The organism is Halomonas sp. NPDC076908, from assembly GCF_050269715.1.
Lineage (GTDB): Bacteria > Pseudomonadota > Gammaproteobacteria > Pseudomonadales > Halomonadaceae > Vreelandella.
In genome coordinates this window covers 1-57,671 of record NZ_JBNNIW010000008.1, presented here as the reverse complement: position 1 = coordinate 57,671, position 57,671 = coordinate 1, and the positions used below count along the sequence as shown (strand labels likewise).

At 53.3% G+C, this 57,671-nt stretch carries 51 protein-coding genes (1 of these 51 running past the window's edge); 12 read left to right on the top strand and 39 right to left on the bottom strand.

What is annotated here, in order from left to right:
* On the bottom strand, nt 1–585 hold the 5' portion of the coding sequence (locus ACQKE4_RS06555) for a GNAT family N-acetyltransferase (RefSeq protein ID WP_427387460.1). It extends 345 nt beyond the left edge of the window; the window shows 585 of its 930 coding nt (coding positions 1–585); it begins with the start codon at nt 583–585; the stop codon falls past the left edge of the window.
* Nucleotides 586–796: 211 nt separating this feature from the next.
* On the opposite strand from ACQKE4_RS06555, the gene ACQKE4_RS06550 reads away from it, so the two are divergent.
* The 3 genes from ACQKE4_RS06550 (at nt 797) to ACQKE4_RS06540 (ending at nt 3,599) form a co-directional block, all read left to right on the top strand.
* Complete coding sequence (locus ACQKE4_RS06550) at nt 797–1,477, top strand: response regulator transcription factor (RefSeq protein ID WP_427387459.1); 681 nt, start codon at nt 797–799, stop codon at nt 1,475–1,477.
* Nucleotides 1,474–2,874 (top strand): ATP-binding protein, encoded by a 1,401-nt coding sequence (locus ACQKE4_RS06545; protein WP_427387458.1) that lies wholly within the window; start codon nt 1,474–1,476, stop codon nt 2,872–2,874. The genes ACQKE4_RS06550 and ACQKE4_RS06545 overlap by 4 nt, the downstream gene beginning before the upstream one ends.
* A 125-nt stretch (nt 2,875–2,999) precedes the next feature.
* On the top strand, nt 3,000–3,599 hold the full coding sequence (locus ACQKE4_RS06540; protein ID WP_427387457.1) for a CBS domain-containing protein: 600 nt from the start codon (nt 3,000–3,002) through the stop codon (nt 3,597–3,599).
* A gap of 88 nt (nt 3,600–3,687) precedes the next feature.
* On the opposite strand, the gene nhaD is transcribed toward ACQKE4_RS06540, so the two are convergent.
* From nhaD to ACQKE4_RS06470, 14 genes are all read right to left on the bottom strand, one after another.
* Entirely contained in the window at nt 3,688–5,154 is a 1,467-nt protein-coding gene (gene nhaD, locus ACQKE4_RS06535) for a sodium:proton antiporter NhaD (protein ID WP_427387456.1), read from the bottom strand.
* A gap of 144 nt (nt 5,155–5,298) precedes the next feature.
* Entirely contained in the window at nt 5,299–6,183 is an 885-nt protein-coding gene (locus tag ACQKE4_RS06530; RefSeq protein WP_427387455.1) for an SMP-30/gluconolactonase/LRE family protein, read from the bottom strand.
* A 209-nt stretch (nt 6,184–6,392) separates the two neighbouring features.
* Nucleotides 6,393–8,192 carry an IlvD/Edd family dehydratase gene (locus ACQKE4_RS06525; protein ID WP_427387454.1) on the bottom strand — a complete coding sequence of 600 codons (1,800 nt, stop codon included), beginning with the start codon at nt 8,190–8,192 and terminating at the stop codon, nt 6,393–6,395.
* 98 nt (nt 8,193–8,290) lie between these two features.
* Nucleotides 8,291–10,708, bottom strand: coding sequence for a glycoside hydrolase family 3 N-terminal domain-containing protein (locus ACQKE4_RS06520; RefSeq protein ID WP_427387453.1), 2,418 nt, complete (start codon nt 10,706–10,708; stop codon nt 8,291–8,293).
* Between the two features lie 71 nt (nt 10,709–10,779).
* Nucleotides 10,780–11,916 carry an endo-1,4-beta-xylanase gene (locus ACQKE4_RS06515; protein ID WP_427387452.1) on the bottom strand — a complete coding sequence of 379 codons (1,137 nt, stop codon included), beginning with the start codon at nt 11,914–11,916 and terminating at the stop codon, nt 10,780–10,782.
* Nucleotides 11,917–12,051: 135 nt separating this feature from the next.
* Nucleotides 12,052–13,458, bottom strand: coding sequence for a sugar porter family MFS transporter (locus ACQKE4_RS06510; RefSeq protein ID WP_096922538.1), 1,407 nt, complete (start codon nt 13,456–13,458; stop codon nt 12,052–12,054).
* An 81-nt stretch (nt 13,459–13,539) separates the two neighbouring features.
* Nucleotides 13,540–14,847: a maltoporin gene (locus ACQKE4_RS06505; RefSeq protein WP_205738317.1), complete on the bottom strand. Its 1,308-nt coding sequence runs from the start codon at nt 14,845–14,847 to the stop codon at nt 13,540–13,542.
* 205 nt (nt 14,848–15,052) lie between these two features.
* Complete coding sequence (locus ACQKE4_RS06500; RefSeq protein ID WP_427387451.1) at nt 15,053–15,955, bottom strand: aldose 1-epimerase; 903 nt, start codon at nt 15,953–15,955, stop codon at nt 15,053–15,055.
* Between the two features lie 26 nt (nt 15,956–15,981).
* Nucleotides 15,982–17,001 carry an ABC transporter ATP-binding protein gene (locus tag ACQKE4_RS06495; protein WP_427387450.1) on the bottom strand — a complete coding sequence of 340 codons (1,020 nt, stop codon included), beginning with the start codon at nt 16,999–17,001 and terminating at the stop codon, nt 15,982–15,984.
* A gap of 51 nt (nt 17,002–17,052) precedes the next feature.
* Nucleotides 17,053–18,681 carry a glycoside hydrolase family 43 protein gene (locus ACQKE4_RS06490; RefSeq protein WP_427387449.1) on the bottom strand — a complete coding sequence of 543 codons (1,629 nt, stop codon included), beginning with the start codon at nt 18,679–18,681 and terminating at the stop codon, nt 17,053–17,055.
* A gap of 6 nt (nt 18,682–18,687) precedes the next feature.
* Nucleotides 18,688–19,512, bottom strand: a complete 825-nt coding sequence (locus ACQKE4_RS06485; protein ID WP_427387448.1) for a carbohydrate ABC transporter permease — start codon at nt 19,510–19,512, stop codon at nt 18,688–18,690.
* Nucleotides 19,509–20,441: a carbohydrate ABC transporter permease gene (locus tag ACQKE4_RS06480; RefSeq protein WP_427387447.1), complete on the bottom strand. Its 933-nt coding sequence runs from the start codon at nt 20,439–20,441 to the stop codon at nt 19,509–19,511. The genes ACQKE4_RS06485 and ACQKE4_RS06480 overlap by 4 nt, the downstream gene beginning before the upstream one ends.
* A 79-nt stretch (nt 20,442–20,520) precedes the next feature.
* Nucleotides 20,521–21,816 (bottom strand): ABC transporter substrate-binding protein, encoded by a 1,296-nt coding sequence (locus ACQKE4_RS06475; protein WP_427387446.1) that lies wholly within the window; start codon nt 21,814–21,816, stop codon nt 20,521–20,523.
* Nucleotides 21,817–21,884: 68 nt separating this feature from the next.
* Nucleotides 21,885–22,655, bottom strand: coding sequence for an SDR family NAD(P)-dependent oxidoreductase (locus tag ACQKE4_RS06470; protein WP_427387445.1), 771 nt, complete (start codon nt 22,653–22,655; stop codon nt 21,885–21,887).
* Between the two features lie 238 nt (nt 22,656–22,893).
* Between ACQKE4_RS06470 and ACQKE4_RS06465 the strand changes: the two genes are divergently transcribed.
* From ACQKE4_RS06465 to ACQKE4_RS06455, 3 genes are all read left to right on the top strand, one after another.
* Nucleotides 22,894–24,096 carry an ROK family protein gene (locus tag ACQKE4_RS06465; RefSeq protein ID WP_427387444.1) on the top strand — a complete coding sequence of 401 codons (1,203 nt, stop codon included), beginning with the start codon at nt 22,894–22,896 and terminating at the stop codon, nt 24,094–24,096.
* 146 nt (nt 24,097–24,242) lie between these two features.
* Nucleotides 24,243–25,820: an aldehyde dehydrogenase (NADP(+)) gene (locus ACQKE4_RS06460; protein WP_427387443.1), complete on the top strand. Its 1,578-nt coding sequence runs from the start codon at nt 24,243–24,245 to the stop codon at nt 25,818–25,820.
* A gap of 3 nt (nt 25,821–25,823) precedes the next feature.
* Nucleotides 25,824–26,999 (top strand): fumarylacetoacetate hydrolase family protein, encoded by a 1,176-nt coding sequence (locus ACQKE4_RS06455; protein WP_172420502.1) that lies wholly within the window; start codon nt 25,824–25,826, stop codon nt 26,997–26,999.
* 95 nt (nt 27,000–27,094) lie between these two features.
* On the opposite strand, the gene glmS is transcribed toward ACQKE4_RS06455, so the two are convergent.
* The 4 genes from glmS to ACQKE4_RS06435 form a co-directional block, all read right to left on the bottom strand.
* A complete protein-coding gene (gene glmS, locus ACQKE4_RS06450; protein WP_427387442.1) occupies nt 27,095–28,921 on the bottom strand; it encodes a glutamine--fructose-6-phosphate transaminase (isomerizing) in 1,827 nt (608 codons plus the stop codon).
* 217 nt (nt 28,922–29,138) lie between these two features.
* Nucleotides 29,139–30,509 carry a bifunctional UDP-N-acetylglucosamine diphosphorylase/glucosamine-1-phosphate N-acetyltransferase GlmU gene (glmU, locus tag ACQKE4_RS06445; RefSeq protein ID WP_427387441.1) on the bottom strand — a complete coding sequence of 457 codons (1,371 nt, stop codon included), beginning with the start codon at nt 30,507–30,509 and terminating at the stop codon, nt 29,139–29,141.
* A 1-nt stretch (nt 30,510) separates the two neighbouring features.
* Nucleotides 30,511–31,602 (bottom strand): FAD:protein FMN transferase, encoded by a 1,092-nt coding sequence (locus ACQKE4_RS06440; protein WP_427387531.1) that lies wholly within the window; start codon nt 31,600–31,602, stop codon nt 30,511–30,513.
* 120 nt (nt 31,603–31,722) lie between these two features.
* Entirely contained in the window at nt 31,723–32,523 is an 801-nt protein-coding gene (locus ACQKE4_RS06435) for an undecaprenyl-diphosphate phosphatase (protein WP_427387440.1), read from the bottom strand.
* Between the two features lie 210 nt (nt 32,524–32,733).
* Between ACQKE4_RS06435 and ACQKE4_RS06430 the strand changes: the two genes are divergently transcribed.
* Nucleotides 32,734–33,927, top strand: coding sequence for a cation diffusion facilitator family transporter (locus ACQKE4_RS06430; protein ID WP_427387439.1), 1,194 nt, complete (start codon nt 32,734–32,736; stop codon nt 33,925–33,927).
* Between the two features lie 20 nt (nt 33,928–33,947).
* On the opposite strand, the gene mgtE is transcribed toward ACQKE4_RS06430, so the two are convergent.
* The 19 genes from mgtE to argC all read right to left on the bottom strand — a co-directional run bounded on the left by mgtE (nt 33,948) and on the right by argC (nt 51,962).
* Complete coding sequence (gene mgtE, locus ACQKE4_RS06425; protein WP_427387438.1) at nt 33,948–35,330, bottom strand: magnesium transporter; 1,383 nt, start codon at nt 35,328–35,330, stop codon at nt 33,948–33,950.
* A gap of 211 nt (nt 35,331–35,541) precedes the next feature.
* Nucleotides 35,542–35,970: a F0F1 ATP synthase subunit epsilon gene (locus ACQKE4_RS06420; RefSeq protein WP_427387437.1), complete on the bottom strand. Its 429-nt coding sequence runs from the start codon at nt 35,968–35,970 to the stop codon at nt 35,542–35,544.
* Nucleotides 35,971–35,994: 24 nt separating this feature from the next.
* Nucleotides 35,995–37,374: a F0F1 ATP synthase subunit beta gene (atpD, locus tag ACQKE4_RS06415; RefSeq protein ID WP_427387436.1), complete on the bottom strand. Its 1,380-nt coding sequence runs from the start codon at nt 37,372–37,374 to the stop codon at nt 35,995–35,997.
* Nucleotides 37,375–37,452: 78 nt separating this feature from the next.
* Nucleotides 37,453–38,340, bottom strand: coding sequence for a F0F1 ATP synthase subunit gamma (gene atpG / locus ACQKE4_RS06410; protein ID WP_427387435.1), 888 nt, complete (start codon nt 38,338–38,340; stop codon nt 37,453–37,455).
* A 68-nt stretch (nt 38,341–38,408) separates the two neighbouring features.
* Nucleotides 38,409–39,953, bottom strand: coding sequence for a F0F1 ATP synthase subunit alpha (gene atpA, locus ACQKE4_RS06405; protein WP_427387434.1), 1,545 nt, complete (start codon nt 39,951–39,953; stop codon nt 38,409–38,411).
* Between the two features lie 16 nt (nt 39,954–39,969).
* Complete coding sequence (locus ACQKE4_RS06400; RefSeq protein WP_427387433.1) at nt 39,970–40,506, bottom strand: F0F1 ATP synthase subunit delta; 537 nt, start codon at nt 40,504–40,506, stop codon at nt 39,970–39,972.
* Nucleotides 40,507–40,517: 11 nt separating this feature from the next.
* Nucleotides 40,518–40,988: a F0F1 ATP synthase subunit B gene (locus ACQKE4_RS06395; RefSeq protein WP_427387432.1), complete on the bottom strand. Its 471-nt coding sequence runs from the start codon at nt 40,986–40,988 to the stop codon at nt 40,518–40,520.
* 76 nt (nt 40,989–41,064) lie between these two features.
* Nucleotides 41,065–41,292: a F0F1 ATP synthase subunit C gene (gene atpE / locus ACQKE4_RS06390; RefSeq protein WP_427387431.1), complete on the bottom strand. Its 228-nt coding sequence runs from the start codon at nt 41,290–41,292 to the stop codon at nt 41,065–41,067.
* 71 nt (nt 41,293–41,363) lie between these two features.
* Complete coding sequence (atpB, locus tag ACQKE4_RS06385; RefSeq protein ID WP_427387430.1) at nt 41,364–42,191, bottom strand: F0F1 ATP synthase subunit A; 828 nt, start codon at nt 42,189–42,191, stop codon at nt 41,364–41,366.
* A gap of 15 nt (nt 42,192–42,206) precedes the next feature.
* Nucleotides 42,207–42,605, bottom strand: coding sequence for an ATP synthase subunit I (locus tag ACQKE4_RS06380; protein ID WP_427387429.1), 399 nt, complete (start codon nt 42,603–42,605; stop codon nt 42,207–42,209).
* A 243-nt stretch (nt 42,606–42,848) separates the two neighbouring features.
* Complete coding sequence (locus ACQKE4_RS06375) at nt 42,849–43,778, bottom strand: ParB/RepB/Spo0J family partition protein (RefSeq protein ID WP_427387428.1); 930 nt, start codon at nt 43,776–43,778, stop codon at nt 42,849–42,851.
* 61 nt (nt 43,779–43,839) lie between these two features.
* A complete protein-coding gene (locus ACQKE4_RS06370) occupies nt 43,840–44,607 on the bottom strand; it encodes a ParA family protein (protein ID WP_427387427.1) in 768 nt (255 codons plus the stop codon).
* Nucleotides 44,608–45,273, bottom strand: a complete 666-nt coding sequence (rsmG, locus tag ACQKE4_RS06365; RefSeq protein WP_427387426.1) for a 16S rRNA (guanine(527)-N(7))-methyltransferase RsmG — start codon at nt 45,271–45,273, stop codon at nt 44,608–44,610.
* Nucleotides 45,270–47,174: a tRNA uridine-5-carboxymethylaminomethyl(34) synthesis enzyme MnmG gene (mnmG, locus tag ACQKE4_RS06360; protein ID WP_427387425.1), complete on the bottom strand. Its 1,905-nt coding sequence runs from the start codon at nt 47,172–47,174 to the stop codon at nt 45,270–45,272. The genes rsmG and mnmG overlap by 4 nt, the downstream gene beginning before the upstream one ends.
* Before the next feature lie 595 nt (nt 47,175–47,769).
* Nucleotides 47,770–48,528, bottom strand: coding sequence for an amino acid ABC transporter ATP-binding protein (locus tag ACQKE4_RS06355; protein WP_427387530.1), 759 nt, complete (start codon nt 48,526–48,528; stop codon nt 47,770–47,772).
* A gap of 35 nt (nt 48,529–48,563) precedes the next feature.
* Nucleotides 48,564–49,235, bottom strand: a complete 672-nt coding sequence (locus tag ACQKE4_RS06350; protein WP_290833758.1) for an amino acid ABC transporter permease — start codon at nt 49,233–49,235, stop codon at nt 48,564–48,566.
* Nucleotides 49,236–49,350: 115 nt separating this feature from the next.
* Entirely contained in the window at nt 49,351–50,127 is a 777-nt protein-coding gene (locus ACQKE4_RS06345; RefSeq protein WP_427387424.1) for a transporter substrate-binding domain-containing protein, read from the bottom strand.
* Nucleotides 50,128–50,275: 148 nt separating this feature from the next.
* Nucleotides 50,276–50,629: an iron-sulfur cluster insertion protein ErpA gene (gene erpA, locus ACQKE4_RS06340; RefSeq protein WP_427387423.1), complete on the bottom strand. Its 354-nt coding sequence runs from the start codon at nt 50,627–50,629 to the stop codon at nt 50,276–50,278.
* 298 nt (nt 50,630–50,927) lie between these two features.
* Nucleotides 50,928–51,962, bottom strand: a complete 1,035-nt coding sequence (gene argC, locus ACQKE4_RS06335; protein ID WP_427387422.1) for an N-acetyl-gamma-glutamyl-phosphate reductase — start codon at nt 51,960–51,962, stop codon at nt 50,928–50,930.
* A 192-nt stretch (nt 51,963–52,154) separates the two neighbouring features.
* Between argC and ACQKE4_RS06330 the strand changes: the two genes are divergently transcribed.
* The 5 genes from ACQKE4_RS06330 (at nt 52,155) to ACQKE4_RS06310 (ending at nt 56,969) form a co-directional block, all read left to right on the top strand.
* Nucleotides 52,155–53,960 carry a chloride channel protein gene (locus ACQKE4_RS06330; RefSeq protein ID WP_427387421.1) on the top strand — a complete coding sequence of 602 codons (1,806 nt, stop codon included), beginning with the start codon at nt 52,155–52,157 and terminating at the stop codon, nt 53,958–53,960.
* A 9-nt stretch (nt 53,961–53,969) separates the two neighbouring features.
* On the top strand, nt 53,970–54,401 hold the full coding sequence (hemJ, locus tag ACQKE4_RS06325; protein WP_427387420.1) for a protoporphyrinogen oxidase HemJ: 432 nt from the start codon (nt 53,970–53,972) through the stop codon (nt 54,399–54,401).
* A complete protein-coding gene (gene thiD, locus ACQKE4_RS06320) occupies nt 54,401–55,210 on the top strand; it encodes a bifunctional hydroxymethylpyrimidine kinase/phosphomethylpyrimidine kinase (RefSeq protein WP_427387419.1) in 810 nt (269 codons plus the stop codon). Before hemJ ends, thiD begins: the two co-directional genes overlap by 1 nt.
* A 36-nt stretch (nt 55,211–55,246) precedes the next feature.
* Complete coding sequence (hemL, locus tag ACQKE4_RS06315) at nt 55,247–56,527, top strand: glutamate-1-semialdehyde 2,1-aminomutase (protein ID WP_427387418.1); 1,281 nt, start codon at nt 55,247–55,249, stop codon at nt 56,525–56,527.
* A gap of 172 nt (nt 56,528–56,699) precedes the next feature.
* Nucleotides 56,700–56,969: a hypothetical protein gene (locus tag ACQKE4_RS06310; RefSeq protein ID WP_427387417.1), complete on the top strand. Its 270-nt coding sequence runs from the start codon at nt 56,700–56,702 to the stop codon at nt 56,967–56,969.
* Nucleotides 56,970–57,057: 88 nt separating this feature from the next.
* Here the strand turns inward: ACQKE4_RS06310 and ACQKE4_RS06305 are convergent, their stop codons facing one another.
* Entirely contained in the window at nt 57,058–57,435 is a 378-nt protein-coding gene (locus ACQKE4_RS06305) for a hypothetical protein (protein WP_427387416.1), read from the bottom strand.
* Nucleotides 57,436–57,671: the final 236 nt, after the last annotated feature.

Sequence of the window (57,671 nt, the reverse complement as noted above, 5' to 3'; positions counted from 1 at the left end):
TTCAACCGAGAGTAGGTCGCGTAGCGTGCTGCTATCCAGCGAATCCTGCCCCACCGCAGCCAACAAGGCGAGCTGCTCAACGTTGGAAAGCAGACTAAACGGCTGTAACGATAAGGGAGTACTTCCATTTAGCGCTAAACGCAGGTCGCAGCGACCCGTTAAATACTCTAAATGGGCTAACGGTTGCATGCCGTGTGCAAGCAAAAGCGCTTCTGTTTGGTGCGACTGAGGGGAAACTTCCACGTGGCATAAGCGGATATTATGCGTTGTTACCCATTGGTAGGCCGCGCGCAAAAGCGCGTCAACATGCTCTGCTTCCACGCTAGGTAACGGCAACCATAGCTGCGCCATGTTCATAGGCAGGCGCTGCACCCAGACTGCGCCCGTAATCTGCCCTGCCTTGTAGCTTACCCAGAGTCCATCCCAGTCGGCTTCAGGTGCATTCAACATCGTCTTCAAGGCGGTGCTGAGCGCTGCTTGACACTCGGGGTCATGGGCAGCAGAAAGCTGTACCAGTGCTTCGCGCCGTTGGGCTGGCGGGCAGGGAGCAGCGAATAGAGATGTAGAGTGGTGCTGGTGCGTCATAGGTACTGGAGTGTCATAGGTACTGGAGTGTCATAGGTACTGGAGTGTCATAGTTAACCGAATACAGAGCTGCCGAAGCAGTGACAAAGCGTGCTACGTTATTAATATACAGCGTATAAGCCTATCCTGACTGGCTAAACCTACTAACGCCACCCTTAACGTGCCCTAAAGGTTTAAGCGGCGATTGACCTAAAGGAGTGATTACCCTGCCATGCGCATATTGTTAGTAGAGGATGATCCCAGCTTGGCTTCCGGTATCCGCTTGGCATTAAAGCCCGAGCACTTCACGGTGGATCACCTTAGCGATGGTGTTAGTGCCGTAGCCGCGCTTAAAGAAGGTGAACCCTTTGATGCGGTGATTCTTGATCTGGGTTTGCCACGCTTAGATGGCATGCAGGTATTAGAAGCCGTTCGCCGTCAGGGCAGTCGCGTACCTATTTTAGTGCTGACCGCACGGGACGCCGTGGATGACCGTATCGCCGGATTGGATGCGGGTGCCGACGACTATCTCACCAAGCCATTTGAAGTCGCTGAATTAAAGGCACGCCTGCGGGCACTGCTGCGCCGGAGCAATGGTCAGGTGAATAGCGCGCTTGAGTGTCGCGGTATTCATCTTGACCCATTAACCATGCGGGTCAGTTACCAAGGCCAACCCGTCGTACTATCGCGCCGCGAATTGACCCTGCTGCAAGAGTTTATGAGCCACCCTGGGCGAGTATTTACCCGCGACACCTTAACCCGCTTGGTTTACGGCTGGGAGGAAGACGTAGAGAGCAATGCCATTGAGGTTCATGTGCATCATCTGCGCCGTAAATTTTTTCCAACGCTTATTCGCACCTTGCGCGGCATTGGCTATGTCATGGATAAAGCGGAACAGGATGAGCACGCATGACCTCTATCCGCCGACGCACGCTGGGCCTGGCGCTACTGGTATTTGGCCTCAGCATGCTGGTGATTGGGTTTATCAGCTATCGCTATGCCGCCCATGAAATCGAAGAGCTTCATGATGCCAGCCTGACGCAGAACGCGCGTTTACTAGAAGGTTTATTGCAAGCGTCGTTGCCCGACGAGTATCACGGTGTGTTGCTGGAAAGCCTGGAAATTGCGCTTGAGCGGGCCGAACAAACCAACACTCGCTTTGCAGGGCCCCCCTATGAAAGCAGGTTGGCTTTTCAGCTATGGGAAGATGACCGCCTGATTCTACGTTCTGCCAGTGCCCCCGAGTCTTCCTTGGCGGATCATCCGCCTGGATTCACAAGCCAGCATGTCGACGGATACGATTGGCGCATTTATGTATTGGAAGTGGCTAACGCCAATCAGCGGATTGTGGTCAGCGAACGTGAAGACGTGCGCGGAGAAATTATTCGAGCGGTTGCCCTGCGCACGCTGATGCCTGACTTGATTGGCCTGCCACTTCTCACCGCCCTATTGTGGTGGTCTATCGGCTGGGGGTTAGCACCGTTGTCGCGGATGGCTGAGCAGATTCGCAGTCGCGATCCACAAAACTTACAGCCCCTAACGCTCACCCCTCTTCCTCAAGAGCTAAGCACTATCGCAGGAGCCCTTAACCGATTATTAGAACGACTTAAGCAGATGCGGATACGCGAAAAACGCTTTATCGCCGATGCCACCCATGAGCTGCGCACGCCCTTAGCGGTGCTTGATTTGCACGCCCAAAATGCACTCACTACTGACAATGTGGAAGATAGACAAGAGGCACTCAGCCATCTGCGCAGTGGCGTTGCACGTTCGACCCGCTTAGTTACCCAATTATTGACGCTCGCACGCTTGGAACCTGAGGAAGAATCCCAGCCCGATTACCGCCACTCCCACCTGCTGCGTGAAGTGCGCGAAACTCTGGCCAAGCTTTCACCATTAGCCGCTGAGCGTGGCCAACAACTGTTATTAAATGCCGATGAGCGATCAGACTGGTTAATTTTGGAGGAGCCAGGCGCGATCGAAACAGTGATACAGAATTTAGTGGGCAATGCGATTCAACACTCGCCTCACCGCAGTAACATCAGCATCACACTCGCGACAACGCCGCAGGGCTTTCTACTCATGGTAGATGACCAAGGTCCTGGCATACCTGTCAATGAACGCACAAAAGCGCTGGAACGCTTTCAACGTGCAGGCCCCAGCGCTGGCTCAGGGTTAGGGCTTTCTATTGTTGAGCGGCTGGTGACACGCCATAGAGGCGCAATGCAGTTAGAAGATGCCCCCAATGGAGGATTACGCGTGCGCGTTAGCCTACCCTTCCCATCCAACGCTGATCGGCTGAGCGTTTAATGCCATTATTAAAGTTAGGACTCACTTAACTCTCTTAAGGTTGTGGTAAGAATTAAGTGCAACTGTGGTGTCACACGGCGAGCCAGATACGCACGGTTCGCCTTTTGCCACATGGAGGTCTCCTGATGAACCAAGTAACATTTTCGCCTAAACCATTAATCCAATTAGGCACTACACCTGTGTTAGCCATGCCAACGCCAAAGCGGCTATTACCCACTAGCCCCGCGATGGCTGTGCTTACCGATTTTTCTCAAGTGGTACCTCAATCAATCGACGCCAATACACCCATCGATGAGGCTCACCTGAAGATGCGCCACGGAGGCGTACGTCTGCTATTCGTCATGGATAGCCACGCGCACTGCATCGGCGTTATCACCTCTAAAGAAGTGATTGGTACCCGGCGCATCAACTTAGCCATGCAGCAGCGTAGTCTCACTCGCGCAGAAGTCACCGCAGAAATGATTATGACCCCATGGCATAAGCTCAGCGCCATGCCTATGTCACAACTAGGCTCATTAACGATTGAAGACCTAGTGATATCGATGGAAACGTTTACCGACCAACACTTATTAATCACCGAGCAAAACGATCAGCACGAACTTAGAATTCGCGGCATTATTTCAGCAAGCGATATTCAAAGTGCGGTAGGTAAAGAGATCAACCCTGTGCCTAGGGCAAAGAGCTTTGCCGACATCTGCCATGTGATCACCGGCCACGATCTATAGCCGTTAACCTCTGTATTGTTACACGCCCTATAGAAACGCCCCTCATTGATGATGCAATGAGGGGCGTTTTCAATTTGCTATACAACGCTTAAAACATCCCGGCGTTAATCCATAGATGCGCCGCGATGCTGGCGACATAACCCAATAAAATTGCTGGCACCCACCGTAGGTGTACAGCAAAGGTATAGATACCGCGAGCCTGACCCATTAGCGCAACCCCTGCTGCTGACCCCATCGAGAGCAGACTGCCCCCTACACCAGCGGTTAACGTGATGAGTAGCCAGTTACCCTCAGACATATCCGGTGCCATGGAGAGCACCGCAAACATCACCGGTATGTTGTCCACCACCGCCGAGATAAGCCCCAGCACCACGTTAGCCCATATAGGATTCCAATTGCCGTAGAGCGTTTCAGAAAGCAGGCTGAGATAACCCATAAAGCCAAGCCCCCCCACACACATCACGACCCCGTAGAAGAACAGCAGCGTATCCCATTCTGAGCGCGCAATACGGCTGAAAATATCAAACGGTACCACGCTGCCGAGTTGTTCCAGCTTCTTCCAATCACCCCGGCGAGAGTAGCGCTCACGCTTACGCTCTAATGAACGCGGCAAGCTACGACGCAGGTAATAACCAAAGAACTGCAGCAGGCCTAAACCAAACATCATGCCCATGGCGGGCGGCAAGTAGAGAATGGAGTGACACAGCACTGAAATCGCCACGGTAAGCAAAAACAGTAAGATAATTCGCCGCGCACCACGCTTAAGCCAGACATTCTCTTGTAACGCTGCAGGCTGGCGATTAACCAGAAAGAAATTCATGATCAGTGCCGGCACCATAAAATTCACCAGAGCAGGCACCAACAGCGCAAAGAAGCCACCGAAAGGCACTTGGCCTGCTTGCCAAACCATCAGCGTGGTGATGTCGCCAAATGGGCTAAAGGCGCCGCCAGCGTTGGAGGCCACTACTACGTTGACACAGCATAGGCCGATAAACTTATTATCGCCCTCGGCCACTTTAAGCACTACTGCGCACATCAGCATGGCGGTGGTCATATTGTTAGCAATTGATGAAATGCCAAATGCCATCACCCCAGTAATCCAGAACAGGCTGCGATAACTGAAGCCTTTGCGCACTAACCACGAACGCAGCGCATCAAACACGCGCCGCTCTTCCATGGCATTGATATAAGTCATCGCAACTAGCAGGAACAGCAGCAGTTCGGCGTACTCAAGCAGCGTTTCCCGGAAAGCGATTTCTGCTTCCTCAGGCATACCCGCCTGCACGTAAACCCAGGCAACTATTGCCCAAATAAGCCCCGCTGCGACCAGCACGGGCTTAGACTTACGCATATGCAGTAACTCTTCACTCATCACCAACGCATAGGCGAGCACGAAGATCACGACAGAAGAGATACCGGCTAGCGAAACAGTAAGATCAAGGGGCCCGGCGGCGGCATAAGAAAAGGTAGGAAATACCAAAAGACAGCAGACGAGCAACAACCAAGCGACTCGGCTTACATAATGCCGAGTTGCGAGGACGTTAGGTGGTTTCATGGCAGTATGATCCTGGCAGGGTGAGCGTCGCGTGAGAAAGAAGGAGTATCACCACGATGATAAGCAGGCTAAGTAGCTGCTGCAAGCTATCTCGTACACGCCGTGCGCTACAACGTAGCAACACTCCTGTTAGTAACGTTAAACTTAGCGCTGTGCGCTTGGCTCCACCAACCCTGGTGTTGCAACGCGCATGGTGAACAGGCTGCCCGCATCCGGGTAAGCCTGCTTTTCCTCGGCGGTGTGTAGATGCTGGGTGGCGGTGGTGATGTAGAGGCTACGCAGGTCGTCTCCGCCAAACGCTACCATGGTAGGGTGCGGGCAAGGTACGGCGTACTCTTCCACTAAGTCACCACTAGGCGAGAAGCGCACAATGCGGCCACCGCCATACAGCGCGCTCCAGTAGTAACCTTCGGCATCGACAGCGGCACCATCCGGTACACCGGGTAGGCCGAGCTGTTCCAGATCGACAAATACCTCACTTTGGCCTAGCTCTCCGGTTGCCACATCGAACGGATAGCGCAAAATACAGCGGGTGAGTGAGTCGGTGTGGTAAAGCCAGCGTTGGTCGGGGCTAAACGCCAGGCCATTGGAAATGCCCATGGCGGATAGGCGTTTTTCCAGCTTGCCATCTTCCAGGCAATACAGCGCCGCGGTGGGGCTGGCTTCATCACCGGCAATGGTGCCGACCCATAGCCGCCCGGCGGCATCGCAGCGGCCATCGTTGAAGCGGTTGCCTTGGGCGGCCCATTCGGCGTTGTCTGCCAGATGTTGCGTTTGCCCTTGTGGCGGCAGGTATTTCACGCCCGATGCGGCTGCCACGAGTAAGCCGGTTTCTGCCAGCGCGACACAGCCGACCTTCTCCCCCAGTGCGACGACGCTAGGCGCGTCACTCTGCTGGGTGCTCCAGCTATAGATGTTACCGTTGTTAATATCCACCCAGTGCAGCATTTGGTGCTTTGCCGACCACACCGGGCTTTCACCGAGGCTCATCTCCAGCTTAACGGCCACCTCAATTTTACCGTGTTGCATACTCTTTCCTTCTGACCGATAGACAGCGATTGATCCGAACAACCCTTGGCGGGGGCGCTGTGAACCCATCCTTGGGCGCTACTTTCGCCATCTGACCGCCATGGATGGCGGGAATGCCGGAATTGTTGGAAATATTTTCCGGCCATGGCGAAAGACCCCCACTACGGGTTGATTCGGATCATGCCATCACGTTTGAAACCGTTGATAACTTAATGGTTATCCCGCGGCGGGCTTACCCGCGCCACATCACGGTACTTGGAGGCGGGCTCCAATGTCATGCCGCGATCCAGCGGTTCCACCATGCTGCGCTGGATCTCTTGCCACGGCGTTTGGTGGCCGGGGTAGCGGTAGCCGCCCTGCTCTTCCAAACGCGCACGGCGGGCTGCCAGCTCGTCGGCGTCGGTCAGCAGTTGCACTTCGCAACGCTTAAGGTCTACCCGCAGCCGGTCACCCGTTTCCAGCAGCGCCAAGCCGCCGCCGGTTGCCGCTTCCGGTGAGGCATTCAGAATCGAAGGCGAACCCGAAGTGCCCGATTGACGGCCATCCCCCAAACACGGCAGCGATTCAATGCCTTGCTTAATCAACGCTTCCGGCGGCTGCATGTTGACGACTTCCGCGCCGCCCGGGTGGCCGACCGGCCCCGCGCCACGCATCACCAGAATGGTGCGCGCGTCGATATTCAGCGATGGGTCGTCAATGCGGGCGTGGTAATCTTCCGAGCCATCAAACACCACTACCTTGCCTTCAAAGGCTTCGGGGTCGTTGGGGTCATTCAGGAAGCGCTCGCGGAAATCGCTGGAGATCACGCTGGTTTTCATCAGCGCGGAATCAAACAGGTTGCCTTTCAGGTTAAGGAAGCCTGCATGGTCCACCAGCGGCTCGCTGTAGCGGCAAATCACGTTGGTATCCAGCGTTTCACGGCCTTGCAGGTTCTCGCCCATGGTTTGGCCATTCACCGTGAGTACATCGCCATGCAGCTTGCCAGCCTGTTGCAGCTCATGCATCACCGCAGGCACGCCACCGGCACGGTAGAACTCTTCACACAGGAAGGCACCCGCTGGCATCACATTCGCCAACAACGGGATTTCATGGCCGAATTGCTGCCAATCGTCGTTGGTTAGCTCAACTCCGGCATGGCGGGCAATCGCGTTAATGTGTACCGGCGCGTTGGAAGAGCCGCCCAGTGCCGAGCAGGTCACAATGGCGTTTTCAAACGCTTCGCGGGTCAGTACATCCAGCGGGCGCAGGTCTTCCCATACCATATCGACAATCCGCGTGCCGGTGTCGTAGGCCACCATGGCGCGCTCCTTGTAGGGCGCGGGAATTACGGCGGAACCGGGCAAACTCATGCCCAGCGCTTCGGCCATGGAGTTCATGGTGGAAGCGGTGCCCATGGTGTTGCAGTGCCCAACCGAGGGGGCGGAATCACTGGCGCGGGAGAGGAACTCGGCGTAGTCGATGTCGCCAGCGGCAAGGCGCTTGCGCAATTCCCAAATAATGGTGCCGGAACCCACGCGCTCGGCACCGCGCCAGCCGTTCAGCATCGGCCCGCCGGAAAGCACAATCGCCGGGATGTTCACCGTGGCCGCCGCCATTAGCGCCGCTGGGGTGGTTTTATCGCAGCCGGTGGTGAGTACCACGCCGTCTAACGGGTAGCCGTGCAGCACTTCGACGATGCCCAAGTAGGCGAGGTTGCGGTCCAGCGCGGCGGTAGGACGACGCACGTTTTCATGAATCGGGTGCATCGGGAATTCAAACGGCACGCCGCCTGCGGCGCGAATGCCATCTTTTACCCGCTTCACCAGCTCGATGTGGTGGCGGTTACACGGGGTAAGGTCCGAACCGGATTGGCAAATGCCGATAATCGGTTTGCCGCTGGCCAGCTCTTCCAGAGTGATGCCATAGTTCAAATAGCGCTCGATACACAGCGCCGTGGTGCCGGGGTGGTCGGGGTTGTCGAACCAGTAGCGCGAACGTAGCTGCTCGGAGGTGATCTTCTGTTTTCTCATTGAGGTGCTTCTCTATTTGAAAGCTAAATTTAGAGCTTAAACTTAGTATTAGGAAATCTCTGATTAGCGCAATAGGTAATCAGAGATTTCCCGGGATATTAGTTAACAGTGGCGGAACTCTCCATCTTCCACTGTTTAGGCAGCACGCGCGGTTGGCTACCCATTACGGTGACTTTTCCTTTCAGCGGTAGATGCTGGCTGGACGAGCCAACAGCGATGTCAAAATCGCCCGGTTCCACCACGCGCTCCCAGGGCTGGTCGGTGTAGTTGAGCATATCTACCGGCACGGTGAATGTTACCGTAGCTGCCTCGCCCGCTGGCACCTTTACCTTGCAAAATGCTTTTAGTTCTTTGGTCGGGCGCACTCGCTTGGCAAGCACATCGCGCACATAGAGTTGCACGACCTCTTCACCATCCACGTTGCTGGTATTTTCCAGCGTGATCTCTGCTACCAGCTCATCCGTTAGCGCGAGTTGTTCCCTGGCAATGCGTAAATCGCGGTAGGCAAAGCGGCTATAACTCAGGCCATAACCAAACGGGTATTTGGCACCAAAGCTTTGCGCCACCGGCGTGCCGCTGCTCTTGAAGTGGTGGTTGTAGAAAAACGGCATCGCGCCTGCGCTTTTCGGCACGGAAATGGGCAAGCGGCCCGATGGGTTCACCTTGCCGGTTAATACATCCACCAGGGCATTGCCGATTTCCTGCCCGCCACTGAAGGAGAGCATAAAGGCGCTCACCTTCTCCTCTAGCCCGCCCAGCGAGTATGGCCTGCCGCCGGAGAGAATCACCACCACCGGCGTTCCCGTGGCAACCACGGCTTCCAGCAGTGTTTGCTGCACACCGGGCAGCGCCAGCGTATCGGTGTCGGAACCTTCCCCCACCGTGCCGCTTTGGAACAGCCCCGGCAGGTCGCCTAAGCAAAGCAGGGCAATATCCGCCTGTTGGGCGCAGGCGGCGGCCTCCACAATGGCGGAATCGTCATAACACACCGGAGAAGGCACATGCACCGAGGCGCTATCTTCCACATCGCCGGGGAACACCGCCGTGCCGGTACGCGGCGTGGTCAAAATATCGCAGCCCTTGGCGTACACCACACGCTCCCCGTAGTGCTGCTGCAATGCCTGCAAGGGCGTGACCACCTGGGCGGCGGATTCCTGCGCTTCTTCAAGCAGCGCATGAACGGGGAAGCTGTAGCCACTCAAATGCGCCAAGGGGTCATCGGCGGTGGGGCCAATCACGGCAATGGTTTGGCGCTTGTTTTGCAGCGACAGATCTTGCAGCGGAAGGATGCCGTCGTTTTCCAGCGACAGATCTTGCAGCGGAAGGATGCCGTCGTTTTCCAGCAACACCAGCGATTGGCTGGCGATTTGCCGCGCCAGCGCGATGGTTTCCGGCTGCTGGAAGCGAATGGCGTTTCCATCGGTGTACGGCTGTTCAAACAGCCCCAGGCGGAATTTTTCGGTTAATACCCGCGTCACGCAGGCATCCAGCACGGCATCAGGCATCGCGTCCTGGTCGTTGGAGTCGAGCTTGCCCACGCAGTCATCCCCGGGTAGTTCAACATCCAACCCGGCGTGGAAGGATTGGCGCGCGGCGTCTCTGGCGTCTTCGGCGGTGCCGTGGTGTTGGTAGAGCAGGCTGACACCGATGTAATCCGCCACAATCAAGCCATCAAAGCCCCACTGCTCGCGGAGCAGTTCGGTCATTAACGGGTAATCGCTATGCGCCGGTTGGCCGTCAATATCGTGGTAAGCAGGCATGACGCTGCCTGCGTTGGCCTGCTTAATGGCCATTTCAAAGGGCAATAAAAACACATCGTGAAGCTCGCGCTCCCCCACATGCACCGGGGCGTGGTTGCGCGCACCTTCACTAAAGGAGTGGCCGACAAAGTGTTTCAGGGTGGCCAATAAATCGCGCTGTTCGCCTTGTAGCCCGCGCACATAGTGCGTACCCATTACACCAACCAGATACGGGTCTTCACCAAAGGTTTCTTCCGTGCGGCCCCAGCGTACATCCCGGGAAACATCCAGCACCGGCGCTAACCCCTGGCGGCAGCCGATGCTGCGCGCTTCTTCGCCAATCGCTTTGGCGGCGGCTTCGACCAGTTCCGGTTGCCAGGTTGCGCCACTGTTGAGCGAACCGGGGAACAGCGTACCGCCCCGGCACATAACGCCCACCAAGCACTCTTCATGGGGCAGCGCGGGGATACCTAAGCGGGTGTTTTCCACCAAGTAGCGCTGTAGCGCATTCAGCGCCCTAACGCCTTCTTTTGGCGCTACCCCGTGGGAGCCTAACGGCCTAGTGATTTGCCCAAGCCCGTGGGCAAGGCGAGATTGCCAGCCTTCACTTTTTATACCCGCAAAACTATCTTGCCGTAGCTGATGCTGCCCTTCGGCATCCAAAATCAACCACAGCGCATGGATTTGCGCTAACTTCTCCTCTCTTGACATACGTGCTAGTAGATCTGCAACGCGCTCATTAACGCTTTTTGTCAAATCTTTATAAGGAACGTTCATGTTAAGTCACCATAAAAGAAAGAGTGGAGAAGTTAGGAAACCTCTGATTAGCGTAAGAAACTCCTTACTGATTACCTCAACTTGGAAAGCGCATGATAAGCCGCTTTCGGCTTGCGTTGGCGGTCAAACAGTAGCGGGTAGTTGGTACGCCCTTTCACCGGGAAATCGTTTTTCCACGATTCGGCGTCGTAAGTGCCCCAGGTGCTTACCCGGTCGATCTTGTCGCGGTGGCGCAGTAGCATCTCGAACACTTCAACGTAACGCGCGGTTAGGCGTGCTTCTACATCGCTGGGTAGCGTGTCGGCGTAGGGGTTTAGCTCATCGGAGTACTCAAACTCATCGGAAATTTCCGCCCCGATATGCTCCCAGGCCACCGGCAATACATCCACTTCCAGCTCGGTAATATGCACCCGTGCGCCCTGTTCGGCGTAGGCCACAATGCTGCGCTCAAACTCTTCCAAGTCGGGGAAATCCAGCCCCACATGGCCTTGCAAACCCACTCCGTGAAGGGGGATGCCGCGCTTTTTATAATCACGCAACACATCCACCAAAAACGCGTGTTTTTCCGGGTTGTGCATATTGTAATCGTTGTAAAGCAGCTGGGCGTTGGGGTCGATTTCGTGGGCAATTTGGAAGGCGTGCTCCATATAATCGGCGTTGCCGAAAATCTCGTACCACGGGCTGCGCCGCCATCCGTTACCTTCATCAATCCCTTCGTTCACCACATCCCAAATATGGATTTGGCCGTGATAACGCTCCATCAACGTGGAAATATGCGTTTCCATGCGCCGTTCCAGTTCCGCACGGGAAACCTGCTCGCCACTGGCGTTCACAAACAAATCGCTGGGCGTTTGCGAGTGCCAAACCAGCGCATGGCCAACCACCGTCATGTTGTGTTCACGGCCAAACGCCATAAAGCGGTCCGCCAGCTCCCAGTTCCAGTTACCTTGGGAGGGCTGAATCTCGCCGGACTTCATGCAGTTTTCTGCCGTGATGGTATTAAATTCCCGGGCGATCAGTGCCAGTAGCTCGGCATCCTGGGTTTCCAAGGTGCGATTACTGATGGCCGTGCCGATCAGAAAATCATCCTTGAAAACATCTTTCAGCCCGGTAATTTCCAGCGCCTTTGCCATCGCAACGCCTTTTAGTTGCGCAAGCCCGGCTAACGCGATGCTACCTTGTAAAAAACGACGACGTGTTAGGCTCATAGTGCTTCTCCTTTGTTTTTGTAAATTGTTTTTGTAAATCACACTATCATTAGCGTCTGCTAACAAAACCAATCATTGGCTTTCTTACTTCTAATAAACAGCCCCCATTAGGGGGGCTGCTTATTCACTAGGCCATTACTCGTAGGCCATCTCTTCCAGCTCTTTGCCGCGTGTCTCATTGACAAAGCGCAGTACAAAGAACACCGATACCAGCGCACAAATCGCATAGAAGGCGTAAGCGCCGGAAAGACCAATACCCGCCAGTAGAATGGGGAAGGTCATGGTAATCGCGAAGTTCGCCAACCACTGGAACAGGCCAGCAATCGCCAAGCCGGAACCGCGCATTTGGTTGGGGAACATCTCGCCCAGCATGACCCACATGACCGGCCCCCAGGAAACGTTAAAGAAGAACACATACGCATTGGCGGCCAGCAGGGCAAACACGCCCATGTTATCGCTAAGCTGCAAGCTGCCATTCACTTGGCTGGCTGTTGAGAAGGCATACACCAAGCACAAAAGCGTGACCGTCATACCCGCCGAACCAACCCACAGCAGCGGTTTACGGCCAATTTTATCAATCAGCGCAATGGCTACTAAACACGCTCCAATACTCACAGCACCGGAGATAACGTTAATTAACAGTGCATCCGCTTCGGAGAAGCCAACGGATTGCCACAATACCGCGCCGTAATAGAAGACAACGTTGATACCCACCAACTGCTGGAAGACCGCCAAGCCAATACCGACCCAAACGATACGATGTACTTTACCGGTTGCACGGTTTACTACGTCGCTAAGCTGCGGTTTATGATCGCGGGCAAGCGTTGCATTAATATCGTCAATCTTGTTGCTAACTTCATGCTTATCCATCAGCTTGTTGAGCACGTCTTCGGCATCTTGCTGTTTGCCACGGCTGACTAAATAACGCGGGCTTTCAGGGATAAATAAAAGCGCTACAAAAAAGACGATGGCAGGAAACAACTCCATCCAGAACATCCACCGCCACGTCGCAAACCCAAACCATAGTTCTTCTGCGGCAGAGCCAGTGATGTTCGCCAGCACATAGTTACTTAGGAAGGCAAAGAACAAGCCTGAAATAATCGCCACTTGCTGAATGGTTGCCAAGCGGCCACGGTAGGCAGAAGGGGCGATTTCACTAATATAAGCGGGGGTCATGACACTGGCAGCCCCCACCGCGATACCGCCTAGAATCCGGTAAATAACAAACTCGAAAGAGCCGCCGGCAATACCGGAACCCCACGCACTCACAATAAAGAAAACCGCTGCCGCAATTAACAATAAGCGACGGCCAAAACGGTCGGCTAACCTTCCGGCAAAAAACGCACCAGCAGCACAACCCAGCAACATAGAGGCAATATTAAACCCTGTGCCAACACTATTAGAGCCAAAGGCAGTTTGTAGCCCTTCAACGGTGCCGTTAATAACGCCACTGTCAAAGCCGAATAGAAATCCACCAATCGCCGCAATGCAACAAATCAATAGAATATAAGAAGTTTGACTTAACTGTTGTTTCTCTTGCATTGTTTTTCTCTTTAAAAGGGCGCCTATTACTAGGCGCCAAAAACGATGAAACAGTACGACGCTGGTTAATCCGGCAGCGACCTAGAACCAAACATCCATCTGTACGCCAAAGGTCACGCCATCGTGATCACCAATATTGATAGCGTCACCAACAGTGTCCGCATCAAGGGCACGGCTAGATCCATCATCTTGAAAAGCATCGCGGCCATGCCAATCGGCATAGGTGACAAAGGTGCGGATCACCGGGCGGGCAAAACCGCTTACCCCTGCCGCCCACTGCTGTGCCAGGGTCACTTTGGTGAGGTTGCTATCCGCGCCGCCATTTTCAAAAGAAACATGGTCGTGGCCGATCTCAAGCGCGGTGCTTAGGTTGTCGGTCCAGTAGTAGGAAGGGCGAATACCACCTGAAATCCAGGTTTGGCCTGAACCATCGTCGAAGTCTTTTTTCTCGTAAATCGCGGCGTAGAGCAGGTCTACCTTGCCCGGTGATAGCCATACGTTACCGTGGTTAATTACTCGCCACATATCGCCGCCAACAGCATCTGCCGATGGGTTTCCATTCATCCGACCTTGGCCATTACCCGCGTTGATAATGCCATCGGTGCCATACTGCACGGCGAATTTATTGGTGCCGCCAAACCAGTTGCTTTGCTCGTGCTGCACGGTAAGCAGGTGGCCGCGCTCGGCTTCACTGCCGTTGTAATACTGCTCTTGAGCGTCACTTAATTGAGCACGGCCATAGTTGTAACCAAAGACAAGTTTGCCATCGGCATTCACCGGAATATCGGACCAGCGAATATCTAACGTATCGTTGGAAATACGGTTATCTGCATCGGGGAACTCGGTGTCATCCGTCCCGGTTGCGCGCATCCAAGCCAAGTGGAGCTTACCGGTGCCAACATCAATATTTTCGATACCGGCACCTGGGCCGGTGGAATCCCAATAGAAGAAGTCGTTGATATGTACATCGTGGCGGCGATAGAAACGCTTACCTGCCCAGATAGAGGCACCGGGCAGTGCTTCTACAATGTTATCCCCCTGAACATAGAGCTGCCGCATTTCTACGCCAGTATCTTCTGAATCATTCAGTTGGTTGGAGTGGTAACCCACCATGCTGTTGAAGTAGAAAGACTTGTCGCCTTCCTCATAAAGCGTTGAACCAAAGCCTAACTCGGCATAGGTTTCACACTCGTTCCCTAAGCGGTATTTAGCGCCTGCACCATTGGCTTTAAAGCACGCTTGGTCGCCGCCACCAGCGGTATTGCCGATACCCGAACGCGCATAACCGGTGAAGTCGATATCCGGCGCTGCCGCAGCCGACAATCCAGAAGCCAAGCATAGCGCCCCACCCAGCACGCTTTTAGAGATTGCGTTGGATAGCATTTTCATAATTTTCTCTTCTCTTTTTATGATTATTTACAAAACAACTAAGCGTTTTTTTCATTCGTTATTAAATGTCTTTTCCATAATGACTATTTCCATAACAGTCATGATTAAAGACGGTTAATTTATAAAAGCTCTAAACTAATAAATTATATTTTGCCATCCACCTCCTTCAATATTATGGATACAGGGTTTATCAAACTACTTGTTATCAACTCACCCAGTTGAAGCAGCAGCGATAGGTGTGAGTTTCCCCTTCGGCTAATTCCACCAAACCGTGGGCGCTGGGATTATCAAAGTGGTGGGCGTTGACATCGTGGTCCACCGGCTCAAAGCAGAAGAAATTGACGTTCTGATCCGGCGAGAACACAAGGTAGCGGCTAACGGTAGGTTCGGCGTTTACCACTAGGGTTAACGCGCCACCTGGCTGCGCTAAATCATTTGATTGGGTTAGATGCAAGCGCGCATGGCCATTCCAGCCGGTGAACAGGTTGTCGATTTTATCCACAGGCAACGTACGCGCCTTGGCGAAATCCCACGCTTCGCCGGTGGCAATGTGCCGCCAACGGGTGGGCAGTTGCGCGACATCCACTTCCCACACGCCTTCGGCGCTGGCTTCAATACGGGTGCCTTCGCGGCGCTCAAACCACGGGTGCAGCCCCAGCCCATAAGGCGCTGGGGTTTTGCCGTGATGCGTTACCTCAAGGGTAACTTCCAGTTGGGTACCGTTCAGGCAGTAGCAAAGCTCCGCCGTGTAATTGAACGGTGGCTGCTCGTTAGAGCGCAGCCCTAAACGGAGCGTCTGTTCTGTTTGTTCCAGAATGTGCCATTCACGCTTCCAGCCATCCCCATGAATGGGCAGCGGCTCCCCTTCCAGCTCTGCCGCAAAGGAGTAGTCGTTGCCGCGCCAGTGAAAGCCGCCCCCAGCAATACGGTTTGACCAAGGCACCAGCGGGTACATCGCCAACTGGTTGGGGTCGCTTTCGCTTGCTTGCCCTGGGCGCATTAACGCCACGGCACCGCGTTCGGTCAGTGCATCAAAACGCACGACCGAGCCACCCACACGGGGGTTCACTTCGAGGCGCAACTGCCCATTATTGAGCGTAACGGTCATGATTAGGCTCCCTTGCAGCCGTGCTATCAGGCAGTGGCAACGTCCGGTAGGCACTTACCATTGCGGTCGAAAGAGTGCAGCAGTGCGTGGTGCGGCGTGAGGTGGAGCGTATCGCCGTTGTTGAAATCAGCATCCCCCGGCAGGCGTACGGTCAACGAGCCTGCTTCTTCGCTATCGACATAGGCGAAGGAATCCGCACCGAGTTTTTCAATCACGCGGATACGCCCTTTCCACTCGCCTTGCTCACGGCTGACATCCATATGTTCCGGGCGAATACCCAGGGTAGCGGCACCATATTTTTCCGCCACGGCTCCCTCGATAAAGTTCATTTTGGGCGAGCCAATAAAGCCTGCCACGAACAGGGTTTCTGGGCGCTGATATAGTTCCATCGGTGCGCCAACCTGCTCAATTTGCCCGGCGTTCATCACCACGATGCGGTCGGCCAAGGTCATGGCTTCCACTTGGTCGTGGGTGACGTAAATCATCGTGGCATCAAGGCGTTGGTGTAGCTCGGCCAGCTCGACGCGCATCCGGTTACGCAGCGAGGCATCCAGATTCGAGAGCGGCTCATCGAACAGGAACACGCCGGGGTTGCGCACAATCGCGCGGCCAATCGCTACCCGTTGGCGCTGCCCGCCGGAAAGCTCCGAAGGTTTGCGCTCCAGCAGCTCTTCCAGATTCAGCAGCTTGGCAGCCTCGGCCACCTTGGCTTCCCGCTCATCCGCCGGGACTTTGGCAAGGCGCATACCAAAATCGATGTTTTTGGCAACCGTCATATGCGGGTAAAGCGCGTAAGACTGGAACACCATGGCAATGTTGCGGTCGCTCGGCTCTGCCGTGGTGACGTCTTTTTCACCGATACTGATTGACCCACGCGTAACGGTTTCAAGACCCGCGATCATGCGCAGCAGTGTGGATTTACCACAACCAGAAGGGCCTACCAGCACGGTAAAGGAGCCATCTTCTATCTCTAGGTTGAGATTGGGAATGACCGTGGTCTTACCGCGAAACGTTTTCTCAATTTCAACCAGGGTTACTTTAGCCATTGTCGGGTCTCATCTTTAAACGTGAACGCATTGTTATGTTTAACGGCGTGATTAGCGGTGTAATTCGTTTAGGCGGCGATAGCGGAATTCCGCGAAATCGGCGGGCGTACCGCGGCCACTGATGTCGTAGGCGGCCATGCCGAGGAAGTTGCCGGTAAAGTAGCCGTGGGCGCGCCCGCTGCCTTCATCGGAGAGCAAACCGGCATCCAGTACCGGGCCGATGGTTTGCCATTCGGCTTCGCCCTGGCGGAAGCGGAACTGCAATTCACCTTCGCGGATATCCAGCCCCAGGCTGACGGGCAATTCAGGTGCCAGAACGACGTTGCCGACATCGCTGCCCGTGTCGCTGATGGTCATGGAGCCGCTGGGCCATTCATCCGCGCAGCTCATCACGCTGAGCACTTTTTCGCCGTTGTCGTTCAGCGTGACCGCGAGGAAGTGGTACTTGAAGCGGTTGTAGTAAGCGGTTAGCCCGGCAAACTGCTGAATATCTTCCGGCTCGAACGACAACACCGTTTCGGCGCTGCAATAGATGCTGTCCTGGCGGCGCGCCACCAGCGCCTGCTCAAACCAGGAGCCGACCGACTCGCGGCCAAACAGGCGCAAGTAGCCGGGGCGCTCGGTTAGCGAGAAAATCCGCTCGGGGTGCGGGGTACGCAGCCATTGGAATTCCATCGGCAGCGCATCGGTAGCAAAGGTGTGGATTTCTTCTTCCGCAGGGGGAATAAATTCCACCCCCGGCATGGCGATTTCAAGGCTGGGCGTGTTGCCGCCATCAGCCAAACGCAGCCAGCCATCGCTGCCCCACTCCACCCGCTGAATGGCGGTTTCGCGCCCCCGTGGGGAACGGCGGGTGCCCGGCAGGGGGCGGCCACACAGGTGAACCATAAAGGTTTCACCGTTGGGCGTTTCCACAATATCCGCATGGCCTGCCCGTTGCAGGGGGCAATCCGGGTCGTGCTTGCTGGTCAGCACCGGGTTTTGCGGGTGGACTTCGTAGGGGCCTTCAATGTTGCGTGAACGCGCCATGGTCACGGCGTGGTCGTAACCCGTGCCGCCTTCCGCCACCAGCAGGTGGTACCAGCCATCGCGGCGATACAGGTGCGAGCCTTCGGTCAGCTTTAACTCGGTGCCCGCAAAGATATTTTTGATTGGCCCCACCAGTTGTTGGCGCTCAACATCGTACTCTTGTAGCAGAATGCCGCCGAAACGGTCGCCACCTTCGCGCTGGCGGTAATCCCACTGCAAGTTAATCAACCACTTCCGGCCATCCTCATCGTGGAACAGGGAAGGGTCAAAACCGCTGGAGTTGAGATAAACCGGGTCGCTCCAAGGACCGGTAATGGAAGGGGCGGTCACTAAATAGTTGTGACCATCCTTAAAGTTCCCCTCGTAGCGTTTCATATCAGTATAAATCAGCCAAAACAGGCCATCGGCGTAGCTTAGGCACGGTGCCCAAATACCGCAGGAATCCGGATTGCCGCGCATATCCAGCTGGCTTGCCCGATTCAGGGGGCGGGTGATTAGCTCCCAGTTCACCAAATCCTTGGAGTGGTGAATCTGCACGCCGGGGAACCACTCAAAAGTTGAGGTGGCGATATAATAATCATCACCCACCCGGCAGATGGAAGGGTCTGGGTTAAAGCCCGGCAAAATAGGATTTTGAATGGTATTTTTCATAAATCGTTATCCCTTAACAGAGCCACCGGTCAGGCCAGCCACAATGTATTTCTGGGCAGCCAGGAAGAAGATAACCGCTGGGGTAATGGTGAGCGTGACGAACGCTAGAATCATGTTCCATTCGGTTAAGTACTCACCCTGGAACTGCATCATCCCCAATGGCCAGGTATATAAAGAGCGGTCGTTAAGCACGATCAACGGCAGCAGGAAGTTGTTCCAGCTCTGCACGAAAACGAAGGTGCCTACCGTTGCCAGAATCGGCGTGGAAAGCGGCAGCGTAAACGACCAGAAGAAGCGTAAATAGCTGCAACCATCCACATACGCGGCTTCAAATAACTCTTTGGGAAGTTGGTCGAAGAAGGCTTTAAAGAGCAGGATCGCCAGCGACAACCCAAAGGCGGTTTGCGGCAGAATCACCGCCCAGTAGCTATCCAGCAGCCCTAAATCGCGCACCTTAATGAACAGCGGCAAAATCGCTGCCGCAAAGGGGAACATCAGCCCGAGCAGCAGGTAGCTCAGGATCATCTTGGAGCCTAAAAACTTGATTTGCGCAAATACGTAGGCTGCCGCAGCCCCCACAATCAGGGTGAGCAGTACCGTCATGGACGAAATAAAGAAGGAGTTGCCCATATAGCGCCAGAAAGCACCATCCAGAAAGATGGAAATATAGTTTTCCGGGTTCCAACTGGTGGGTAGCCACAAGGGGTTAACCCGTAACTCCGCATTGCTCTTAAAGCCGCCAAAAAATGAAGCAAGAAGAGGCGCAATCACTAAACCTGCAATTAAAATCAGAACGATTACACGGAATGTATTTCGCGTCGTATTATTCACGCCTTATTCTCCTTCCCGGTGGCGCGCTGGTAAAAGAACGCAACGCCAATCGCCAATACAAACAGCACTACCGCCGCTGCACTACCAAAGCCGATATTCAGCCGTGAAAGTCCGAAGGTATACAGGTAAGTCACAATGGTATGTGTGCTATTCGATGGCCCGCCGTTGGTCATCGGGATAATGATGTCGAAAATCTGTAGCGAACCGATAATGGCAAAAAAGCCACTCACTACCAGGGCGTGCTTAATCATCGGTATTTGGATAAACAGGGCAATTTGGCGTGCTTTGGCACCTTCTAACTTGGCGGCTTCAATCAAATCTTTCGGCACACTTTGCAAGGCGGCAATGTAGATCATCATGTGGAAGCCAAAGTACTTCCATACAATCACGGTCATAATTGCCGGGAAGGCCCATTGACGATCCGCCAGGACATAAACGGACTCTTGCCCCAAGGATTGGAAGATAGTGGCGGTAATGCCATAGTCGCCATCAAAGACAAAGCTCCAGATCAAGCCAGCAGCCACTTCCGCCAAAATATAGGGCAAGAAGAACACCAACCGGAACAGGGTGTTGGTTGGGGTCTTTTTATAAACAAGCAGTGCCAAGCCTAACGCCAGCGGCATTTGAATCACTAGCGAAACAATAATCAGCTTGGTGGTATTCCATAACGCGGTATGAAATATCGAATGATCGAGCAGGCGCGTGTAGTTTTCCGTGCCTACAAAATTGCTGGGCGATCCATAACCGTTCCACGAGAAGCCACTGTAATAAGCAGCATCCACTAACGGCAGGATAACGAACAGCGAGAAGATAATCAGTGCGGGCGGTAATAACAGCAGTACCGCCGCTAATTTACCGCTTACCAGATTTTTCTTGATGCGATCTGTCGTCCCCCGCTTATGAACTGAAGGTCGGGTCGTCGTTGTCATGATATGCATCCATTCCAAGCTTAGGGGGTTGCGCCAGCGGGTTAACGCTGGCGCTGTTCAGGCGATAAAAGAGAAAGGATTAACGGAACTGCCAGGCTTCTTCGACTTGTGCAGCGGCATCTTCCGGCGTAACTTCGCCCAGTGCCAAATCACCACTAATGTCGTTGATGGTGGCGCCAACGGAGGTACCCAGCGCTTGGTCCAGGAACACTTGGTGGTGGTTCGATTCGCTCAGGATAGTGGCAACCTTCTTGGCGTAATCGGTTTGCAGCTCTTCTTCAGAACCGTGCGCTACCGGTACGAAAATACCTAAGCGGGCAGCTTCTCGCTGGTTCTCTTCATTGAGCAGGAATTTCAGGAAATCCACCGCTTCGTCAGAGGCACCTTGCGTTACCGCAAAGCCGTTCATGCCGCCAAAGCTGTTGTCGTTACCCGCACCGCCTTCGATGGTGGGGAACGGCACAAACTCCAGGTTTTCATCCGGCACGCCTTCGCCGGTCGCAGAGCGCTCTTTCGAGGGGATGTAGTCCCAGTCGCCCATCAGGTGCATGGCGGCTTCGCCGTCACCAAACATGGCGCTGGCACGCTCGTAGGTGGTTGCCATAAAGCCGGACTGGAAGGGGTTAAGTTCTACCAGCGACTGCAGCAGCTCGCCAGAACGGACGAAAGCGTCTGATTCAAAACCGTCGCCTACGCCTTGTTTGGCGGCTTCAATGCCTTGCCCACCCGCCAGACGGGTAGCCAGGCTGCCCCAGTAGAAGTGCATCGGCCAACCATCCTTGCCGCCCACGACCATCGGCGTAATATCGTTGGCACGCAGGGCGGTCACGGCGTCTTTCAAGCCTTCCCAGGTGCCCAGCGATTCAAGTTCTACGCCTGCTTTTTCGGTGAGTGCGGTGTTTACCCACAAACCCACTACGGTGGCGTACAGCGGTGCTCCGTAAACGCGACCATCCAGCGTGAAAGCACTCACGGCAGAGGCGGGGTAGATGTCTTGCCAACCATCCTGCATTATTTCAGCGGTGAGGTCCCGCACGAAACCGGCTTCCATTTGGTTCCTTAACCCTTCGCCACCCCAGCTATAGAAAATATCCGGGCGCTGGTCGGATTGCAGCAGCGTGGGCAGGCGCGTTTTGTAGGCTTCGTTGGCAATGTACTCAAAAACAACATCAACGCCGGGGTTGTTGGCTTCGTACTCGGCAATGATGTTGTCGTAGTACTGCTTTTCAGCATCACTGATTTCAACACGCAGTAGCTTAACCGTGGTATCGGCGGCAGCCACGAAAGACCCTAAGCCAGACGCAAGCGCTACCGCCGCCACTAGGCAAGACTTCGCCCGTAACCTCTTTGTAATTTGTTTTTCAAAAATAAACATGGCTGATCTCTTCTTATTGTTAAATGGCATAAACACCTCTAGGTTCTCGTTACGAGCGTTTGTGCTGGTTAACCCCAGCCCCCATCTACACATAATTCTTGTCCCGTAATGGCGCTGCTTTCAGCACTTGCTAAAAACAGAACCGGCGGCGCGATATGCGTAGCTTCAAGACGCATTTTCAAACATTGGTGTGATTGGATATTTTTCTCGTCTTCTGGCCCGATCCACTTTTCAAGCTGGCGTTCGGTGATAATCGAGCCGGGTACCAGGGTGTTCACACGAATGTTGTGTACACCCAAGTCTCTTGCGAGGCTGCGCGTTAAACCATGCGCAGCCGCTTTAGCGGTCATGTAGGAGGAAAGATCTCCTATCGCCATGCGCACGCTGATAGAGCCAAAGTTAATAATCGAGCCACCACCGGCTTCTATCATTTGCGGTGCGGCGGCTTGTGCAGCAAAAAACATGGGGCGCAGGTTAAGTGACATGCGTTCATCCCAATAGGCAACATCCACATCCTGCCAGGAGTGACGGTCGTCGTTCGCCGCGTTGTTCACCAGGGTTTGGATTGGCCCCAGCGTCGCGCCTACATCGGCAATAATCTTTTGCAGTGCTTCTACATCACGAATATCGCAGTGATGGTAGTGCGGTGCTGAACCGGTTTCTGCGCTCAGTTCCTCTACTAGCGCGTTACTTGCCGCATCGTTAATATCGACAAACGCGACCTTTGCCCCTTGCTTATGGAAAGCACTGGTTAACGCAGCTCCGATACCGCTACCACCACCCGTAATAAAAACCACCTGCCCCTCAATACTTGGGTAAACAGCTGCGCTAGCACTCATGTCATCTCCACTTAGTTTTTTCTATTTACTAAAGGATACTGACTACCCATAGGGCTAATCTCAATGAGACCTTAGTTTAAAGTTTGGCCAAACCACCCCGACACCAGCGCAGCAGCACTGCCGTGGGTTGATGGTAACGGCTTCTGCATTAGAGTAGGCTGACATAAAAACTAGCTTGAAAAATCGCCGCTTATGTATATTTTTCAGCACCATCTAACTTGAGGATGTTGTCGTTTAAATGCCTACCCCACCCTCTTCACATAAAGCAGGTGACCTGCACTTTCTCAAGCGGCTCAACCGTAGCGCTATCCTTGAGCTGGTTCGCCGCAAGCCAGGAGTGACGCGTGCGGACATAGCAACACTAGCTCACCTCACCAAGGCCACAGTGGGCACTGCCGTTCAATCATTACTTAGGCAAGGCTGGTTGAAAGAAGGCGAGCTACAGAAAAGCAGCGGCGGCAGGCCAGGTAGAGCATTACATCTCAACAGCAACCATTACTTAATGTTGGGAGCTGAAGTCGGCGTTCATGGAATACGCATTGTCGCTTGCGCGCTCAGCGGCCAAGTACTGGCGTCGCACCACGAGCGTCTTTCACCAACCACGCCTGAAGCGACAGCAGAGTTACTCGCCACCCAACTAAAGACCATGCTGGGGTCAGCCCAGCTAGCCAACTATACCCCTCTGGGTATTGGCGTCGCGCTCCCTGGTCCTGTCGCTCCTGGGGAGCCTATTATTCGTTTAGCCCCCAACCTTGGCTGGCAAGATGTTCGCTTCTTGGATTTTGTACAAGCCAATCTACCTTCTTTCAATGGCATTTGGTTGATGGACAACGAGGCAAAATCTGCCGCTTTTGGGGAGATTTACTTTAGAACAGGGAAAATTCCTGAATCGCTCGCCTATATCAGCGCAGGTACGGGGATTGGTAGCGGCATGGTAGAAGGCAGTCATCCACCATTGGTCACGCGTGGTATTCAAGGCTTAGCAGGTGAAATTGGACACACCATCATGCAGCCCGGTGGCCTCTATTGCCATTGTGGAAATCGCGGCTGTGCTGAGACGCTTGTTAGCGGCTGGTCAATCCGCGCAAAACTCGGGATTTCAGAGGAAGAAGATCTGCTCGAAGCCTTGCTTCCGCGCCTGAATGAGGCGAACGTTCAAGCGGTTTTGCACCAAGCTGGCGAGGCGTTAGGCATCTTATTACTTAACGTGCATCACGCCCTGAACCCATCAGAGTTGGTACTTGGCGGCTCCCTTACCCAGCTTGGCTCCTCGCTAATGGAACCTGCCCTCAACTACTTTAAAGCTCACCAGAACCGCTTAGCAGGCCACTCCCACAAAGTGCCGTTACGGATCATTGAAGACTCAACGTTTGTATCCGCTCGTGGGGCGGCGGCCCAAGTCCTTGCTAGCATTATCCATGGTTCTAGCGAATTAATTTAAGGCTACCCATGTGCTTTAGCAGCTTTGCGACTAAAGTCGTCATTCAAGAATAAGTTAAGAGATTGAACTTATCTGTTGTGTAGCGCAGGATATTCATTACGTGTCTGTGCTTTTCACTATATTTTTATCCACAGCAGGAGGTTGGTATGACTCTGGAAGGCAAACTACTTATCGGCCAACAGGCCATCAGCGGCCAGCAGGCGGCTATTCATGCCATTAACCCCGCCACCGGTGAAACCCTGGAACCCGCCTACCTGGGCGGTAGCAAGGACGATGTCGAGCGCGCCTGTGCGCTGGCCGAGGTAGCGTTTGATACCTACCGTGAAACCGGCTTGGAAGAGCGCGCGACCTTCCTGGAAACCATCGCCACCGAAATCGAAGCGATTGGCGATGAGTTGATTGAGCGCGCGATGGCCGAAACCGGTCTGCCCCGCGCCCGTTTGGAAGGCGAGCGTGGCCGTACCTGCGGACAGTTGCGCTTGTTTGCATCCGTTGTTCGCGCAGGCGAGTGGCTGGATGTACGCATTGACCCGGCACTGCCGGATCGTGCGCCGCTGCCGCGTGCGGATTTGCGCCAGCGTCAGATTCCGCTCGGCCCGGTGGCTGTGTTTGGTGCCAGCAACTTCCCGCTGGCGTTCAGTGTGGCCGGTGGTGATACCGCTTCTGCCTTGGCGGCGGGCTGCCCGGTGGTGGTGAAGGGCCATTCGGCGCACCCGGGTACCTCTGAACTGGTGGGTCGCGCCATTCAGCGTGCGGTTGCCAAGTGCAACTTGCCAGAGGGTGTGTTCTCGCTGCTGTTCGGTTCTGGCCGTGAGATTGGTCAAGCCTTGGTGGCTAACGCTCACATTCAGGCCGTGGGCTTTACCGGTTCGCGCAGCGGTGGTACTTCGCTGATGGCGACTGCCCAAGCACGTCCCCAGCCGATCCCGGTCTACGCCGAGATGAGTTCTATCAACCCGGTTTTCTTGCTGCCGGAAGCACTGAAAGCGCGCGGTAAAGCGATTGCCGAAGGCTTTGTAGCATCCCTCAACATGGGCGCGGGGCAGTTCTGTACTAGCCCTGGCTTGGTAATTGCCGTTCAAGGTCCTGAACTGGATGCCTTTGTGGAAGCCGCTGGCGAAGCAGTGAAAGCCAGCGCCGCGCAAACCATGCTGACGCCGGGCGTACATGATGCCTATGAGCAAGGCGTTCAGCGCCTCTCCCACAACGCGCAAGTGACCGAAGTCGCACGCGGTCAAGCCGGTGAAACCGCGCATCCGTGTCAGGCGGGGCTGTTTGTGACCCAGGCAGAGGCGTTCTTAAGTGATCCGGCGCTGCAAGAAGAAATCTTTGGCTCCACATCTCTCGTGGTTGCTTGTGCAGATACCGAGGAAGTCGCCCGCGTAGCGGCTCAGATCGAAGGCCAGCTAACAGTGACTCTCCAGATGGACGATGGCGACTTGGCTGCCGCGCAACAACTGCTGTCCACCCTAGAGCGCAAAGCAGGGCGTATACTCGCTAATGGCTGGCCGACCGGCGTAGAAGTATGCCACGCCATGGTACATGGCGGCCCCTTCCCAGCAACCTCAGATGCCCGTACCACCTCTGTCGGCAGCGCAGCGATTTTCCGCTTCCTGCGCCCGGTATGCTACCAAGCGCTGCCGGAAGGCTTGCTGCCGGAAGCCCTGCGCGACGGCAACCCTTATGGGGTTTCACGTCTGGTTGACGGCAATCGAGAGGTATAAGCCTTGAATACAACGCTAACTATCGCTGATTACCTTCCCCAGGATATTGATAACGCTTTATTGGTGGGGCGGGTATGGCGTGATGACGGACTCACCGGCCCCGCGTTGGTGGTCATCCGCGCAGGTGAGGTCTTCGACATCTCTGCCCACGTTGACTGCATGGCGGACCTGCTGGATGGCGACAACGTCAGCCAGTTCGTGCGTACGGTGGAAGGCGAGCCGTTAGGCTCCGTTGCCACACTGCTGCAAAACTCGCTGGCAGAGCCAGCGGTTGCGCCTTACTTGCTGGCCCCTTGCGACATTCAGGCCATCAAAGCCTGCGGCGTTACCTTTGCGGTTAGCCTGCTTGAGCGCGTTATCGAAGAGCAGGCCGGCGGCAACGCTAATAAAGCTAGCCAGCTACGCGCGGAACTTAACGAGTTAATTGGCCAGGATCTATCGCGCATTAAACCCGGTTCAGAAGAAGCTGAGACACTGAAAGCCACGCTACAAGCAAGAGGCGCTTGGTCCCAATACATGGAAGTAGGATTAGGCCCCGACGCGGAAGTATTTACCAAATCACAACCGCTCTCGGCGGTTGGCTTTGGTAGCCGCGTCGGCTTACACCCCGCTTCCAAATGGAATAACCCAGAGCCGGAAATCGTGTTAGCGGTGGATTCCCAAGGCAACCCCAAAGGTGCCACGCTGGGTAATGACGTTAACTTACGCGATATAGAAGGCCGTAGCGCCCTGTTGTTAGGCAAAGCGAAAGACAACAACGCTTCCTGCTCGATTGGGCCATTTATCCGTATTTTTGACGATCACTACACGCTTGATGATGTGCGTAAGGCGCAGGTATCGCTGCGTATCGAAGGCAAAGACGATGACTTTTTGCTTGAAGGTCAAAGCGATATGCTAAAAATCAGCCGCGATCCTCTCGACCTGGTTCAGCAAACGATTGGCAAACACCATCAATACCCTGATGGTTTTATGCTCTTCCTTGGCACCATGTTCTCACCCATTCAAGACCGTGGTGGCGAAGGGCAAGGGTTCACGCACCATGTGGGTGATCGTGTCACCATCTCCACGCCATCCCTGGGTGCGCTGGTGAACCATGTTGACTACTCCGATCAACTAGCGCCCTGGACCTTTGGTATCCGCAGCTGGCGGCAACACCTCGCGAATAAACATTCTCGCTAAACAACGCAACGGCTAAATACATGTTCTCCTTATTTAGCCGTTGGTTTTTCCTTCCTTAATTTCCCTTCTATTCGCTACGCCTCTATTCCATACCGTTACTCCACAGTAACGCTCTTGGCGAGGTTACGCGGCTGGTCCACATCGGTACCTTTGAGTACTGCCACATGGTAGCTCAATAGCTGCAGGGGAAGGGTATACAGCAGTGGTGCTAATGCTTCATGAACATGCGGCAATTCAATTACTTGAATATTGTCTTGCGGCTTAATACCTACGTTTTCATCTGCAAATACAAACAGCTGACCGCCGCGGGCACGGACTTCCTGCAGGTTGGATTTTAGCTTTTCCAACAGGTCATCATTGGGCGCGACCGAAATTACCGGCATCTCGCTATCTACCAGCGCCAGCGGCCCGTGCTTTAACTCGCCTGCGGGATAGGCTTCTGCGTGAATATAGGAAATCTCTTTAAGCTTGAGCGCACCTTCCATTGCAATCGGGTAGTGGGCACCGCGGCCTAAGAAAAGGGCATGATTTTTTTCCGCAAACGCCTGGGCAAGCGCTTCAATTTGGCTATCTAACGTCAGTACTCGCTGACACACCTCAGGCAACGTACGCAGTGCTGCAATAATCTCGGGATATTCGCTCTGGCCTTTGGCTTTACTTACCGAAAGCGTCAATAGCATTAACGCCACCAGCTGGGTGGTAAAGGCCTTGGTAGACGCCACGCCAATTTCAGGGCCTGCACGGGTCATCAGGGTAATATCGGATTCACGCACCAGCGAGCTGCCGGGCACGTTACAGATCGCCAGGGTACCCACATAGTCGAGGGTTTTAGCAAAGCGCAGCGCGGCTAGTGTGTCGGCAGTTTCACCCGACTGGGAGAGGGTGACAAACAGCGTGCCTTCGGGCACGACCGGGTGGCGGTAGCGGTACTCAGAGGCTACCTCTACCTGTACCGGCACACCGGCGTAACGTTCAAGCCAGTAACGGGCCACGAGGCCTGCATGGTAGCTGGTGCCGCAGGCGATGATATGCACGTAGCGGGTACGCTGGAAAAGTGCCTGGGCGTCCGGACCAAAGCTTTCTACTAATACGCTTTGGGCACTCAATCGGCCTTCTAAAGCCGCCTGGATCATGGTCGGCTGTTCAAAAATTTCTTTTAACATGTAGTGACGATATTCGCCCTTACTGGCTGCGCCATCGCCATGTTCAAAGATATGAATAGGGCGTTCTACATCAATACCGTGACGATCTACAATGCGAATAGCGCCCAACCCGCACAGCTCTACCAGGTCACCCTCTTCAAGATAAATAAAGCGATCCGTTACCGGTAGCAGCGCCAGCGGGTCAGAGGCTAAAAAGGCTTCATTAATTCCGACACCCACTACCAGCGGGCTACCCTGACGGGCACCCACCACTACCCCTGGCTCTTTAGCACTCATTACCCCTAGCGCATAAGCACCGCCCAAGCCGTTAACAATCTGTTGGGTGGCTTCAAACAGCGTCAGCCCCTCCGAGAGCTTTTCAGACAGTAAGTGAGCAATCACTTCAGTGTCGGTTTCAGAGCTAAACTGATAGCCGCTGCTTTGGAGGTTATCTTTTATGCGCTCATAGTTCTCAATAATACCGTTATGCACTACGGCAACCTGATTACTACTATGGTGCGGGTGCGCGTTGGCTTCAGAAGGTTTGCCGTGAGTTGCCCAGCGCGTATGAGCGATACCTGTGAAACCAGGCAGTGCGGTATTATCAAGCTGTGCAGCCAACGCCGCCACTTTACCTACCGCCCGATGCCGGGTTAACACGCCCTCATTAAACACCGTCATACCCGCCGAGTCGTACCCGCGATACTCCAGCCGTTTAAGTCCTTCTAATAAAATCTCTTGGACGTTGCGCTGGGCAACGGCGGCAACAATGCCACACATGACGACTCTCCTGAGCTGTTAACCAGAGCTATTAACCAGAGCTATTAATCAGAGCTCTTCATAAAAACATTCAACCCACCCGCAAAGACGGTATATCAGCAGCAACAGAATACACATACTCTGTTTTAATGATTCTTAGCACTATTTTTAAAATGTTCATTAAGAACCTTTTATAGAGCTCTCTTTGAGAGCGTTCTTTAAGAGCTCTCTTTAAGAACTATGGCTCTGTGCGCTTACTGGGGCGTAACCAATCAATTTTTTCTAACTGTCGACTTCGTGTCACCGCCAAGGCGTAGTCGGCAACGTCCTTAGCGATTGTTGAACCCGCTCCTACCGTCGCTCCTTTGCCTATTGTGACTGGGGCCACTAACGCGGTGTTAGAACCGATAAAGGCTTGATCGCCAATCTCGGTACGGTACTTATTTGCACCGTCATAATTGCAGGTAATGGTGCCCGCCCCTACGTTTACATCACGCCCTAAATGAGCGTCACCAACATAACTTAAGTGGTTAATTTTGCTGCCTTCGCCAACTTCAGCATTTTTTGTTTCGACAAAATTACCCACTTTGGCTTTTACCGCTAACCGCGTACCAGGGCGTAACCGGGCAAAAGGACCAATTTGGTTAATGCCCGCCGCGACGGTACCGTCTATCACGCTGTGGGTATCTATAACGCTTTCCGCACCAATCTTACTGTTTTTAATCACGCAGTAAGGACCAATGCGTACGCCTTCGCCAAGCTCAACATCACCTTCAAACACGCAACCCACGTCGATAAACACATCGTGGCCGCAGACTAAGCGCCCACGTACATCCAGGCGTGCAGGGTCAGCAAGCGCGACGCCCTGATCCATTAATTTATCGGCAAGCTTTAGTTGATAAGTGCGCTCTAAGCGGGCCATTTGCGCCCGGTTGTTGACGCCTTCTACTTCTACAGTGGTGGCAGGCTGGGCGGTACGCACGTTAATACCCTCTTCCGTCGCCATAGCAATGACATCCGTCAGGTAATACTCACCCTGGGCATTATTTGATGAGAGCTGTGGCAACCAGCGTTTTAGCTGCGCGCTGGTCATCGCCATTATGCCGGTATTGCACTCCTTGATGGCGAGCTGGGTGCTGGTAGCATCTTTTTGCTCAATAATCGCTACCGCATTCCCAGCTGCGTTGCGCACAATCCGTCCATAGCCGGAGGGATCATCAAGGGTCACCGTTAGCAACCCCATATGCTGCTCATCGACATGGGCTAGAAGCTCAACTAACGATTCGCGCTTTAAAAGCGGCACATCACCATAAAGAATTAATACCTTACCGGTACCTAACTGTTCAAGCGCTTGTGCAACTGCGTGCCCAGTACCCTTCTGTTCAGCTTGAACAGCAAACTGCACTGAATTTTCAGCCAGCGCAACGCGCAGCTTTTCAGCGCCATGACCAATCACCACATGGGTGCGGTCAGGATGCAGCGTTGAGGCGGTATCCAACACATGCTGCACCATCGGCTTGCCTGCCAAGGTATGGAGCACTTTGGGGGTTTGCGAACGCATACGCGTGCCTTTACCCGCCGCGAGAATGACGACATCCAGTTCATGCATTTTATTCACCTGTTACGAGTTGATCGACGGGCACGGTAGGTTGCAGCGTTGGGTCTAGCGTTCTCGAAGGTGCTGGAAGTTGTTCAATACCCAACTCATTCACCAGCGCGTCACCAAAAACATTAACAAATTCAGGGCTAGCAATGCTCTGCCACGCTTCTCCGTTGCGAATAAGCAGCAATACTTTGAGATTATTATCTACAGCTATCTGCATAGCCTCATCCTCACCCACAACCATGAGCGCGGTTGCCCACGCATCGGCCCATGCATTAGAGGGGTGAAAAACGGATACCGATACGAGGCGATGGACAACGGGCTGGCCCGTACGCGGGTCAATAGTATGAGAGAACCGCTCACCATCCACTTCAAAATAGTTGCGATAGTCACCAGAGGTAGCCACCGACATATTCTCCAGCGGGATAATATGTTGCGCTCGCTGCTGCCCATCCTCAGGCACTTCAATACCAATGCGCCATGGCGTTTGCTCTTCTGTATCGCGCTGCCCCTTGGCAATTAGGTCACCACCTAAATTGACTAAATAGTGTTTCATACCCTGCTGGTCTAAATACGCAGCCACACGATCAGTGGCATGACCTTTAGCCACGCCGGAAAGATCAACAAACACATCGCGGGTACGCCGGGCCTGCATTGCTTGGGTATCGATCTCGACCGCATCAAAGCCAACCTTCGCGAGCTGTTCGGCCAAGGCTTCATCGGAAGGCACGGTTTCCGGTCGTGAACCCGGTCCAAAACTCCATAAATTAACCACGTCACCAACCGTAATATCGAAGGCGCCATGGCTGGCCTCAGCCACCGATTGGCTAATCGCCAATACTTCGATGAGCTCATTAGAGAGCGGCTGCCACTCTTCCAGCGGGGCCTCGTTAAAGGCAATCAGTTCAGCATCATCTCGGTAGGTGGACATCGCTTGATCAACGCTTTCAAGCTCTGCCAAGAACCCCTCTTCCAACGCCTGTGATTGCCCCAGCGTTAGCGAATCCATAATGGTCAGCTGATAAAAAGAGCCAAAAATATTGCCCTCAAAACGTACCGGCGACTCTAACGGGCGATCATTTTCTGAACAGCCCGCCATGACCAGCGCCACCAACAGCAGCGAGCTTCCCCACCCAACCTTGCGCCCAACACTCTGTTTACTAAAAGACGTTTGCCCACCAGAGTTGTTCATAGCTGCTTTGCCCTAAAAATGAAGCACTTAAAAATGAAAGAACCATAGCAGCCAAGCGCCAAACAGCACGCGATAGATAACAAAGGGCTGCATTCCCAATTTTTTGATGATCACTAAGAAGTAATGGATACATACATACGCGCTTACGCCTGATAGCAGTGTCCCTACTAACATGGCTATCCATTCAACCTCTTGTGGCGCGCGTATTATACCGACCACTTCCAAACCACCGGCTAAAACAATCACCGGTATAGAGAGAAGAAAAGAAAACCGTGCAGCACCTTCACGACTCATGCCTACCAACAGGGCCGCTGTCATGGTGATGCCTGAGCGCGATGTGCCCGGAATGAGTGCCAGCGCCTGCGCACCACCAATAATCAACACATCTTTTAAGCTCAATTGGTATTCGCTAAGTGTGCCCCGCTTACGCCAGTCCGCATAACCCAACAATAGCCCGAAACCCATTAAGCTGATGCCGATAATGAGCGTAGAACGCATATAATGAGAAATAACATCGTGCAGCAGTAGGCCAATAATACTCACGGGAAGCGTTGCCAGCACTACCCAAAAAGCGAGCCGCGCATCCTGATCCACCCCTTTACCGCCAATGGCAGCCAGGCTGCTGGTCACCATTTGCCATATTTCCTGGCGAAAATAGATCACCACAGCAGACAAGCTACCTAAATGCAGCGCAACATCAAATGCCAGTCCTTGATCTTCCCAGGCTGTCAGCACAGGCACCAAAATCAGGTGGGCAGAGCTAGAAATGGGCAAAAACTCAGTTAATCCCTGTACAACGGCTAGCATCACCACCTGAAGCCAATCCATAGATAATCCTGTGTATAAAAACAATTTCATGATTTGCAATGGCGCTTAAGGATACACATCCACGAATTCATTGTCCGCCACTGCTGCAACTATCCTCTAACAACATTAAAAGACCTGATTCACCATCAATACTAGGGGAAGCTATAGAGGATGAAGCTGAGTGCGCTACAATAGGCACCTATTGAAAGTGTGCGCCCTTGCAAGGTACCCATGACTCAGACCATCGAAACATCAGTGGTTCAAAACCAAGAGCTACAAAGCCAAGATGCCAAGCGTGTCACCTATATTGGCGCGTGGCTTGATGCTGTGTTGAGTATCGTCAAAGTGACGATTGGATTTATGGTCGGTTCCGCCGCGCTGATCGCTGATGGTATTCACTCCCTGTCTGATTTAGTCACCGATGGCTTTGTCCTGGCGGCTATTCATTATGGGCGCCAAGAGCCCGATAAAGATCACCATTACGGCCATGGTCGTATCGAAACACTTACCACACTGCTGTTGGGCAGCGTACTGATTTTCGTGGCAGGGGGCATCGCCTGGTCAAGTCTGCATCGCCTGTTTAGTGGTACGGAGGTCAGCGCACCTGGCTTACTGGCGATTGTGATTACAGTGATCGCGCTGTTTAGCAAAGAGTGGATTTTCCGCTACACCATGCGGGTTGCCAAGCGGGTAAATTCGAAATTACTCGAAGCCAACGCCTGGCATTCGCGCAGCGATGCGTTATCCACCGCCGTGGTGCTGGTGGCCTTGGTGGGTGCCCAGTTTGGGCTAGGTTGGTTAGACGCTGTGGCCGCCATTATTGTCGGCTTATTAGTCGGTAAAGTGGGCTTGGACTTGCTGTGGGAATCCGCCCGTGAGCTGGTTGATACCGCGTTATCCGTTGATGTACAGAATCAGATGCACGATGTCGCCCGTAGCGTACCGGGGGTGGATAGCGTGCATGATCTGCGCACACGCCAATCAGCTGGCTGGGTAATGGTCGATCTGCATGTGGTCGTGGGCCCTAAAATAACCGTTTCAGAAGCCCATGAAATCGGCAACGAAGTTAGCCGCCGCTTGCGCCACGAATTTCCCGCACTCACCGATGTGATATTTCACGTCGACCCAGAAGATGATGCAGGCGCAGGCGACCCAAGCCGCCTACCCGGATTACCCCTGCGTCCTGAAGTCGAAGCAGCGCTTGATGCCCGTTGGTATACCCACCCGGTGTGGCGTACGCTGAATGAGCTTCAGTTGCACTATTTAGATGACAAGGTATCCGTCTCACTGATCATTGATGATGCGGTTAACCAGCCACCCCAGTGTCTCGCAAGCCAGCTAAAAGCGCTGGCTTACGATATTGAGTGGCTGGGTCATGTAGAAGTGATGTTCATTACTCGCGCCGCCAGCAGTACAATGCGCTAGATTTTATACAAATGGTTGCCTTACAACCCCGAGAGCAATGCTGTTGCAATGGTGAAGTAGATCACTACCCCTGAGGCATCAATCAAGGTGGTTACCAACGGTGCCGATGCCGTAGCGGGGTCGACCTTAAAGCGTTCTAGTACGAACGGTAGGCACATCCCCAGCAGGCTACCAAACAGCACGATGGTAACCATGCTCAAGGCAACGACCATTGCTAGCGCCTCACCGCCGCGCATGATCCCGATAGGTGTGACGGCAATGGCCATCGTGATACCCAACGCTCCCGCCACTAATAACTCGCGGCCAAGTAATTTACTCCAATCTTTAACGCCTACATCGCCGGTTGCCATACCACGTACCATCAACGTAGCCGCCTGGGCACCGGCATTACCACCACTACCGATCAGCAGCGGTAAAAAGAATACCAGGGCCACTTGAGCCGCAATAGTCTCTTCAAAATAGGCAATCCCGGCACCCGAAAACAGGTTGGCAAATACCAGCAGTACCAACCACGTCACCCGCTTGCGGTAGAGACTCCAGAGCGGTACACGGCTAACGCCATCTTCCAGTTGGCCGATCGACATCCCTTTATGGAAATCCTCGGTAGCTTCCGATTCGGCCACATCCATCGCGTCATCGTGGGTCACTATCCCCACCATTCGGCCATCGCTATCAATTACCGGCAACGCTAGCAAATCGTAACGCGCGACAATACGGGCGACTTCTTCCTGCTCTTCATCGACTGGTGTACTGATGACATCTTTAATCATGATGTCATCCACCAAGGCACCGGGACGCGCCACCATCAATTGGCGCAACGACATGGTGCCAATCAAATGCCCTTCACTATCCAGCACATACAATTGATAAACTGTTTCCGCATCAGGGGCTGTTTGGCGTACCCGCATCATTGCTTGAGACACCGTCATGCCACTGGCTATGGCGACATAGTCAGAGGTCATAATGGCGCCCGCGGTGCCCTCTTCGTAGCTGGCAAGCCGCTTTAAATCTTCACGCTCCTGATGAGCCATACGCCGCAACAGCGCTTCACGTCGGTCTTCATCTAATAAATTAAATAGATCGGCCCGTTCATCCGACCCCATCTCTTCCAGTAACTTGAGTACTTGGGTATCACCCAACTCACCGACGACTTCAAGCTGGCTTTCTCCAGGCAAGTAGCCCAGCACATTAGCGGCACGCTCGGCAGGCAAAATATCCAATAACGAAAGCGCCGCGGGCAGCTCTTCATCTTCTTCAATCATCTCTTCAAGCACTTCACCAATATCCGCTGAGCGGGTTTCGGCTAGGCGCAACGAGAGCAGCGATTTACTTGGCGCTTCCTTGGCCAATTCGTCGAGCAGCTCGGCTTTTAATTCCTGTAGGTTTTCATCATTCAGTGCCATGGCTCTCCCCTTCACGCTGACAAACTGACAAACATTTTGCTGAAAACTTGATGCTAAAAACTTGATGCTGAAAACAACGTACTTAAAAAAATGTGCTGCTGATTTAGCACATCATGATACTGATCCAATGTACAGACAGACAAAAAAAACGCCCCTTAAACCCTTTTTAGCGGGTTCAAGGAGCGTTGGTCACACGCTAAGCGCGTGGTGGTTAGCCTTTACCCGCCTTTTTGCGCAGTTGCTGGATCGTTCGCAGCTGTGCAACGGCTTCGGCAAGCTCAGCGGCCGCTCGGGTATAATCGAGCTCCGTTGACTTCTCATTAAAGGCTTTCAGCGCTTGCTGACGCGCTTCTTCGGCTGCTGCCTCATTGAGATCGGTGGCACGCGAAGCAGCATCGGCCAAGATGGTCACGACATCCGGCTGGACTTCCATGAAGCCACCCGAGACAAAGAAGTTCTCTTCCTTGCCATCGTCGTGGATCACGCGGATTGGACCCGGCTGAAGCTCAGTCAACAACGGGGCGTGACCCGGTAGAATACCCAGGTCACCCATAATCCCGGAAGCCACTACCTGCTCAACTTTACCTGAGAAGATAGATGCTTCAGCGCTGACGATATTGCATGTGAAGCTATTCGCCATAGCGAATCCCCCTAATGGACGGGATTACTTCTTCATCTGGTTGGCTTTATCGACGGCTTCGTCGATTGAACCGACCATGTAGAAGGCCTGTTCCGGCATATCGTCGTATTCGCCAGCAAGAATGCCCTGGAAGCCACTGATCGTGTCTTTCAGAGAAACATACTTACCTGGTGAACCGGTGAATACCTCAGCTACGAAGAACGGCTGCGACAAGAAGCGCTGGATTTTACGCGCACGGGATACGGCCAGCTTATCTTCATCAGACAGCTCGTCCATACCCAGAATCGCAATAATATCCTTAAGCTCTTTGTAGCGCTGAAGCACGTTCTGTACACCGCGCGCGGTGGCATAGTGCTCTTCACCAACGACTAGCGGGTCCAACTGACGCGAGGTGGAGTCCAGCGGATCGATTGCCGGATAAATACCCAATTCGGCGATAGAACGTGCCAGTACCACGGTCGCATCAAGGTGCGAGAAGGTGGTCGCCGGAGACGGGTCAGTCAAGTCATCCGCAGGTACGTAAACGGCTTGTACGGAAGTGATAGAACCGGTCTTGGTCGAGGTGATACGTTCTTGCAGAACGCCCATCTCTTCGGCCAGCGTCGGCTGGTAACCTACGGCTGAAGGCATACGGCCCAACAGTGCAGATACTTCGGTACCGGCCAAGGTGTAACGGTAGATATTGTCGACGAACAGTAGTACGTCGCGGCCTTCATCACGGAATTTCTCAGCGATGGTCAGGCCGGTCAGTGCTACGCGCAAACGGTTACCCGGCGGCTCGTTCATCTGACCGTAAACCAGCGATACCTTATCGATAACGTTGGATTCAGTCATTTCGTGATAGAAGTCATTACCCTCACGCGTACGCTCACCTACACCGGCGAATACAGAGTAGCCGCTGTGCTCGGTGGCGATGTTGCGGATAAGCTCCATCATGTTAACGGTTTTACCTACACCGGCGCCGCCGAACAGGCCAACTTTACCACCCTTGGCAAACGGGCAGACCAAGTCGATAACCTTGATACCTGTTTCCAGTAGCTCGTTAGAGGCTGCTTGGTCGGCATAGCTCGGTGCTTTACGGTGGATCGGCATACGCTCTAACTCACCGATCGGACCCGCTTCGTCAATCGGTTCACCGAGAACGTTCATGATCCGGCCTAGCGTTTCCTTACCCACGGGTACGGAAATGGCGGCACCCGTGTTGGTAACCTCCATGCTACGCTTTAGACCCTCAGTGGAGCCCATGGCGATGGTGCGCACCACGCCGTCGCCCAGCTGCTGCTGGACTTCGAGGATAGTCTCAACATTGGAGACCTTTAGCGCGTCGTAGACCTTGGGCACGGTGTCCCGCGGAAACTCTACGTCAATCACCGCGCCGATGATTTGTACGATACGTCCGCTCATCTTGGTTCCTCTCTAAAACCTGCAAATGAAACCTGTCTGCCGGGAGCCATCTTAAAAAAGATGTAGGCTCTCTAGGCGTTATACGGCAGCAGCGCCGCCGACGATCTCAGAAATTTCCTGGGTGATGGCAGCCTGACGGGCCTTGTTGTACACCATCTCCAGATCGTCGATCAGGCCGCCCGCGTTGTCAGTGGCACTTTTCATAGCGATCATTCGGGCTGCTTGTTCGCAGGCACCGTTTTCCACTACCGCCTGATACACCTGCGATTCGATGAAACGAACCAACAGGCTATCGAGCAGCGCCTTGGCATCCGGTTCATACAGGTAGTCCCAGCTTCCGGGACGGGCGTTTTCGTTGTCGTGCTCAGCGTCTGCACCCATATCAGGTGACAGCGGAAGAAGCTGACGAACCACCGGCTTTTGGGTCATGGTGTTCACAAATTCGTTATACACCACATACAGCCGGTCAAGACGTCCTTCATCGTATGCTTCGAGCATGACCTTAATACTGCCGATCAACCCCGCAACCGTGGGGGATTCACCTAAACCACTTTTCGCCGCTACCAAATTACCGCCGTAGTTACGGAAAAAGCTGCTGGCTTTAGCACCTAGAGCGCAAAAATCAAGCTCTGCGCCCTGCTTTTTCCAACTGACGGCCTCTTTGATCAAGGCTTTAAAAAGGTTGTGGTTCAAGCCACCGCACAGTCCACGATCGGTAGACACCACGATATAACCAACGCGACTTACCTCTTCCCGCTCGACCATATAGTCGTGCTGGTATTCAGGGTTCGCGCCGGCAATGTGGCCTACCACATTGCGGATCTGCCTGGCGTAAGGCTGACCAGCTTTCATCAGATCTTGCGCTTTACGCATTTTCGACGCAGCCACCATTTCCATGGCACTGGTAATCTTCTGCGTATTTTTAATGCTCCCGATCTGGGTGCGTATCTCTTTTGCAGCTGCCATAGCGATCTACCCTTCGTTCGTGGCTCACAGAAAGCATGTAAGCCCGCCTATTAAAGGCGGGCCAGACATTACCAGCTCTGAGTCGCCTTGAACTTCTCGAGACCCGACTTCAAGCCGTCTTGAATCTCGCCATTGTAGTCGCCGGTCTGGTTGATCTTGTCGATTAGTTCGCTGTGTTCGGACTTCATGTAATCGTGCAGGGCACGTTCAAAGTCCAACACTTTGGGTACTTCGACATCATCCAGGTAACCTTCGTTGGCGGCGTACAGCGAAAGCGCCATTTCTGCTACCGACATCGGCGAGTATTGGTTCTGCTTCATCAACTCAGTGACACGTTGGCCGTGTTCAAGCTGCTTACGCGTGGCTTCATCCAGATCAGAAGCAAACTGCGAGAATGCCGCCAGTTCACGGTACTGAGCCAGGGCCAGACGAACACTACCGCCCAGCTTTTTGATGATCTTAGTCTGTGCCGCACCACCTACACGAGAAACTGACAGACCTGCGTTAATCGCCGGACGAATACCGGAGTTAAACAGGTTGGTTTCCAGGAAGATCTGACCATCGGTGATCGAGATCACGTTGGTCGGTACGAATGCAGAAACGTCGCCACCCTGGGTTTCGATGATCGGCAGCGCGGTTAAAGAACCGGTCTTGCCTGTCACTTCACCGTTGGTGAACTTCTCAACATAGTCGACGTTGACGCGCGCAGCACGCTCAAGCAGACGCGAGTGGAGATAGAACACGTCACCGGGATAAGCTTCACGGCCTGGCGGACGACGCAGCAGCAGCGATACCTGACGGTAAGCCACGGCCTGCTTGGAGAGATCGTCATACACAATCAAGGCGTTCTCACCGCGGTCGCGGAAGTATTCGCCCATGGTGCAGCCAGAGTAAGGTGCTAAGAACTGCATTGGCGCAGGGTCGGCAGCGCCGGCCGCGACAACAATGGTGTGACCCATGGCGCCGTGCTCTTCGAGCTTGCGCACAACGTTAGCAATGGTCGACTGCTTCTGACCAATCGCCACGTAAACACAGGTAACGCCTTTGCCTTTCTGGTTGATGATCGCATCGATGGCAATAGCGGACTTACCAATCTGACGGTCACCGATGATCAACTCACGCTGACCACGGCCAATCGGCACCATGGCGTCGATAGACTTAAGACCGGTTTGAATCGGCTCATCAACAGACTGACGCGTGATAACGCCCGGCGCTACTTTCTCAACGGCGTCGGTCATTTTAGCGTTAATGTCGCCTTTGCCATCAATGGGATTACCCAGGGCATCGACAACACGTCCAATCAGCTCAGGGCCTACTGGCACTTCGAGAATACGACCGGTACAGGTAGCGGTCATGCCCTCTTCAAGCTGCAGGTAGTCACCCAGCACGACGGCACCTACGGAGTCACGCTCCAGGTTAAGTACCATGCCAAAAATGCTGTTGGGGAATTCAATCATTTCACCAAACATTGCGTCTTCGAGGCCGTGAATTTTCACGATACCGTCAGAAACGCTAACGATGGTGCCCTGATTACGGGCTTCAGATGCGACGTCAAGCTTCTCAATTCGCTGCTTGATGATGTCGCTGATCTCGGAAGGATTCAGTTGCTGCATGCCATGTCCCTCAGACTCAAGCGGTTAGCGCTTCGGAAAGGCGGTTCAATCGACCACGTACCGACCCGTCAATAACGGTGTCGCCAGCACGCAGGATCACACCGCCGATAAGCGACTTGTCCACTTGAGTAGTAATGGAGATTTCGCGATTCAGACGTTTCTTGAGCGCGTTCGCTAGCTTGGTTTTCTGTTTACTGTCGAGCTTGTAAGCAGAGGTGACGTTCACTTCAATACGCTGCTCATGCTCGGCACGCAGGTGCTCGAACTGTTCAGCAATCGATTTAAGTGACATCAGCCGACCTTGGTCCGCCAAAACGACTAAAAAACGGTTTAAAGCGTCGTCCTGCTCACCTGGCACCATGCCAGTAAGCAGGGATACTTTTTTATCGTTTTCAAGTGTTGGGTTACCCAGCAAACGACGAACATCGCTGTCTGCTACCACAACGCTTAAAAAATTAAGCGATTGTGACCAGCTATCAAGCGCATCATGATCACGCGCGTATTCAAACGCCGCTTTAGCGTAAGGACGAGCGACGGTCAGTAATTCCGCCATGGTTCACCTCCTTACAGTTCAGCGGCAAGCTCATCAAGTAACTTGCGATGTGCTTGTTCGTCGACCGAAGCTTGTAGAACACGCTCGGCACCAATAATGGCAAGAGTAGAGACCTGAGCACGAAGCTCGTCTTTTGCACGGTTCAATTCTTGCTCAATTTCAGAACGTGCACTCGCTACTAGGCGCTCGCCTTCGGCGCGGGCTTGCTCGCGGGCTTCTTCAATCATCTGGGCAGAGCGTTTGTTGGCCTGCTCAAGAATCTGAGAAGCTTGCTCCTTGCTTTCACGCAGCGTTTGTTCTGCCCGTTCTTGAGCAAGCTCAAGGTCGCGGGTAGCACGGCTGGCTGCGTCCAAGCCATCAGCAATTTTCTTCTGACGCTCGTGAAGCGCGTTGCTGATCGGAGGCCACACATACTTTATGCAAAACCAGACAAAGATCGCGAAGGCGATCGTCTGCCCGATAAGCGTCATGTTGATATTCACAGGAATGTACCTCTGACAAGTTCGTGGCGACCGGAGTGAAACAAAACCGAGCGCTTAGCGCTCGGCTGAGCAATCATTAACCGGCAACAACGAAAATCAGGTACATCGCGATACCAACACCGATCATCGGTACAGCATCCAGCAGACCAGCCATGATGAAGGTTTTAGTCTGCAGTTGGTCGCCTAGTTCTGGCTGACGAGCAGTGGACTCAAGCAGTTTACCGCCCAGAATGGCGAAGCCAATACCGGTGGCCAAAGCGCTAACACTGATGATGATGGCTGCAGCAATGTAAATGACTTCCATGATAAAGCTCCTGATAGTGCGTTAAGTTCAAGGGTTTAGGTTAAGGGTGTTATGCAAAGCGTTGCTCTTTATCAGTGATGCTCGTGTGCCGCGCTCAAATACACGATGGATAGCGTCGTGAAGATGAAGGCCTGCAACGATACCACTAAGATATGGAAGATGGCCCACGGCACATCCAGCATCCAGATTGCCCAGAACGGCAGGAGGGCGATCAGGATAAAAATCACTTCCCCGGCAAACATGTTGCCAAATAGACGTAGGCCAAGGCTGATCGGTTTTACGATCAAACCTACAATCTCTAGCACCAAGTTGAATGGAATCAGAGACCAGTGGTTGAACGGCGTCAGCGACAGCTCTTTGGCAAATCCACCAGCACCTTTAACCTTGATGCTGTAGTAAAGAATCATTAAGAACACGCCAAACGCCATACCCAGCGTGGCGTTCACATCCGTGGTGGGGACTATTTTCATGTATTCGAAGCCCAGCTTTCCGAATAGCTGCGGAAAGTAATCCACGGGGATGATTTTCAAGCTGTTCATCAACAGAATCCAGACGAACAGGGTCAGCGCAATGGGGGCAATGTGCTTATTGTTGCCGTGGAAAGTCGAGCGGGTTAAATTCTCGATGAACTCAAATACCATTTCAACGGCATTTTGCAGACCACCCGGCACACCGGTAGTAGCCATTTTTCCGGCTTTACGGAACAGCCATAGAAACAGCACGCCCATCCCAATTGACCAGCCCATCGTATCCAAGTGGATAGCCCAGAATCCCATTTCGGTCGCTTCGGTAGAGGTGGACGCAAGCGACCAACCGTTATCCGGGTGCTTTCCAAAGGTTAGGTTCTGGAGGTGGTGCTGTATGTAATAGATGGCCGATACTTCATTATCCGCTGCCATACTGCTTCCTCAGGTTTAGGGGGTCGACCGTTCACGTACCAGCCAAGGCGTTAGCCAGTGCATGAGTTGGGCCACCACATAGGCGACAAAGAAAAAAGCTGGGTTTGAAGGAGGCACTACTACAAAAGCCAGCGCAAAAAGTGCCACCGTCAAACCAAACTTACCCATCGCTGCTTGATACAAGTTCAGCACATTACGTTGTTGCTGTTTACCACGCTGCTGACGCGTACCGCGCCATACGAAATATAGAGATGGTAGTAGGCTAATCATTCCCCCTACCAAGGCAGATACGACCGCCTCCCACCCAGACCACCAGGCTGCAATGAGCATCACGAGGACGATCATTGCTAGCTGAGCTAGAAATAGCCGCTTAAAATCTAAACGTCGACGCTGGGAAGTGGTGACTCTCTGCATTGGCCCAGCCATTTTCCACAGTGGTTGCCGACATTAACGCATTGGGTATAACTTTAGCGTGTTAACTATTTTTCAAAAACATCTTCACAAAGTATCTGGCACAACAATTAGACAAACACCGGCGGATTATAGGGAAGCGCTATCACACCTTCAACCGATGACGCACCGATTTTGCTCATATTGGATCTAATTGAGACCAAAGAGGGAAAAAAAGCCGCTTCTTACGTTATGTTAAGTAGCCTGCTATTTAATATGCGCTAAAATACCGTCTAATTCTTCTAGGCTTGTATAACGAATGGTTAGCTTTCCTTTGCCTTTTTGACTGTGATCAATGGAGACCGGCGCGCCTAATAACTCACCAAGGTGAGTTTCAAGCCGTGCCACATCGGACACTTTAGGAGGGCGGCTAGGCGCCTTATCCGGTGCTTGGTTGGTTTGAACCTTTTTCACCAGGGCTTCGGTTGCCCGCACGGTCATATCGTTATTGACGACCTCGTGAGCCACCTGTCGCTGCTGGGCACTGCTTAAGGTCAGCAACGCCCGCGCATGCCCCATATCAAGATCACCTCGTTCGAGCAGCGTTTGCACTTCTGGGTCTAGCGCCAGCAGACGTAGCAAGTTGGCTACCTGAGTACGCGATTTACCCACCGCGTCAGCAATCTGCTGCTGGGTTAGCTCAAACTCTTCGCCAAGTCGCTTGAGCGCCATCGCTTCTTCAATGGCATTAAGATTTTCACGTTGAATATTTTCTATTAGTGCTAATGCTAATGCGACTTCATCGCTAACTTCACGAATAACAGCCGGAATGACATCCAACTCGGCAAGCTGAGCCGCACGCCAGCGACGCTCACCGGCAATAATTTCATAGCGATCCACGCCGATAGGACGCACTACGATGGGCTGCATAACCCCTTGAGCACGAATGGAATCAGCGAGCTCTTCTAATGCTTCTGGCTGAATATCACGACGCGGCTGATATTTGCCGCGGGTTAATTGCCCTAACGGCAAGCGTTCTAGGCGATCTTCGGCGGTTTCATCAACAGCGGCGCTTAGCGTTGCATCTGCAAGCTCCAGGGGCGTACCGCTTCCGGCCAGTTCCAAGCTGTCACGGCGACGGGCTCCAGCACCAATCAGGGCATCCAGGCCACGTCCCAGCGCGCGTTTACGCGTCATTCGCTTTCCCTCATTTTTTTCAGCGCCCCTTTTTTGAATTGAAGAGTTGAAGTTAAGAGTGTCAAAGAGAAAGACGGCGAATCATCTCTTTCGCCAACACACGATAGGCCTGACTCCCCCGGGAAAACCGGGCATATTGCGTCACCGGTAGTCCGTGGCTTGGCGCTTCAGCAACTTTAACGTTGCGAGGAATGGTCGTTTTTAACAGCATATCGCCAAAATAGTCACGCAGCTGTTTATCCACTTCTCGCGTTAGGCTAGTGCGTTTGTCATACATGGTGCGCAAAATGCCCGCAATCGCTAAGTCAGGATTAACGTTTTGCTTAATCTGCTCAACGGTATCAAGCAGTGCCGATAACCCCTCTAGCGCGTAAAACTCACACTGTAGAGGGATCAGCACACTATCGGAAGCCGTCAGCGCATTAACGGTGAGCATGTTCAAGGATGGCGGGCAGTCGATCAGCACCACGTCATACTCATCCGCTACCGAGGCAAGCGCAGTGGTTAAGCAGCTTTCGCTTTTGTCGCGATCCAGCAGTTCAACCTCAGCAGCAGTGAGATCTCCGTTACCCGGCAGAACGTCGTACTTAACAGCTAGCTTTTTAACAATCGTTTCCGCAGCTGTTGCTTCGCCCAAAAGTACATCAAGAACGCTTTTATCCAGCTCATATTTGTCGATGCCACTCCCCATGCTGGCATGACCTTGTGGGTCAAGATCCACCAGCAGTACGCGACGGTCGAGCGCAGCGAGACTGGCCGCCAGGTTAACGGCCGAGGTGGTCTTGCCCACGCCGCCTTTTTGGTTGGTCAGGGCAATGATCTGGCTCACTTACTCAACTCCTTGCTGGGTCAGAATCAACAACTGCCGCTGGGCGACTTCAAAGGGCACTTCCAGCAGATGACGCTTGTGTAAACAAATGCCGGGGGGCAGATCGCGCAGCTCATCGTCTGCTCCCGGGCCTTTCATGGCTAGCCACTGACCATTTGCAGCAGGTAGCTCACGCGTTAGCGTGACAAAATCCACTAGGCTAGCAAATGCCCGGGAAATCACCTGATCAAAGGTAGCCGCCGTGAATTGTTCAACTCGGGCTTGGACAGGTGTCACGTTCTCAATACCAAGTTCCATCACTGCTTGGCGCTGAAAACGCACTTTCTTGCCATTGCTGTCTAAAAGCGTTACCGCAAGCTCAGGCTTTAAAATCGCTAGCACTAAACCAGGTAAACCAGGGCCAGCCCCCACATCAAGCAGACGCGGGCCTTGCACAAAAGGCAAAACAGCCGCGCTATCCAAGACATGGCGCGACACCATATCGTCAATATCACGTACCGCTGTGAGGTTATAAGCTCGGTTCCACTTGTGCAACAGTGCCAGTAAGCCTAACAGTTGCTCACGCTGATGTGCATTGGCGGTAATGGCGAGTTGGCTAAGCCCCTGATCCAGGCGTGTTGGCACGCTCGTAGGCAGGCTTTTCAACAGAGCAGTTAACGAACTCATCCGTTAACCACCTCTGCCGCTGCTACCAGCCGACGCTTTTTAAGATGAACTAGTAAAATCGAAACAGCGGCTGGGGTGACCCCTGAAATACGTGCCGCATGAGCAAGCGTTTCCGGCCGTGCTTCAGCAAGCTTTTGGCGAATCTCGTTAGATAAGCCTTCCACTTTTAAATAGTCTAACTCCGCTGGCAATGGCGTAGCTTCGTGGCGCTTGAGCTTATCGATCTCATCCTGCTGACGGTCAATATAGCCTTGATATTTGGCTTGAATTTGCACCTGTTCAGCCACCGCTTCATCGGTCACTAGCGTGCCTTCAATACCGGGCAGATTGGCTAAATCGTTATAGCTTAACTCTGGGCGCTTGAGCAGGTCGCTTAAACAATATTCCCGCGATAGCGGAGCACCGGTTTTTTCAGCCACTTTTTCAGCTGCAGGGCTGCCTGGTTGAACCCAGAGGGTGGTTAGCCGCGCGGTTTCCTGCTCAATGGCATCCCGTTTCTTACTAAATGCTGCCCAGCGAGTGTCGTTAACAAGCCCTAAATCACGGCCCTTTTCGGTTAAACGTAAATCAGCGTTGTCTTCTCTTAGCAGCAAGCGGTACTCCGCACGAGAAGTAAACATCCGATATGGCTCTTTGGTGCCCATGGTAATCAGATCGTCGACGAGTACGCCGAGGTAAGCTTCATCACGGCGTGGATACCATGCTTCAAACTCCTGAGCACGACGAGCGGCATTCAATCCCGCTAACAACCCTTGCGCCCCTGCTTCTTCATAGCCAGTGGTGCCATTGATCTGACCGGCAAAAAACAGGTTGTGGATAAATTTAGTTTCCAGTGAGTGCTTTAAGTCCCGTGGATCAAAAAAGTCATACTCAATGGCATAGCCAGGCCGGGTAATATGCGCGTTTTCTAGCCCTTTAATCGAACGCACAACCTGAATCTGCACATCAAATGGCAGCGAGGTTGAGATGCCGTTGGGGTAGAGCTCGTGGGTATCTAAGCCTTCGGGCTCAATAAATACTTGATGACTCGATTTATCGGCAAAGCGATGCACTTTATCTTCAATCGACGGGCAGTAACGCGGGCCCACCCCTTCGATCACACCAGAATACATCGGCGAGCGGTCAAGGTTCGCCAGGATCAAATCATGGGTCTGCTGATTGGTGTGGGCAATGTGGCAACTGACCTGCTGCGGATGCATTTCCCGCGAGCCTAGGTAGGACATTACCGGCGTTGGGGTATCACCTGGTTGCTCTTCCAATTGTGAAAAATCAACCGTTTTTGCATCAATGCGCGGCGGTGTACCGGTTTTTAAACGATCAACGCGAAACGGCAGTGCTCTTAGCCGCTCAGCAAGGGCGTTGGAAGGTGGATCACCTGCTCGACCACCTTTGCTTTGATCTAAACCAATGTGAATAACGCCACCCAAAAACGTCCCGGTGCACAACACAACGCTTTGAGCATGAAAACGAATGCCCGTTTCCGTAACGACGCCACGCACGGTGTCGTTTTCGACGATTAAATCCCCCGCCGCCTGCTGGAAAATCGTCAAATTGGGCTGGTTTTCCAGCATTCCACGAATGGCGGCTTTGTAACGAATACGGTCAGCCTGGGCACGGGTTGCCCGAACGGCAGGGCCTTTGCGGGCATTGAGCACGCGAAACTGGATGCCACCTAAATCCGTGGCAAGCCCCATGGCGCCGCCCAGCGCATCAATTTCCTTGACCAAATGGCTTTTGCCAATGCCACCAATCGCAGGATTACACGACATTTGGCCAAGGGTTTCGATGTTATGGGTGAGCAGTAGGGTCTGACAGCCCATACGAGCAGAGGCCAGTGCGGCTTCAGTTCCCGCATGGCCACCGCCGATGACAATCACGTCAAAGCGGTCGGGGTAATTCAAGAGACACCTCGTCTTGTGCCATAGGGCACGAATGATGTGAACCGGTGCTGTCCGTTTCAGATATGAGCACCTTAGATCAATGAGGCGGCAAGTATAAACCCCCTGTGGGTAACCGTCAGGTTTTTCCACACCCCAAAGGGTTTATCAGTCTCTATTAATAACAACATAAATATAAAATAAGAGAAGTTCTGTAAATGTTGTAACTACTAGTGTGGACAAATTCTGTGCATAAGCTATTTATTCTTATTTTTATCAAATGGTTACGTTGTTTACTTCTATATGCTTGAACAGCGTACTGCCTGGGCGGAAAGGGTGTTAAGCCTGTGGATGAAATAATGCCTTATCCACAGTCACAACTGAGCACTGCTTATCCACCGGTCAGTACCTGAGTTGTTACCGCACCTGTGAACAACCTCATTTTGATGTGGAGCTAACGCTAAGAGACGCTGAGGGTATGCCTTGTAGACGAGAGGTAACGAAAGACAGAAATATTTTATCCACAGGCAAAAAAAAGCCTGTCACGTGGACAGGCTGATGAAAAAGAGCCATTTGGAGGAAAAAAATGGCTCTTTTAATGTGAAGCTTACTGCTTTAACTAGTGCTTAAGGACGCGGGCAAGGAAGGATTGGGTGCGTTCATGTTGGGGCGAATCGAACAAGGTTTCAGGAGCCCCCTGTTCAGTAATTTCGCCTTTATGAATAAAAATAACCCGGTCAGCCACTTCACGGGCAAAGCCCATTTCATGAGTGACAATGACCATTGTCATGCCCTCTTTGGCGAGTTCGCGCATCGCATCCAGTACTTCGCCGATCATTTCCGGGTCAAGCGCGGAGGTAGGCTCATCAAACAGCATCAGGCGCGGTTCCATCGCCAAGGCACGTGCCAGCGCTACCCGCTGTTGTTGACCGCCTGAAAGCTGGCTTGGGTACTTGTCGGCTTGATCCGCAATCCCCACACGATCTAATAGGCGTTCAGCGGTGCTTACCGCGTCAGCACGATTCAAACCACGTACTTTCATCGGTGCCAGGGTGACGTTGTCGATAACGCTTAAGTGGGGAAAGAGGTTGAACTGTTGGAATACCATGCCAACTTCAGTACGGATGGTTTGCAACGCTTTGGTACTCTTTCCGTGTGGTAACAGTTCATTGCCGTCAACGACAAGGCTGCCCGCTTGAAACTCTTCCAAGCCGTTAATACAGCGAATCAGCGTCGATTTACCTGAGCCGCTGGCACCGATAATCACGACCACTTCGCCGGGGATAATTTCTAAATCAATGCCATTGAGTACGTGCAGAGCGCCAAAGTGTTTATTGAGCTGCTGCATACGCACAATGGGTTGCGTTGTGTTGTTCATTGTTTCGCTCATTGTCTCGCTCATCGCGCGTCTCCTTATTGTCCGACCAGGCCTCTACGCTCAAGCTGGCGCAGCAGAATTGAAAGCGTCCAGGTGATTGCGAGATACATCAGAGCAACCATGAAGTAGACCTCGAGGGCGGTGAAAGTGGTGGCAATATAAATTTGCCCTTGACGTACCAATTCACCGACGCCAATCACTGAGAACAGTGAGGTGTCTTTAATGCTGATAATACCTTGGTTACCGAGTGACGGAATCATGCGTCGGAAGGCTTGAGGCCAAATCACATAGCGAAATGCCTGGGGGCGAGAAAGCCCTAGTGAAAGCGACGCTTCACGCTGACCACGCTCGATAGACTGAACACCGCCACGTACGATTTCAGAGATATAAGCCCCTGAGTTAACTGCAATGGCGGCGATACCGGCTACAAGCGCATTAATCGGGCTTCCCAATAGCTGGGGTAAACCGTAAAAAATGAACAACACCTGGACGAGTATGGGCGTGCCGCGAAACACTTCGATGTAAAAAATGGCCGGCCAGCGCAGCCAGCGCACGCGGCTGATACGTAATAGACCAAAGAAAATGCCGATAAAAAAACCGATGGCGAGGCCACCAAACGAGATAAGCAGCGTCCAGGGAATACCTGGTAGCAGATAGGGAATAGACCCAAACGCTGCCGCCCAATCAAACTGGAAATTGACGTCCACGCATAGACTCCTGAAGCAAAAAAGCAGATGGCAGATACATTGGAAACGCAGCAGGGCCGGGGGTTGTGGCCACCCGGCCCTGTAATGACGTTACGCTATTAGTAAGTGTTGATACTCACTCTTCGCTAGGTGCTTCACCAAACCACTTTTCGTAGATTTCGTCGTAGGTACCATCTTCTTTCATGGCAGCAAGCGCTTCATTGGTAGGTTCTACCCACTGACTGCCTTTGTGGAAAACGATGCCGTACTGTTGGCCTTCATATAACGGGCCAACGACTTTAGTGCGCCCTTCGCCACGGGTCTGGGCAAAATAGGCAACGTTAGGGGCGTCGTAGAACACGGCGTCGACGTTGCGGCCCAGCAGTGCCATGTACATGTCGCTCATGGCAGGATAAGGCGTGATGTCTGCGTCATCACCCAGTTCTTCTTGGAGAAAGTCGTAGCTGGTGGAACCTATGCGTGTGGCAATGGAAAGCCCGGCCAAGTCTTCGATGGATTCAACGTCATCGTTGTCGGCGCGCACAATAATCTGCAGGCCTGAGTCGTAGTAGGGGTCTGAGAAATCGACGATCTCAGCACGCTCAGCAGTAATGGTAGTACCGGCAATGGCGATCTCTTGGCTACCGGTTTGCACGGCAGGAATAATGCCAGCAAATTCCATTGTGGTGAGGTTAACTTCGAAGCCTGCACGCTCGGCAACTTCGTTGATAATATCCATATCGAAGCCGATCATTTCACCGGTTTCTGGATCCATCATCTCGAAGGGCACAAAGCTTGGGTCAGTGGCCACGTTCACCGTAGGTAATTCAGCCATGGCGGCGGTAGCGCTGCCCAATCCCAGTGCGAGAGCCAGCGTGGTTTTGGTTAGACTGAGTGGTAGTGCTGCTTTCATAAGTTTCCCCGTGCTTTATGTGGCATGTAGCGAGTTTTAAAGCGATTTACATCGCTTAAAAGCGCTTTTAAGCCGTTATTGACCTATCAACCTTGGCGAGAAACCGACAAGGCGTCAAGTCACGGGGAGTGTTGAGAGTTAACGCTGATTAGACCATGAAGGAAGCGCCGCACCCGCAGGTGGTGGTGGCATTGGGGTTTTGCACGCGAAAACGTGCACCTGCCAGACCTTCTTCGTAGTCAACGGTAGAGCCTACCAAATATTGGTAAGAGAGCGGATCTACGACTAAAGCAGCGTTACCAAATTCAATAACGGTGTCATCGTCGGCGACGTTTTCTGCAAAGTCGAAACCATACTGAAAACCAGAACAGCCGCCACCGGTCACGTAGACCCGCAGTTTTAAGGATGGATTATTCTCTTCTGCCATCAGTGCATCAATACGTTTGCGTGCGCTATCAGACAGCAGTAGTGGGGTCGGAACAAAGGCTTCTGCACCGCTCATGGGTACCTCCCGCGAGCTTAAAGAACGAATAAATCGGCATTGGGGGGTGATTATGGGTAATTCCCAGCAAATTGGTCAACTATTGCTGGGAATTAGTTAGGAAGGTCAAGGTTAGCTACCAGTCCCCTCGGTGGCGAGGACAGGTTTACGCGAGGGCGCTGTGAACCCGTCCATGGGCGCTACTTTTTCCATCCCTGGAAAAAGACCCTCGCTTCAACCTGCCCTCGCACCATATGATCGGCTTCGGTACATGACCTCCTTTTTGAGCTGCACGCTGCATGCTAGTGTTTTGCGTGATTCATGGCATTAGCGCAGGGGCGGTGAGTCCGATGTTCTCGTCAAAGCCGAACATTAAGTTTAGGTTTTGAATCGCTTGGCCTGAAGCGCCTTTGACCAAGTTGTCGATCACCGATAGCACCACGACGGTGTTGCCATTACCGGGGCGGTGGACTGCCAAGCGGCAGGTGTTAATGCCTTTAACACTGCGCGTTTCGGGGTGGCTGCCAGCAGGCATGACATCGACAAAAGGTTCGTCAGCATAGCGCTGCTCAAACAGTGCCTGTAGATCGCCCGGTTCAGCCGTCAATTGGCCATAAAGCGTGGCATGAATACCCCGGATCATTGGCGTGAGGTGAGGCACAAACGTCAAGCCTACAGGGGCATGCAGGATATCTCTAAGCCCTTGGCTAATCTCCGGTAGGTGGCGGTGGCCGCCCGCGCCGTAGGCTTTCATCGACTCGCTGGCTTCGGCGAGCAGAGAGCCCACTTTGGCCCCGCGGCCTGCGCCAGTAACGCCTGATTTGCAGTCGGCGATCAGTTGGCTTGGATCAATTAAGCCTGCTTCCAAAAGCGGTAAATAACCTAACTGAACGGCGGTGGGGTAGCAGCCGGGTACGGCAATTAAACGTGCGTTTTTAATCTTATCCCGATGCATTTCAGGCAACCCGTACACTGCCTCTTCCAACAATTCTGGAGCGCCGTGAGGTTGATCGTACCAGTGGCTCCACTCGTCGGCATCGCGCAGTCGGAAGTCGGCTGATAGGTCAATCACCCGAGTACCGTTGTCGAGTAGTTCTCCTGCAAGTGCGTGGGCAACACCGTGGGGGGTGGCGAAAAATACCGCATCCATAGCGCCAAGCTGTTTGGCATCAGGCTCGCTAAACGCCAGGGAGTCGTAATGGCCGCGCAGGTTGGGATACATATCGCACACTTTCACGCCTGTTTCCGAGCGGGAAGTGATCGCTGCTACGTGAACGTGGGGGTGCTGGGCGAGTAGCCGCAGTAATTCAACGCCGGTATACCCGGTACCACCAACAATGCCGACCTTAATCACAAATCACTCCTTGCGGGTTGCGCAAAACGGTTTTTAAAACAGTTTTTAAAATAGCTTTTAGAATAATTTTCAAAATAGAAGAGATGACAACAGCCTAAGCGGATTGCTGCGGGCTGTCGAAGCGTATCGGGCTATGATACACAAGAGGGTGGCAACACAAGAACACTAGAACCAATAACCAGGAAGGTCGTCGTGGCGCGTTTTTCCCGTTCGGATTTTACCCTAGAGAGCTTTCGTCGCCAGTTGGCCAATGTGGATGCTCTTCCACAGCTCTGTGTGTTGGGGCTTGTCTCTGGGGTAATCACGGGTGCCGTCATGGTGGCCTTTCGGCTGCTGTTAGAAATGGGCGCCTCGCTCTATATGACCAATGGCGATCCTGAAGCTTTTGAGAGCATGGCGCCCTGGCTGCGCTCACTGCTGCCCTTAGTCGCGGTCACTTTAGTCGGCGTGTTGCTTTATCGGCAAAAGCCTGCGGCGCGCAAACTGGGCGTTGGTCATGTGATTGAGCGCCTGACCTATCATCAGGGGCGTTTTCCATTACGTAATTGGTTAAATCAGTGGTGGGTCGGTGTGGTGGTGGTATTGGGCGGCCTTTCGGCTGGGCGCGAAGGTCCGGCGATTCATTTAGGCGCGGCGGCGGCCAGTGGGCTAGGTCAGCAGATGCGCTTGCCCAACAATAGCCTTAGAGTGCTGGTGGCATGTGGCACCGCAGCGGGAATTTCAGCTTCTTTCAATACGCCTATTGCAGGGGTGATCTTCGCCATGGAAGTGGTGATGATGGAATACACCTTGATGAGCTTTATGCCGGTTATATTGGCCTCTACCATGGGAGCGCTGGTTGCGCAGTTGGCCTATGGTAATGAACCTGCCTTCCGCATTCCTGATATAGCGCTGGGCTCGCTTGCCAACTTGCCCTGGATTGTGGTGACGGGGCTAGTGATTGGATTACTCGCCGGGCTATTTATTCATATTTCGCGTAGCCAGCAGATTATGCAATGGCCGCTTTGGTTTCGTCTTGGGTTGGTGGGGGTTGCTACTGGGGCAGTGGCTTGGTGGTTTCCCCAAGTTCAGGGCATAGGCTATGACAGCGTCGCCGCAGCGCTCAACAATCAGTTAGAAATTAAAGTATTGCTGGCACTAATGATTGCCAAGCTGCTGATTACTGCATTGACCGTGGCGGGCGGTGTACCGATCGGTATTATCGGCCCGGTGCTTGTGATGGGGGCTGCCACGGGAGCGCTATTTGGTTTGTTGGGTGGCTGGCTATGGCCAGAGAAAGCTGCGGATCCAGGTATTTACGCCATGCTAGGCATGGCCGCGATGATGGGCGCCGTCTTGCAAGCGCCACTGGCTGCCTTAATGGCGCTTTTGGAGTTGACCCACACGCCGAGTATTATGCTTCCTGGGATGCTGGTTGTCGTCGTTGCGTGCCTAACCTCACGTCAGTTGACGGGCTGTGAGGGCTTTTTTATCAGTTCGGTGCGCTATGGGCTGCACCCCCTCCAGCAGCCACTGATGCAAGCGCTCTCGCGCGTGTCAGTACCAGCGGTAATGGAGCGGCAGTTGGTGCGTACCGAACGGATGATTACCCCTGACCAGGCGCGGGTATTATTAGAGACTAATCCGGTATGGCTGGTCATTGAGCGATCAAGCGAGGAAAAGCCCGTGTTAGCGCTTAAAGCTGCAGAGCTGGCGCGTTGGTTACTTGAGCACGATGAGACAGTGCAGGGTAATGAGCCACCTGCCGATGAGCTGATTGATTTATTAGAAATTCCTGGGCAACGCCTAGAGCTGGCACCAATTGGTTTGCAGGCGACGCTTTCGGAAGCCTTTTTAAAGCTTCAGGATGATGCGCTAGGGGCACTCTATGTAGTGCATGGGTATCGTCCTAAGCAGCAGCGAATTTCAGGTATTATAACCCGTGGCGCCATTGAGCGTTATTATCACTACACTGACCCCCGTGAAAATGACCCACGAGAGAAGGATTCATCAGCTTAAGGAGCAATAATGTACCTATGGGTGAAGGCTTTTCACTTAATGGCAGTGGTAACGTGGTTTGCCGCCATGTTCTATTTGCCGCGACTCTATGTGTATCACGCGACTGCACGTGATAACGGCGATGAACAGGCAATAGCCTATTTTAAAACCATGGAGCGTAAGCTATATCGCGGCATCATGACGCCATCAATGATCGCAGTATTGATCCTTGGTGGCTGGATGCTTTATTTGGTGCCTGCCTGGTTTAGTCAAGGCTGGATGCACGCTAAGCTTGCGCTAGTGGCGGTATTGATTGCTTATCACCATGTCTGTTTGATTTACTTAAAACAGTTTGCTCAGGATCGTTGTACCAAAAACCATGTGTTTTTTCGTTGGTTTAACGAAGCGCCAGTGATTGCGCTAGTGGCGATTATTATTTTAGCCGTTGTGAAACCCTTTTGATGCGCCAACCCCTTCCTCCTGTGGTGTTGGTTCTGGCTGGCCACGATCCAACAGGTGGCGCAGGCTTGGTTGCTGATAGTGAAGCCATTGCCGCTTGTGGTGGCTGGGCTGTCACTATTCCCACTGCGTTAACCGTACAAAATTGCCATAATGTGACGCGCGTGATGCCCGCTGACCCCACTGCGATGCGGCAAATGGCTGAGGTGCTTAGCGAGATGCAGATCGCGGCAATAAAAATAGGTTTGCTTGCTGATGAAGCGACGTTACGTGCAACCGAGCAAATTATTCGCCGTTTTCCAGGTATTCCGGTAGTGGCTGATCCCGTATTTAGAGCGGGTGGTGGAACTGAGTTATCCACACCCCATCTGCGCCAACTGTTCATTGACCGTTTGCTACCGCTTGTGGATATATTAACGCCCAACCGCGCTGAGCTGGTTCAACTTACACCAGACATCATCACGCCTTTTGATGATACGACACGCGCAGTGGCCCTGATGTCGCAAGGTTGCCAGGCTATCTTAGTGACGGCCACGGATGAGCCTTTGCCCGGTAATGATCAGTTGGTAGTGCATACTCTGCATTCGCCTGATACGACTCGCCAATGGCAATGGCCACGATTGCCAGAGCAGTTTCATGGCTCTGGTTGCACACTTGCCTCGGCCATTGCTGCACGCTTAGCCGTTGGTGAACGCTTACCAACTGCCTGTGAGCAAGCGCAGCACTTTACTTGGCAAAGCCTGTCTCAAGGGTTCCAGCCACCCAGTGGCCAGTGTTTACCAAACCGCGTTTCCCAGGCTGTCCGATTTTGATCTTATCTTCTGTACGCCATTTATTTAGAGGGTGCCATGACCACATCAGCTGAACTGTTCGATCTTGCCAGTCGCCATATTCCTGGTGGTGTTAACTCGCCAGTTCGGGCGTTTAAAGGTTTGCACCGCCCGCCGGTCTTTATGGAGCGTGCTCAGGGTGCCTTTCTGTTTGACGTGGAAGGCAATCGCTACGTGGATTACGTCGGTTCATGGGGGCCGATGATTACCGGGCATGCTGACCGTGATGTACTGGCTGCCGTACGTGCGCGATTGGATAACGGTCTTTCGTTTGGCACGCCGACGGCGGTAGAAACCACCATGGCGGATTTGATCTGTGAGATGATCCCCTCCATGGATATGGTGCGCATGACCAGTTCTGGCACTGAAGCGACCATGTCAGCGATACGTTTGGCTCGTGGTACTACCGGCCGCGATAAGATCGTTAAGTTTGAAGGGAACTACCATGGCCACTCGGACTCGTTGCTGGTAAAAGCAGGGTCGGGCGCGCTCACTCATGGTGAACCCAGTTCCCCGGGTGTCCCAGCTTCATTGGCTGAGCATACGATCACGCTGTCATATAACGACCCAGAAGGGGTAGAGGCGTGTTTTGCCGAGATTGGTGATCAGATTGCCTGCATTATCGTAGAACCCGTGGCCGGCAATATGAATTGCATCCCTCCCCAACCAGGCTTTTTAGAAACGCTGCGGCGTGTATGCAACGAATATGGCAGCGTGTTGATTTTTGATGAAGTGATGACCGGGTTTCGTGTAGCGCTGGGCGGTGCCCAAGCGCATTACGGCATAACGCCTGATTTAACTTGCCTGGGTAAAATCGTCGGAGGTGGCATGCCGGTGGGTGCCTTTGGTGGCAAGCGCGAAATCATGCAAAACATTTCTCCGCTGGGCCCGGTTTACCAGGCAGGTACCTTGTCGGGTAATCCATTGGCAATGGCGGCAGGTATAGCGCTGCTGACGAAACTTCGTGTGCCGGGCTTCCATGATGCGCTTACTCAGCGGGTCAATACGTTATGTACAGGCCTTCAAGAGCGCGCAAATGCGGCACATGTGCCGATGATGACGCAATCTGCCGGTGGTATGTTTGGGTTATTCTTCACTTCGCAACGCCGTGTGGATAACTTTGCCCAGGCAACCGCCTGTAATCCAGATGCCTTCCGCCGCTTCTTTGGTGCAATGCTAGACCATGGAGTGTACTTAGCACCTTCCGCTTATGAAGCGGGGTTTATGTCAAGTGCTCATACGCCGGAAGATATTCAGTTCACCCTGGATGCCGCTGAAAAAGCCTTTGCAGTAATGTAACGGCAAGTAACTTAAAGCCCGCTATACTGCAAGAGCCGCTCATAATGAGCGGCTCTTAGCTTAAGTGAGAGCTGTCATCATGAAACGACCAATGGCTTGGCGATATGTAATGTGTGCGGTGGGGCTGACAGCATGCTTCCCGCTAACGGCACAGCCGCCTCAGGAGCAGAATATGAACCAGATCCATATCACTATGAGCGGTTCACCTGGCGCGGAGTTTTCTGCCCACTGGCGGATTACTCATGAAGGTGAAACCACGGAGCATGTTGAAGAACACGGAACGGTGCCTGCTGAATACACCTTTACCGGTACTGAATTGGAAGGCACCGTTAAGCTATTAAGTGATGATGAGCGGCTCGAGGTAGATATTCAAAAAGGCAGTAACCGGTCACGCTCTTCTACCCAAGGGTTGGGGGGCACATTAACCCTGATGATTCGTTAATGCTTAATTGCAGCTATTACCATAAAAAAACCGCCCCATTTGGGGCGGCTTGTACAGGCACCGCGGTACGGCACGTAGCAAGTAAAGCTTAGTGGCCTTGGCTCACTGTGTTGCTGTTACCATTGCCATAAGTCACGATACTTGAGTTATGGCTACCCCAGAAGGCGCCGCTTTGCGTTACCGTATGGTCGTTAAAGCTACCATGAGTATTGATGTATGACTCATGGCCATAGCCAGACTGGGCGACGTTGTGGGTGTTGTGGTTACCAGTTGCTAGAATAGTACTTTCTAGATAGTTACCATTTTGCGCAACCATGGCGTCATTATTGTTACCACCCAGGTAGGCGTAACTGTCATTAAAGGCACCGTTCTGAGTAATTTCAGCGTCGTTAAAGGCGCCGTTTTGTTCTACTACAGAAACGTTTCCTAGCCTGGATTTCTCATAGTACCTCAGCCAGTACCGCACTCAGGCTGTAACACCGCTAAACACCTACTGGCTCGACTTACATCGGCTACTTTTTAACCACTTTCCGGCGTTCAGACACACTTCCCCCTTTCCCCCATTGCTTCGGGCCGGGGGCGCCCGAGCAGTCAGTTAGGAACCAACCGCCTGACGAGATCGGATAGCGCCGTTTTATAGGGGTAGCTGTCACTCATGAGTACTCGGATTCGACGCGTATTGCGGATGATGACCGCGCCTAC

Bases quoted from the DNA above. Each gene is read 5' to 3' on its own strand.
- atpA (WP_427387434.1), bottom strand. From the start codon at position 39,953: ATGCAGCAACTGAATCCTTCCGAGATCAGCGACATCATCAAGCAGCGA.
- ACQKE4_RS06505 (WP_205738317.1), bottom strand. From the start codon at position 14,847: ATGAAAATGCTATCCAACGCAATCTCTAAAAGCGTGCTGGGTGGGGCG.
- ACQKE4_RS06465 (WP_427387444.1), top strand. From the start codon at position 22,894: ATGCCTACCCCACCCTCTTCACATAAAGCAGGTGACCTGCACTTTCTC.
- glmS (WP_427387442.1), bottom strand. From the start codon at position 28,921: ATGTGTGGCATTGTTGCCGCCGTTGCCCAGCGCAACGTCCAAGAGATT.
- ACQKE4_RS06380 (WP_427387429.1), bottom strand. From the start codon at position 42,605: ATGCAGAGAGTCACCACTTCCCAGCGTCGACGTTTAGATTTTAAGCGG.
- mgtE (WP_427387438.1), bottom strand. From the start codon at position 35,330: ATGGCACTGAATGATGAAAACCTACAGGAATTAAAAGCCGAGCTGCTC.
- ACQKE4_RS06375 (WP_427387428.1), bottom strand. From the start codon at position 43,778: ATGACGCGTAAACGCGCGCTGGGACGTGGCCTGGATGCCCTGATTGGT.
- atpE (WP_427387431.1), bottom strand. From the start codon at position 41,292: ATGGAAGTCATTTACATTGCTGCAGCCATCATCATCAGTGTTAGCGCT.
- ACQKE4_RS06540 (WP_427387457.1), top strand. From the start codon at position 3,000: ATGAACCAAGTAACATTTTCGCCTAAACCATTAATCCAATTAGGCACT.
- atpD (WP_427387436.1), bottom strand. From the start codon at position 37,374: ATGAGCGGACGTATCGTACAAATCATCGGCGCGGTGATTGACGTAGAG.
- ACQKE4_RS06475 (WP_427387446.1), bottom strand. From the start codon at position 21,816: ATGTTTATTTTTGAAAAACAAATTACAAAGAGGTTACGGGCGAAGTCT.
- thiD (WP_427387419.1), top strand. From the start codon at position 54,401: ATGCGCCAACCCCTTCCTCCTGTGGTGTTGGTTCTGGCTGGCCACGAT.
- ACQKE4_RS06355 (WP_427387530.1), bottom strand. From the start codon at position 48,528: ATGAACAACACAACGCAACCCATTGTGCGTATGCAGCAGCTCAATAAA.
- ACQKE4_RS06440 (WP_427387531.1), bottom strand. From the start codon at position 31,602: ATGGCGGGCTGTTCAGAAAATGATCGCCCGTTAGAGTCGCCGGTACGT.
- ACQKE4_RS06530 (WP_427387455.1), bottom strand. From the start codon at position 6,183: ATGCAACACGGTAAAATTGAGGTGGCCGTTAAGCTGGAGATGAGCCTC.
- hemJ (WP_427387420.1), top strand. From the start codon at position 53,970: ATGTACCTATGGGTGAAGGCTTTTCACTTAATGGCAGTGGTAACGTGG.
- ACQKE4_RS06480 (WP_427387447.1), bottom strand. From the start codon at position 20,441: ATGACAACGACGACCCGACCTTCAGTTCATAAGCGGGGGACGACAGAT.
- ACQKE4_RS06495 (WP_427387450.1), bottom strand. From the start codon at position 17,001: ATGGCTAAAGTAACCCTGGTTGAAATTGAGAAAACGTTTCGCGGTAAG.
- ACQKE4_RS06550 (WP_427387459.1), top strand. From the start codon at position 797: ATGCGCATATTGTTAGTAGAGGATGATCCCAGCTTGGCTTCCGGTATC.
- hemL (WP_427387418.1), top strand. From the start codon at position 55,247: ATGACCACATCAGCTGAACTGTTCGATCTTGCCAGTCGCCATATTCCT.
- ACQKE4_RS06420 (WP_427387437.1), bottom strand. From the start codon at position 35,970: ATGGCGAATAGCTTCACATGCAATATCGTCAGCGCTGAAGCATCTATC.
- ACQKE4_RS06545 (WP_427387458.1), top strand. From the start codon at position 1,474: ATGACCTCTATCCGCCGACGCACGCTGGGCCTGGCGCTACTGGTATTT.
- ACQKE4_RS06460 (WP_427387443.1), top strand. From the start codon at position 24,243: ATGACTCTGGAAGGCAAACTACTTATCGGCCAACAGGCCATCAGCGGC.
- ACQKE4_RS06400 (WP_427387433.1), bottom strand. From the start codon at position 40,506: ATGGCGGAATTACTGACCGTCGCTCGTCCTTACGCTAAAGCGGCGTTT.
- ACQKE4_RS06510 (WP_096922538.1), bottom strand. From the start codon at position 13,458: ATGCAAGAGAAACAACAGTTAAGTCAAACTTCTTATATTCTATTGATT.
- ACQKE4_RS06490 (WP_427387449.1), bottom strand. From the start codon at position 18,681: ATGAAAAATACCATTCAAAATCCTATTTTGCCGGGCTTTAACCCAGAC.
- ACQKE4_RS06470 (WP_427387445.1), bottom strand. From the start codon at position 22,655: ATGAGTGCTAGCGCAGCTGTTTACCCAAGTATTGAGGGGCAGGTGGTT.
- erpA (WP_427387423.1), bottom strand. From the start codon at position 50,629: ATGAGCGGTGCAGAAGCCTTTGTTCCGACCCCACTACTGCTGTCTGAT.
- ACQKE4_RS06500 (WP_427387451.1), bottom strand. From the start codon at position 15,955: ATGACCGTTACGCTCAATAATGGGCAGTTGCGCCTCGAAGTGAACCCC.
- atpG (WP_427387435.1), bottom strand. From the start codon at position 38,340: ATGGCAGCTGCAAAAGAGATACGCACCCAGATCGGGAGCATTAAAAAT.
- nhaD (WP_427387456.1), bottom strand. From the start codon at position 5,154: ATGAAACCACCTAACGTCCTCGCAACTCGGCATTATGTAAGCCGAGTC.
- ACQKE4_RS06310 (WP_427387417.1), top strand. From the start codon at position 56,700: ATGAACCAGATCCATATCACTATGAGCGGTTCACCTGGCGCGGAGTTT.
- ACQKE4_RS06345 (WP_427387424.1), bottom strand. From the start codon at position 50,127: ATGAAAGCAGCACTACCACTCAGTCTAACCAAAACCACGCTGGCTCTC.
- rsmG (WP_427387426.1), bottom strand. From the start codon at position 45,273: ATGAGTTCGTTAACTGCTCTGTTGAAAAGCCTGCCTACGAGCGTGCCA.
- ACQKE4_RS06525 (WP_427387454.1), bottom strand. From the start codon at position 8,192: ATGAGAAAACAGAAGATCACCTCCGAGCAGCTACGTTCGCGCTACTGG.
- glmU (WP_427387441.1), bottom strand. From the start codon at position 30,509: ATGCATGAACTGGATGTCGTCATTCTCGCGGCGGGTAAAGGCACGCGT.
- atpB (WP_427387430.1), bottom strand. From the start codon at position 42,191: ATGGCAGCGGATAATGAAGTATCGGCCATCTATTACATACAGCACCAC.
- ACQKE4_RS06520 (WP_427387453.1), bottom strand. From the start codon at position 10,708: ATGAACGTTCCTTATAAAGATTTGACAAAAAGCGTTAATGAGCGCGTT.
- ACQKE4_RS06430 (WP_427387439.1), top strand. From the start codon at position 32,734: ATGACTCAGACCATCGAAACATCAGTGGTTCAAAACCAAGAGCTACAA.
- ACQKE4_RS06515 (WP_427387452.1), bottom strand. From the start codon at position 11,916: ATGAGCCTAACACGTCGTCGTTTTTTACAAGGTAGCATCGCGTTAGCC.
- ACQKE4_RS06435 (WP_427387440.1), bottom strand. From the start codon at position 32,523: ATGGATTGGCTTCAGGTGGTGATGCTAGCCGTTGTACAGGGATTAACT.